The sequence below is a fragment of the Paenibacillus zanthoxyli JH29 genome, assembly GCF_000520715.1.
Lineage (GTDB): Bacteria > Bacillota > Bacilli > Paenibacillales > Paenibacillaceae > Paenibacillus_AQ > Paenibacillus_AQ zanthoxyli.
The window spans coordinates 1-45,575 of record NZ_ASSD01000662.1 but is presented as its reverse complement, the minus strand read 5'-3'; the positions used below and the strand labels follow the sequence as shown (position 1 = coordinate 45,575).

68 protein-coding genes are annotated in these 45,575 nt (G+C 48.8%); 3 read left to right on the top strand and 65 right to left on the bottom strand.

Features of this window, described 5'->3' with window-relative positions; translation table 11 throughout:
- Nucleotides 1-434: 434 nt before the first annotated feature.
- The 23 genes from L691_RS0125680 to L691_RS30215 all read right to left on the bottom strand — a co-directional run bounded on the left by L691_RS0125680 (nucleotide 435) and on the right by L691_RS30215 (nucleotide 11,992).
- Nucleotides 435-725: a hypothetical protein gene (locus L691_RS0125680; protein WP_025693071.1), complete on the bottom strand. Its 291-nt coding sequence runs from the start codon at nucleotides 723-725 to the stop codon at nucleotides 435-437.
- 83 nt (nucleotides 726-808) lie between these two features.
- Nucleotides 809-1,345: a hypothetical protein gene (locus L691_RS0125675; RefSeq protein ID WP_025693070.1), complete on the bottom strand. Its 537-nt coding sequence runs from the start codon at nucleotides 1,343-1,345 to the stop codon at nucleotides 809-811.
- A 244-nt stretch (nucleotides 1,346-1,589) separates the two neighbouring features.
- Nucleotides 1,590-1,859, bottom strand: coding sequence for a hypothetical protein (locus L691_RS0125670; RefSeq protein WP_025693069.1), 270 nt, complete (start codon nucleotides 1,857-1,859; stop codon nucleotides 1,590-1,592).
- Between the two features lie 113 nt (nucleotides 1,860-1,972).
- The gene (locus tag L691_RS0125665) at nucleotides 1,973-2,368 is read right to left on the bottom strand and encodes a hypothetical protein (RefSeq protein WP_025693068.1); all 396 of its coding nucleotides are present in this window, start codon (nucleotides 2,366-2,368) and stop codon (nucleotides 1,973-1,975) included.
- 439 nt (nucleotides 2,369-2,807) lie between these two features.
- A complete protein-coding gene (locus tag L691_RS0125660; RefSeq protein ID WP_025693067.1) occupies nucleotides 2,808-3,302 on the bottom strand; it encodes a hypothetical protein in 495 nt (164 codons plus the stop codon).
- 107 nt (nucleotides 3,303-3,409) lie between these two features.
- Nucleotides 3,410-3,598 carry a hypothetical protein gene (locus L691_RS0125655; RefSeq protein WP_156934348.1) on the bottom strand — a complete coding sequence of 63 codons (189 nt, stop codon included), beginning with the start codon at nucleotides 3,596-3,598 and terminating at the stop codon, nucleotides 3,410-3,412.
- Between the two features lie 4 nt (nucleotides 3,599-3,602).
- The gene (locus L691_RS0125650; RefSeq protein ID WP_025693065.1) at nucleotides 3,603-3,884 is read right to left on the bottom strand and encodes a DUF5052 family protein; all 282 of its coding nucleotides are present in this window, start codon (nucleotides 3,882-3,884) and stop codon (nucleotides 3,603-3,605) included.
- An 83-nt stretch (nucleotides 3,885-3,967) separates the two neighbouring features.
- Nucleotides 3,968-4,126: a hypothetical protein gene (locus L691_RS32325; RefSeq protein WP_156934347.1), complete on the bottom strand. Its 159-nt coding sequence runs from the start codon at nucleotides 4,124-4,126 to the stop codon at nucleotides 3,968-3,970.
- A 53-nt stretch (nucleotides 4,127-4,179) separates the two neighbouring features.
- A complete protein-coding gene (locus tag L691_RS0125640) occupies nucleotides 4,180-4,644 on the bottom strand; it encodes a hypothetical protein (protein ID WP_156934346.1) in 465 nt (154 codons plus the stop codon).
- Nucleotides 4,641-5,108 carry a hypothetical protein gene (locus L691_RS0125635; RefSeq protein WP_025693063.1) on the bottom strand — a complete coding sequence of 156 codons (468 nt, stop codon included), beginning with the start codon at nucleotides 5,106-5,108 and terminating at the stop codon, nucleotides 4,641-4,643. The genes L691_RS0125640 and L691_RS0125635 overlap by 4 nt, the downstream gene beginning before the upstream one ends.
- A 4-nt stretch (nucleotides 5,109-5,112) precedes the next feature.
- Nucleotides 5,113-5,484, bottom strand: coding sequence for a hypothetical protein (locus L691_RS0125630; RefSeq protein WP_025693062.1), 372 nt, complete (start codon nucleotides 5,482-5,484; stop codon nucleotides 5,113-5,115).
- On the bottom strand, nucleotides 5,438-6,718 hold the full coding sequence (locus L691_RS0125625; RefSeq protein WP_025693061.1) for a replicative DNA helicase: 1,281 nt from the start codon (nucleotides 6,716-6,718) through the stop codon (nucleotides 5,438-5,440). The genes L691_RS0125630 and L691_RS0125625 overlap by 47 nt, the downstream gene beginning before the upstream one ends.
- Nucleotides 6,681-7,673: a replication protein gene (locus tag L691_RS30905; RefSeq protein WP_198023117.1), complete on the bottom strand. Its 993-nt coding sequence runs from the start codon at nucleotides 7,671-7,673 to the stop codon at nucleotides 6,681-6,683. The genes L691_RS0125625 and L691_RS30905 overlap by 38 nt, the downstream gene beginning before the upstream one ends.
- 9 nt (nucleotides 7,674-7,682) lie before the next feature.
- Nucleotides 7,683-7,961, bottom strand: coding sequence for a hypothetical protein (locus tag L691_RS0125615; RefSeq protein WP_025693059.1), 279 nt, complete (start codon nucleotides 7,959-7,961; stop codon nucleotides 7,683-7,685).
- Nucleotides 7,958-8,326 (bottom strand): hypothetical protein, encoded by a 369-nt coding sequence (locus tag L691_RS0125610; protein WP_025693058.1) that lies wholly within the window; start codon nucleotides 8,324-8,326, stop codon nucleotides 7,958-7,960. Before L691_RS0125610 ends, L691_RS0125615 begins: the two co-directional genes overlap by 4 nt.
- The gene (locus L691_RS0125605; protein WP_025693057.1) at nucleotides 8,323-8,748 is read right to left on the bottom strand and encodes a hypothetical protein; all 426 of its coding nucleotides are present in this window, start codon (nucleotides 8,746-8,748) and stop codon (nucleotides 8,323-8,325) included. Before L691_RS0125605 ends, L691_RS0125610 begins: the two co-directional genes overlap by 4 nt.
- A 101-nt stretch (nucleotides 8,749-8,849) precedes the next feature.
- Nucleotides 8,850-9,107, bottom strand: coding sequence for a hypothetical protein (locus tag L691_RS0125600; protein ID WP_025693056.1), 258 nt, complete (start codon nucleotides 9,105-9,107; stop codon nucleotides 8,850-8,852).
- Entirely contained in the window at nucleotides 9,076-9,342 is a 267-nt protein-coding gene (locus L691_RS0125595; RefSeq protein ID WP_025693055.1) for a hypothetical protein, read from the bottom strand. The genes L691_RS0125600 and L691_RS0125595 overlap by 32 nt, the downstream gene beginning before the upstream one ends.
- Nucleotides 9,343-9,355: 13 nt before the next feature.
- Entirely contained in the window at nucleotides 9,356-9,985 is a 630-nt protein-coding gene (locus L691_RS0125590; RefSeq protein WP_025693054.1) for a hypothetical protein, read from the bottom strand.
- An 87-nt stretch (nucleotides 9,986-10,072) separates the two neighbouring features.
- The gene (locus tag L691_RS30900; RefSeq protein ID WP_051459463.1) at nucleotides 10,073-10,924 is read right to left on the bottom strand and encodes an ORF6N domain-containing protein; all 852 of its coding nucleotides are present in this window, start codon (nucleotides 10,922-10,924) and stop codon (nucleotides 10,073-10,075) included.
- A 48-nt stretch (nucleotides 10,925-10,972) separates the two neighbouring features.
- Entirely contained in the window at nucleotides 10,973-11,335 is a 363-nt protein-coding gene (locus L691_RS0125575) for a hypothetical protein (RefSeq protein ID WP_025693052.1), read from the bottom strand.
- A gap of 134 nt (nucleotides 11,336-11,469) precedes the next feature.
- Nucleotides 11,470-11,772 (bottom strand): DUF771 domain-containing protein, encoded by a 303-nt coding sequence (locus L691_RS0125570; protein WP_025693051.1) that lies wholly within the window; start codon nucleotides 11,770-11,772, stop codon nucleotides 11,470-11,472.
- Nucleotides 11,741-11,992 (bottom strand): helix-turn-helix domain-containing protein, encoded by a 252-nt coding sequence (locus tag L691_RS30215; protein ID WP_051459462.1) that lies wholly within the window; start codon nucleotides 11,990-11,992, stop codon nucleotides 11,741-11,743. Before L691_RS30215 ends, L691_RS0125570 begins: the two co-directional genes overlap by 32 nt.
- Nucleotides 11,993-12,186: 194 nt before the next feature.
- Between L691_RS30215 and L691_RS34450 the strand changes: the two genes are divergently transcribed.
- The 3 genes from L691_RS34450 to L691_RS0125550 all read left to right on the top strand — a co-directional run bounded on the left by L691_RS34450 (nucleotide 12,187) and on the right by L691_RS0125550 (nucleotide 14,764).
- Nucleotides 12,187-12,597: a helix-turn-helix domain-containing protein gene (locus tag L691_RS34450; protein WP_025693050.1), complete on the top strand. Its 411-nt coding sequence runs from the start codon at nucleotides 12,187-12,189 to the stop codon at nucleotides 12,595-12,597.
- A 76-nt stretch (nucleotides 12,598-12,673) separates the two neighbouring features.
- Nucleotides 12,674-13,555: an ImmA/IrrE family metallo-endopeptidase gene (locus L691_RS30895; RefSeq protein ID WP_025693049.1), complete on the top strand. Its 882-nt coding sequence runs from the start codon at nucleotides 12,674-12,676 to the stop codon at nucleotides 13,553-13,555.
- Between the two features lie 12 nt (nucleotides 13,556-13,567).
- The gene (locus L691_RS0125550) at nucleotides 13,568-14,764 is read left to right on the top strand and encodes a site-specific integrase (protein WP_025693048.1); all 1,197 of its coding nucleotides are present in this window, start codon (nucleotides 13,568-13,570) and stop codon (nucleotides 14,762-14,764) included.
- Nucleotides 14,765-14,861: 97 nt separating this feature from the next.
- On the opposite strand, the gene rpsI is transcribed toward L691_RS0125550, so the two are convergent.
- From rpsI to rpoB, 42 genes are all read right to left on the bottom strand, one after another.
- A complete protein-coding gene (gene rpsI / locus L691_RS0125545; RefSeq protein ID WP_025693047.1) occupies nucleotides 14,862-15,254 on the bottom strand; it encodes a 30S ribosomal protein S9 in 393 nt (130 codons plus the stop codon).
- A 20-nt stretch (nucleotides 15,255-15,274) separates the two neighbouring features.
- Entirely contained in the window at nucleotides 15,275-15,712 is a 438-nt protein-coding gene (gene rplM / locus L691_RS0125540; protein ID WP_025693046.1) for a 50S ribosomal protein L13, read from the bottom strand.
- Nucleotides 15,713-15,932: 220 nt separating this feature from the next.
- Nucleotides 15,933-16,709: a tRNA pseudouridine(38-40) synthase TruA gene (truA, locus tag L691_RS0125535; RefSeq protein ID WP_025693045.1), complete on the bottom strand. Its 777-nt coding sequence runs from the start codon at nucleotides 16,707-16,709 to the stop codon at nucleotides 15,933-15,935.
- A gap of 369 nt (nucleotides 16,710-17,078) precedes the next feature.
- Nucleotides 17,079-17,444: a 50S ribosomal protein L17 gene (rplQ, locus tag L691_RS0125530; RefSeq protein WP_025693044.1), complete on the bottom strand. Its 366-nt coding sequence runs from the start codon at nucleotides 17,442-17,444 to the stop codon at nucleotides 17,079-17,081.
- Nucleotides 17,445-17,477: 33 nt separating this feature from the next.
- Nucleotides 17,478-18,422, bottom strand: coding sequence for a DNA-directed RNA polymerase subunit alpha (locus L691_RS0125525; protein ID WP_025693043.1), 945 nt, complete (start codon nucleotides 18,420-18,422; stop codon nucleotides 17,478-17,480).
- 130 nt (nucleotides 18,423-18,552) lie between these two features.
- The gene (gene rpsK, locus L691_RS0125520; RefSeq protein WP_025693042.1) at nucleotides 18,553-18,948 is read right to left on the bottom strand and encodes a 30S ribosomal protein S11; all 396 of its coding nucleotides are present in this window, start codon (nucleotides 18,946-18,948) and stop codon (nucleotides 18,553-18,555) included.
- Nucleotides 18,949-18,967: 19 nt separating this feature from the next.
- Nucleotides 18,968-19,336 carry a 30S ribosomal protein S13 gene (rpsM, locus tag L691_RS0125515; protein WP_025693041.1) on the bottom strand — a complete coding sequence of 123 codons (369 nt, stop codon included), beginning with the start codon at nucleotides 19,334-19,336 and terminating at the stop codon, nucleotides 18,968-18,970.
- A gap of 20 nt (nucleotides 19,337-19,356) precedes the next feature.
- Nucleotides 19,357-19,470, bottom strand: a complete 114-nt coding sequence (rpmJ, locus tag L691_RS0125510; protein ID WP_003322638.1) for a 50S ribosomal protein L36 — start codon at nucleotides 19,468-19,470, stop codon at nucleotides 19,357-19,359.
- 117 nt (nucleotides 19,471-19,587) lie between these two features.
- Nucleotides 19,588-19,803 carry a translation initiation factor IF-1 gene (gene infA, locus L691_RS0125505; RefSeq protein WP_006212898.1) on the bottom strand — a complete coding sequence of 72 codons (216 nt, stop codon included), beginning with the start codon at nucleotides 19,801-19,803 and terminating at the stop codon, nucleotides 19,588-19,590.
- A gap of 2 nt (nucleotides 19,804-19,805) precedes the next feature.
- Nucleotides 19,806-20,114 (bottom strand): KOW domain-containing RNA-binding protein, encoded by a 309-nt coding sequence (locus L691_RS0125500; RefSeq protein WP_025693040.1) that lies wholly within the window; start codon nucleotides 20,112-20,114, stop codon nucleotides 19,806-19,808.
- A gap of 10 nt (nucleotides 20,115-20,124) precedes the next feature.
- The gene (gene map, locus L691_RS0125495; RefSeq protein WP_025693039.1) at nucleotides 20,125-20,877 is read right to left on the bottom strand and encodes a type I methionyl aminopeptidase; all 753 of its coding nucleotides are present in this window, start codon (nucleotides 20,875-20,877) and stop codon (nucleotides 20,125-20,127) included.
- Nucleotides 20,878-20,881: 4 nt separating this feature from the next.
- A complete protein-coding gene (locus L691_RS0125490) occupies nucleotides 20,882-21,526 on the bottom strand; it encodes an adenylate kinase (RefSeq protein WP_025693038.1) in 645 nt (214 codons plus the stop codon).
- A gap of 101 nt (nucleotides 21,527-21,627) precedes the next feature.
- The gene (gene secY, locus L691_RS0125485) at nucleotides 21,628-22,929 is read right to left on the bottom strand and encodes a preprotein translocase subunit SecY (RefSeq protein WP_025693037.1); all 1,302 of its coding nucleotides are present in this window, start codon (nucleotides 22,927-22,929) and stop codon (nucleotides 21,628-21,630) included.
- Complete coding sequence (gene rplO, locus L691_RS0125480; protein WP_025693036.1) at nucleotides 22,929-23,369, bottom strand: 50S ribosomal protein L15; 441 nt, start codon at nucleotides 23,367-23,369, stop codon at nucleotides 22,929-22,931. Before rplO ends, secY begins: the two co-directional genes overlap by 1 nt.
- Nucleotides 23,370-23,410: 41 nt before the next feature.
- Nucleotides 23,411-23,596: a 50S ribosomal protein L30 gene (gene rpmD / locus L691_RS0125475; protein ID WP_025693035.1), complete on the bottom strand. Its 186-nt coding sequence runs from the start codon at nucleotides 23,594-23,596 to the stop codon at nucleotides 23,411-23,413.
- 14 nt (nucleotides 23,597-23,610) lie between these two features.
- Nucleotides 23,611-24,108, bottom strand: a complete 498-nt coding sequence (gene rpsE / locus L691_RS0125470; RefSeq protein ID WP_025693034.1) for a 30S ribosomal protein S5 — start codon at nucleotides 24,106-24,108, stop codon at nucleotides 23,611-23,613.
- A 27-nt stretch (nucleotides 24,109-24,135) separates the two neighbouring features.
- Nucleotides 24,136-24,504 (bottom strand): 50S ribosomal protein L18, encoded by a 369-nt coding sequence (gene rplR, locus L691_RS0125465; protein WP_025693033.1) that lies wholly within the window; start codon nucleotides 24,502-24,504, stop codon nucleotides 24,136-24,138.
- 85 nt (nucleotides 24,505-24,589) lie between these two features.
- The gene (gene rplF / locus L691_RS0125460) at nucleotides 24,590-25,132 is read right to left on the bottom strand and encodes a 50S ribosomal protein L6 (protein WP_025336662.1); all 543 of its coding nucleotides are present in this window, start codon (nucleotides 25,130-25,132) and stop codon (nucleotides 24,590-24,592) included.
- A 31-nt stretch (nucleotides 25,133-25,163) separates the two neighbouring features.
- Entirely contained in the window at nucleotides 25,164-25,562 is a 399-nt protein-coding gene (gene rpsH, locus L691_RS0125455) for a 30S ribosomal protein S8 (RefSeq protein WP_025336663.1), read from the bottom strand.
- A 33-nt stretch (nucleotides 25,563-25,595) separates the two neighbouring features.
- Nucleotides 25,596-25,781: a type Z 30S ribosomal protein S14 gene (locus L691_RS31615; protein ID WP_010348808.1), complete on the bottom strand. Its 186-nt coding sequence runs from the start codon at nucleotides 25,779-25,781 to the stop codon at nucleotides 25,596-25,598.
- Between the two features lie 49 nt (nucleotides 25,782-25,830).
- Complete coding sequence (gene rplE / locus L691_RS0125450) at nucleotides 25,831-26,373, bottom strand: 50S ribosomal protein L5 (RefSeq protein ID WP_025693032.1); 543 nt, start codon at nucleotides 26,371-26,373, stop codon at nucleotides 25,831-25,833.
- Nucleotides 26,374-26,404: 31 nt separating this feature from the next.
- Entirely contained in the window at nucleotides 26,405-26,758 is a 354-nt protein-coding gene (gene rplX, locus L691_RS0125445; RefSeq protein WP_081754722.1) for a 50S ribosomal protein L24, read from the bottom strand.
- A gap of 117 nt (nucleotides 26,759-26,875) precedes the next feature.
- Nucleotides 26,876-27,244, bottom strand: coding sequence for a 50S ribosomal protein L14 (gene rplN / locus L691_RS0125440; RefSeq protein ID WP_019908234.1), 369 nt, complete (start codon nucleotides 27,242-27,244; stop codon nucleotides 26,876-26,878).
- Between the two features lie 39 nt (nucleotides 27,245-27,283).
- Nucleotides 27,284-27,550 (bottom strand): 30S ribosomal protein S17, encoded by a 267-nt coding sequence (gene rpsQ / locus L691_RS0125435; protein WP_025336666.1) that lies wholly within the window; start codon nucleotides 27,548-27,550, stop codon nucleotides 27,284-27,286.
- Between the two features lie 42 nt (nucleotides 27,551-27,592).
- Entirely contained in the window at nucleotides 27,593-27,790 is a 198-nt protein-coding gene (gene rpmC, locus L691_RS0125430) for a 50S ribosomal protein L29 (RefSeq protein WP_025693031.1), read from the bottom strand.
- Complete coding sequence (rplP, locus tag L691_RS0125425) at nucleotides 27,780-28,214, bottom strand: 50S ribosomal protein L16 (protein ID WP_025693030.1); 435 nt, start codon at nucleotides 28,212-28,214, stop codon at nucleotides 27,780-27,782. The genes rpmC and rplP overlap by 11 nt, the downstream gene beginning before the upstream one ends.
- A gap of 2 nt (nucleotides 28,215-28,216) precedes the next feature.
- Nucleotides 28,217-28,882 carry a 30S ribosomal protein S3 gene (gene rpsC, locus L691_RS0125420; RefSeq protein WP_025693029.1) on the bottom strand — a complete coding sequence of 222 codons (666 nt, stop codon included), beginning with the start codon at nucleotides 28,880-28,882 and terminating at the stop codon, nucleotides 28,217-28,219.
- Between the two features lie 13 nt (nucleotides 28,883-28,895).
- Nucleotides 28,896-29,228, bottom strand: coding sequence for a 50S ribosomal protein L22 (rplV, locus tag L691_RS0125415; protein WP_025693028.1), 333 nt, complete (start codon nucleotides 29,226-29,228; stop codon nucleotides 28,896-28,898).
- Nucleotides 29,229-29,262: 34 nt separating this feature from the next.
- Entirely contained in the window at nucleotides 29,263-29,541 is a 279-nt protein-coding gene (gene rpsS / locus L691_RS0125410; RefSeq protein ID WP_025336671.1) for a 30S ribosomal protein S19, read from the bottom strand.
- 75 nt (nucleotides 29,542-29,616) lie between these two features.
- A complete protein-coding gene (rplB, locus tag L691_RS0125405; protein ID WP_025693027.1) occupies nucleotides 29,617-30,447 on the bottom strand; it encodes a 50S ribosomal protein L2 in 831 nt (276 codons plus the stop codon).
- Nucleotides 30,448-30,475: 28 nt separating this feature from the next.
- Entirely contained in the window at nucleotides 30,476-30,769 is a 294-nt protein-coding gene (gene rplW, locus L691_RS0125400; protein ID WP_025336673.1) for a 50S ribosomal protein L23, read from the bottom strand.
- Entirely contained in the window at nucleotides 30,769-31,392 is a 624-nt protein-coding gene (gene rplD / locus L691_RS0125395; protein WP_025693026.1) for a 50S ribosomal protein L4, read from the bottom strand. The genes rplW and rplD overlap by 1 nt, the downstream gene beginning before the upstream one ends.
- A gap of 25 nt (nucleotides 31,393-31,417) precedes the next feature.
- Nucleotides 31,418-32,035 (bottom strand): 50S ribosomal protein L3, encoded by a 618-nt coding sequence (gene rplC, locus L691_RS0125390; protein ID WP_025693025.1) that lies wholly within the window; start codon nucleotides 32,033-32,035, stop codon nucleotides 31,418-31,420.
- 39 nt (nucleotides 32,036-32,074) lie between these two features.
- On the bottom strand, nucleotides 32,075-32,383 hold the full coding sequence (rpsJ, locus tag L691_RS0125385; RefSeq protein ID WP_006676490.1) for a 30S ribosomal protein S10: 309 nt from the start codon (nucleotides 32,381-32,383) through the stop codon (nucleotides 32,075-32,077).
- Nucleotides 32,384-32,609: 226 nt separating this feature from the next.
- Nucleotides 32,610-33,959: a globin-coupled sensor protein gene (locus L691_RS0125380; protein WP_025693024.1), complete on the bottom strand. Its 1,350-nt coding sequence runs from the start codon at nucleotides 33,957-33,959 to the stop codon at nucleotides 32,610-32,612.
- Nucleotides 33,960-34,237: 278 nt separating this feature from the next.
- Nucleotides 34,238-35,428 (bottom strand): elongation factor Tu, encoded by a 1,191-nt coding sequence (gene tuf / locus L691_RS0125375; RefSeq protein WP_025693023.1) that lies wholly within the window; start codon nucleotides 35,426-35,428, stop codon nucleotides 34,238-34,240.
- Between the two features lie 108 nt (nucleotides 35,429-35,536).
- Complete coding sequence (gene fusA, locus L691_RS0125370; protein WP_025693022.1) at nucleotides 35,537-37,615, bottom strand: elongation factor G; 2,079 nt, start codon at nucleotides 37,613-37,615, stop codon at nucleotides 35,537-35,539.
- Nucleotides 37,616-37,662: 47 nt separating this feature from the next.
- Nucleotides 37,663-38,133 (bottom strand): 30S ribosomal protein S7, encoded by a 471-nt coding sequence (gene rpsG, locus L691_RS0125365; RefSeq protein ID WP_025336679.1) that lies wholly within the window; start codon nucleotides 38,131-38,133, stop codon nucleotides 37,663-37,665.
- Nucleotides 38,134-38,176: 43 nt separating this feature from the next.
- Nucleotides 38,177-38,596, bottom strand: a complete 420-nt coding sequence (rpsL, locus tag L691_RS0125360) for a 30S ribosomal protein S12 (RefSeq protein WP_025693021.1) — start codon at nucleotides 38,594-38,596, stop codon at nucleotides 38,177-38,179.
- Between the two features lie 144 nt (nucleotides 38,597-38,740).
- Nucleotides 38,741-38,989: a ribosomal L7Ae/L30e/S12e/Gadd45 family protein gene (locus L691_RS0125355; protein ID WP_025693020.1), complete on the bottom strand. Its 249-nt coding sequence runs from the start codon at nucleotides 38,987-38,989 to the stop codon at nucleotides 38,741-38,743.
- Between the two features lie 171 nt (nucleotides 38,990-39,160).
- On the bottom strand, nucleotides 39,161-42,775 hold the full coding sequence (gene rpoC, locus L691_RS0125350; RefSeq protein ID WP_025693019.1) for a DNA-directed RNA polymerase subunit beta': 3,615 nt from the start codon (nucleotides 42,773-42,775) through the stop codon (nucleotides 39,161-39,163).
- A gap of 201 nt (nucleotides 42,776-42,976) precedes the next feature.
- The coding region (rpoB, locus tag L691_RS0125345) for a DNA-directed RNA polymerase subunit beta (RefSeq protein ID WP_025693018.1) at nucleotides 42,977-45,575 on the bottom strand (2,599 nt) is incomplete at its 5' end.

Below are 45,575 nucleotides of genomic sequence, written 5' to 3'. Positions count from 1 at the left end.
GTAGCAGCCTCTACCTTTCCTTCGGCCAAGCACATGACGCACAGCGGATTCGCTCGCAGGAAGTCTATTCGAGCCACGCGCCACTTGTGTCCATAGCCACGGCTTGCAGCTGTGCCTCTGCGCTGGTCCCGCTCCTTGCGGTGCTTATCGCAGTATCCTTTATCCGTAAGCTCACGGCATCCTGGTTGTCCACATGGGCGCTTAGGTTTACTAGGGCATCCTCTTCACCCTCTCAGATAGATTGCAAATATTAAGGCATACACCATATACCAAAGAGCTTCAGCATCTTTCTTCTTGCGCTGGCAGTGCGAGGCCATAAACATACAAATTACAATAAACGCTGACGTTAACAAGTTATCCCAGGCGATGGTTCTCACCCTTTCCCACAATATAAAAAGAGCCGCCGTAGCGACTCCTTCAAATAATGTTTGAAATTAGGACTTGCCTTCAACAAGTTCCTCTACATAATCAATTCCTTTTGCAGAAATGAATACTGCCAGAACTTCATTCATACCAGATCCCTGTCCAGTTGGGCTGATATCAATTAACCCTTTACCAGCGAGGTAGTGAAACGCTCTATGATGTTCGGAATCCGGATATAGCTCATGTTTAGTACCCACTAATGCCGAAGCATTTGGTTCTGGACCAAACCACTGAACGTATAACTTTGTAAGAATTTGTTCCCTAATTTTTTTTCGTTCACGAACTTTTTCTAAATCTATCATTTGTGTTATTCCTCCCTCAAACAATAAAATGGATATCCTGTAAAGTGTAACACTTTTATATACAAGATATCCATTTTATTAAGTTATTTACTTTCTGTTGGAGGTGACGCTATGATGATTTTACCTTCGTAATATTTTGCACCGCTGTATAGCGTACAGGCATTGCCACCGCCTATCCACGAAACATTCCCTGTTAGATGTAATCTATACTGACCTGCTTCAGTTGGATAAAAGGTGCTTTGATTCTCCTCAGTACTGCCTAATCCTCCTGGGTAATAAAATCCTGCGCCATCTACCGTTTTCCATGAGTCTAAAAAGTTTTTTCTGTACTGTAGATCCATTGTTAAACTAACAAGCGTAACCATCTTGCCAGGATAGTTAAAGCTCCAATTCCCTTCCAATCCGACACTACTAGTTCCGAACCATAAATTAAATGGGTCTGTTGCTTGCGGGGTGACTATGGATTCTGGGGTATTGGTCGTGGTATCAGTAGGCGTCGGTGCAATGTGTTCGTTAAAACTATTTACAGATTCAATTGGAGCTGCTTCGTCCGCAAAAGCCGAAATAGGAGCCACAAGAATAAACGCAAATAACATTAAAGTAATAATTTTTTTAAACAATTAAGTTTTCCTCCTAAATTGAAAAGTGTATGAACAGCGGCCGTTGCTCTCACAATGAATATTAGTAAATAATTTCCTGATAGTCTACCATATTAAGTAAAAATGGTTATATTGTAATATAATTAGGGAAAAAGTATAAAAACTCGATGATAATTCTTTTGTTTTGTCGAATTATTTGGAAACCCCTCTAAGAATAAAAAGAGCCGCTTTTCAGCGACCCTTTGTTAAGGAAACTTTTCCTTAGTTATTCTTTTATTCTCATTCCTGGTATTACATCACCCTTGTGCTTATGCTTATTCGCTGACCAGTATTCGTTAAAACCTTGCGCACCTTTTTCGGTATGGACATTCTTATACGTCTTACCTCCAACATGGAATATAGCGGCTGACTCTGGATCTCCCTCAACCTCACCTGTTATCATGTTGACTTCGCTGACACGCAACATTCTAAAATTTCCGTCGGCATCCTCTGCGGGAATGATGATTTTCTTTGGATCAGGCATTGCACGGGACATGTGACCCACTCCTTTGATGTGATAAGAGTATTTTCGACATCACGGGAGTATTCCCTGCTTGACGGCTGGTCATTGCAACTATCTCACTAGATTCATGAGGAATTTGCAACCGCCTATAGGGTTATTGAATCTTCGAAAGCTTCTTCCAAGTAGACGTCTAACTCTTTGTCACCGAAAGCGTCAAAAGTTACTTTGTCAAGATCACTGGTGATCCCCTTCTCAGTTGACCTGAGTTTATCAATTAATCGAACTCCAGAATCGGGATCAATCAGCTTAACCACAAACAAGTTTTCTGAATGGTCGCCTTCAAACACCAGTGTCAGTTCTCCGAATTTAATGGAGAGCTGATGGTTATCAATCAAAACTTCGTTGGAGACTTCCATTGCATCCCACAGTTGGGATCTCAAATTTTCAAGCGCATCTTCAATTTGATGCCTGAGGCTGTCATACCCAATTTCATCGTGATATTTCTTAGCGAAATAACCCACGAAATTTCCTCTAAAACTCATAGTATCCCTCCCCAATTCGTGACTCCTGCTTTATATTCGACGAACTGAAGGGATTCCCTTTCGTGTTTGCTTTCCGCATCCAAAATCCCAAACGCTTGGGAATTTAAAACGGTATGCCGCTCGTACAGCCAATGGGCCATAGTCGACATACCGTATGAAGATTGGCGGACTCACTCAGCGCAGAATTGCGCTCAGTTAAACCCATCGGGCGACCGCCATATATGTGAAGCGCTTAGGGGGGGGCTCGTCAGCTGCAGCAATCCGATTGCCGCCCTTCTGCCGGTAGTCTCCTGTTATGCGCCTGCCACCATCAATAGAGAAGGCTCGATAACGCTCCGTCCCTCTCGCTTCATTTCCACGCTCTCATAGTAACATGGGAAAGTGCTGATTTGGTGCTGAATTTGTGCTGAAAAAGTGCTAGAAAAGTGCTGACTTTGTGCTAAAACTTCCCGGCGTCCGAATCGAAAAAGCCGAGCAGCTTCAGGTTGTTGGCGATCGTCACGATTCCTGTATCCACCCAGCCGCGAATCGTGCTGCTCTTTTCGTCATAACCGAAGAACAAGCAGGTTGCTTTCAGTGAATGGCCTTCGAAGTATCTGAACCGGATCGCTTTCTTAATGTCGTCGCTGAGAATGAGGCTGTGCGCCCGTTTGAGCGCCGTTTCACGGAATCGGTACTGTTCATATACCCGGCGCTGCTTCTCGATCACGATGACGGCGTTGGCCGTCTTATCGGCATGAAGATCGTCCTGGTCGATCCGGCGGGCCACTTCTCCGTCAATGGCGACCTGCTGCATGTCTTTCGTGTGATTTTCATAATCATCCATCAGTAAACGCATGTTCTTATACTTCCCTAAGAGGAACTTGGTTCTTGCAATCTCCGTTTTGCTTGCCTCCGGGAACAATACGCCATCTTCCCACTCTGCCACTGCCATTCCCCTCATTCCCCTTTATATGGTAATATATTGAGAGGAATCGTATTTTGCTGAAGACCCCTGCGCCCGGCCAAGGATTGCAGGGGTTTCGTTGTGTTCAATTCACGCTATCGGTTGAGTTCTTCTTCCTCGTCTCTGAGGCGCTGGTATTCTTCCATAGTGATTGCTTCACGCTCATAGTATGGTGGAGAAACTCCGACAACGGAATCTGCGCTCATTTTGCTTTGGTGCGTGGCGATCACCCGGACGAATCCGGACACACCCCCTTTGTCCCATTCCAAAACGGCATATTCCATAGGATCATTCACCGCCCGTCTCTTCGATGACCACCGTTGCGTTGTAAATCAGGACCCGCTTACCGTCTACATCAAATTTGACCTTGTTTCCGTATTCGTTGACCTCTACGTCGAATTTCCCTTTGTACTTCTTGATGACGTTGCCATTGGCGTCATAGACCTCTGCGACCCTGCTCAGCCCATTTACGCTTGATCCGAAATCCTTCACTGTTCTGTCCCAGCTTTCACAGCCTCCCAAGACCAGCGTAAGCATAATGGCCGCCGCAGCCGTAATCAGCTTTTTCATACTCTTCATCCTCTCCGTAATAATTTCAGGAATAATTTAAGTCCAAAATGACAAGGTTCCAGTTACTGGATTCACTAGGCAATTCAGTCGCCTTGATCGCCTTCAGCTGGAGATTCCAGCCCTAAGGCAGAGTGCAGTTCCTTAATCTTTTTGTCCCGCTCCTCCAGCTCTTCCATAATAAACATGGGGCATGGCAAGTGATTATCCATAAGTGTTTTCTTGATTTCATTCAGTGTCTTCATGGGTATACCTCCTCGGAATAATTATTGGAATAATTTCTGTTGGTTTTGCTGTATCACATCAGATTGCAACGTACCCGTCGCCGGCGGATGTTGATCGCCCCGGCAACCTTTGACACCGTCTCCCGCTCCCGATGTTCGAATCTTTCCCCTAGATCCTTCCGAACCCGGACGGTGTAGAAGCGCTGGGACTGTTCTTTCTGAATTGATTTAATATCGCCGAGCACCTTACTCAATTCTCCGACCATTCCCTTTTGCCGTTTGAGGAAATTGATAAGCGGCTCAAGTTGCTCGATCTCATCTTTGGCTTTCCGGCGTTGCCAACGGCTTTCACTAAGTTGTTCGTCAAGCCCTATCCGCAACGGGTGATTACGAGGTAACAGCTCCAGCGCATGATTCAGGTCATTCGTCTCATCGTGAAAATACTGCTCATCGGCCACGCCTTTCTCGTAGGCAGCTCGAGCTCCTTTAATCGTATCGAGAAAGTGCCGGACCAATTCTTCTGCGGTTATTCCCATCATACCCGCCCTTCTTCCGCCGCTGCCGGATCTTGCAGATAAGCCATTCCCCAGCGCTGGATTCGGCGGGAATCATGATACTCTATGACACCTCCGCAAATCGCCTGCGGATCGGAGAAGGGAACAAGCTCCTGAATTAATTTAAGCTTAAGCTGCAATTCCGCCCCGTTAAAATCGACCCGGTCAATCTCGGCCAGTTCGTATATCGCCTTGCACAATTCGTACACCGCCCATTTGTCGTGCGGCTTGATCCGGACCAGCCTCCGACGCTCCGCGATTTCATTCAGGGCGCGGTTTCTCTGGATGGCTGCCCACCGAACAGTTGGCTTAGCTTTCAGATCCCGCGCCCAGGCATCCGCGTCTTTTATGATATCGCCTATTTTACGAAGGCCCCCTTCTCGAACAGGTGCCGTGTTTACCGGTTCGAGAAGCCGCTTTTGACTATGGGGATGAAATAAGTTCAACATAGGTTCAACCTCCTCGTTTATAGCTTTCTTGCAATCGTCTAACCAAATCGTCATAAAGCCGCATGTATTCGGGATACTTTGGATCGTCCTTATTTGTCGAATCTAGCAACTCAGCGCCTCTAAAAATCCGCTGCTGAAGTCTCTCCTGATGATAGGCGGCCAGTTCTTTGAAAATCAGGTAAAAGTGGTCCAGGATGCCTTCTTTCGTCTCCTCCGAACAATCCTCTGTCATGAATCGCTGGTACGTGACCTCGTCCATTTCTTTGCTGTCAAAGGCAGCCTGCACCTGCCGGATTAAGATTTCCTGATACTGCGCAACGAGTCGTCCCTTATCTTCGGAACTCCAACTCTGTGATTCGCTGCGTTTGTCGGTCATACATCAGCTCCACCTTTCCCCGGCTACCATTCCGCTGCTTCGTGAAATTGACTTCCAGAATGCCTTTGCTGGATGAAGTCGGTTCGTAGTAATCGTCCCGGTACAGCAAGCCGATGACATCGGCAGAAGTTTCAATGCCGGTGCTCCCGGCCAGATCAGCATTCCCGGGACGCTTGTCCTTCCGATCCTCAACACCGCGAACGACCTGGGAAAGTCCCATCACATGACAGTCCATTTCCTGCGCCCCGGCCCGCAGTTTCCGGCAGACCCTAGCAAGGGCGCTGCCGCCGTTATCGTTCGACTCTCCTTGCTCCCGAACGTCCTGGAGATAATCCACCACTACGAAATCAAGGCCCTGTGTTCGCTTTAGCCGCCGCATTTCGTCCACGATGTAGTCAGCTGACACGGCCCGGGTATCGTCGATGTACAGGGAAGTCAGCCGTTTCTTTTCGCGAACCATGTGCTCGGTATAAAAATGCTTCGGCAACTGTCCGGTCCGGAATTGTTCAAAATCGACCTGAAGAATGTTCGCCATCATGCGGTTGAAAAGCTGCCTCTTCGACATTTCCAAGCTGAACATCGCACACTTATGCCCTTTGGCGTTCAGCCTCATCAGCATTTCAAGCACAAAGGCTGTCTTGCCCATGCTTGTCCGCGCTCCGATCACCGAGAAATCTTGCCGATGCCAGCCTGTCGTCATCTTGTCGATGGAGTACATGCCGCTCAGAAGCCCAAATGCCTTTTTCGGGTCCTCCACAATTTCGAGGATGTAATCCACCCAGCCGTCAACATCCTGATCCGGCGTGCTCCCGTCCTTACTCTCGCTGGTGAAAAGAGAGAGTGACCGCTGCTGGAGAACACGAAGGACGTCATCCGGGTTGTTCTCGTCATTGACCTTGCCGAGCGTTTCAAGAGACAGGGATTTCAACTCTTCAGCCAGGACGTCTTTTTTAAGCTGCTGAATCAGGGAAGGCAATCGACTTTCGCTGATGAAAGTTCCGCGCAGGTCATGCAGCAGTTTTATGCGATCTACGGGGATGCGAGAAGCGATCCCCCGGAAGCTCAGTTCTTCAGCGGCGTCCGTTTCCTGGATGATCCGGTAAAGCCAATCCAGTTCCTTGAAATGCTCCGGCGTCAGCCCCTGTTTATACCCCAGGTAAAGGGATGGGTCTTTCAAGAGTGCCCCCAGCACTTCTTCATGTGGTTCCGCTGCTCTGACCGTAAAGTCTGTCATAGAATTCTTGATCCTCCTTGGTTACTTTGATTTTCTCAAGAGGCGGTGCTTTGCTCTGACCTGCAGTCTGATCAACCAAGCCATCACCTTCGGCGAAATCGTCCCACCCCTGTTGATTAACGAACGTGGCTCCGTCTTTAAAATACCTGTTGACTCGCTTGCAGTAAGATATATAATTCCGTGTTCCTGTCATGACCTTCTCAAAATCTAAATCAGGTGCAAGTTTGATGAATTTCTCCTGCGCCTTTTTCTTGCCAACCTTCTTCGGATACAAATTCCAAAATTCATCGAATTGAGCTATATATATATCTTTACTGTCTTTAAAAGATGTATTTAGAGCGGCTGTATCCCGCGCCCCGCTTGGGTTTGACGACTCTCCGTCTTCCCTTTTCGGGAAGTTTTCTTCAATATTTCTTCCCTTTTCGGGAAGTTCGGCAGAAAATTCATCTTCCCGTTTTGGGAAGTTATCACCCGACGGAAAGTTCCCCTTTTGGGAAGTTTTTTTGCGACTAAAAGTTACCGTTTTGGGAAGTTTTCCTTTCTTCAATCGAAGCCTTGGGGCCGGTTTTGGTTCATCTACCGATTTGCACTTTTTCGACACTTCGATGTTCAAATGAATCAATTCCTTGAATCGTTCATCGTCCCAGCCCTTCACCGGAGATATCTGCCAAAACTCAAAATCTTCGTTAAAACGATACTCGTTCCCATTTCGGAAAATCACCTTGCAGGCGGCCAGGTGTTTCAACTCATCGCCCGCCTTGTTCTCCCCTACACCGCAGAGGGCAAAGTCCTTCTGTCTCGGTACAACAGCAACAGTCTGATTACAGCCGTATGAGAGTCGCCAGAGGAACATGAGAACGTCCTTCTGACGCTTTGTGAAATCCCGGCGAATGACCTCGTCCCATATCTGATTTGCAATTCCTACATAGCCGCGTTTTCTGCGAGAGTCGGTCACCCGCCTCACCTACTCTTTCTGTCTGTTTACTCCCAAATCTCCGAACGCCGCACGCAAAAACGATTCAATTTCATACCCCTCCGAGATACGCCAGACGATCTGTTCAAGCAGCTCCAGCATGGCATCATATCCGATCTGAGCATCCACCGCAGACAGTTCTTTCATGAACGATGGGACGGGCTGATAATAGAATCCACTCCAGTCATAATTAAGGTGATGGTACCGGCCATCGAAATCGGCATTTGGAAGCATGGGAGGGCGTACGTATTCATGCGTCGTCTGGCTCATACACACCCCTCCCTGTCCCAGTTTTCAAAGACGTTCAGCGCCGAATCAACATGCCACTCCGCATATGAGCCGCTAGAGCATTGGGCGGACACGTACAGACCGTTCCGGTCTTTCCCAGTAATCACGTTGAGAGAATGACCCGGAAGCTTGTACATGGCTACTATGACAACTTTGAGAATGGAAAGTAAAAAGTGTCGCTGAAGATCAATGTTTCCACTGGATTGCTCAAGTCTTTCTTCCAAGCTTTGCAGCACGCAATTAATGCCATTTTCAGCCACGAAGCTTTGAAGCTGCTCACACGCTTCATCTGCCAATTCCAAGGTTTTTTGCCGATCCAGGTCGTTCGGGAAAACAATTATTGTCATCCCCGCACCTCCCGGTTCCAGCAACGCAATTCATTTCGTATCGGGTCTTTATGCCATTCCGCATATCCGCCCGAACCTGTGAGTACCTGGGCATAGATTATTGGCTCAAAGGGGGGCGAAATTTCACCCTCCCCATCATCCAAATTCGTCCATACGTCAAGCGTCTCACCGTAGCGCACATACTCTTCCCATACAATGGACTGAGCCATAGGCAGCAGAGCCCGCCAGCAGCTCATCTGATCCTCTGACGGTCGCTTCTCCAGTTCCTGAGCCCAAAAGGCTAGAATGGCACTTACGCCCCGATTACGGATAATATGCCTGGCATTGACACGTACCCGCTCGGCATAAGAAGCCGGTTTCCGGGCAGACTGAAGATTATAATTTTTACCGGCCATACGAGCCGAAGATAATACGATTGACATAATTTACACACTCCCATGAATGGGCAGCCTCTTGACGCAAAACATCGAATGACGATATAATGGCGCCAAGAGTTACCCACATGTTTGAATTTATGATCGTCTTAACCGCGCCCCGCCAAGGATGTGTTAAGGCGATTTTGCTTTTTATTGTCCTGTTCCTGCTTGAATTGCCGGATCAAGTAATCCTCATGTTCGACAACCTTCTCCAGAATAGCCATTGCTTTCTCTGCTGTATCGTATGCGGTGACAAGTTCGTCATTCTTTACGCAAGCGATCAGATCTACCAGGTCATTCTTGAGATCGGTGAAAATCGAGAAGTCGTTCCAGTTAGTCGGCGATATTTTCTTCCCCTCCTTCATCAATCTTCTTGAAGATCGCATGCATAACGGTCTGTTCCTCTTCGCCAATCTCGGCAATGATATCCAAAAGGTCAGACATCAGCTTGTCCGGTGTATAGATATCCGGTTCTTCCTGTAAGGCAAACGTGGATTCGAGCAGCTTTTTCTTGATAAAGGTCAAGAAAACCAAGCGGCGAGTTTCCGGGTAAAGCTTGTGTTCCTGATCGGCGGGAGCTGCTGGTGCGGGGTTATTCATGGGCTTCATCCTCCTAAACCAGTCTTTGCATAATGTCCATGATCGTGGAATCATCCTTCACGTAGCGGGCATATGTGCGCTCAATCCACTTGATGCCTTCATCCTTCGTCATCCGGCGTACTTCCTGCTTGATGGCTGCCGCCGTTTTCCCGTATCGCTGACCCGCCAAGATTTTGTAATATTCCCCCATGAATTGGATCGCTTTTGGATTACGCTCGTCCACCATTTCGATATAGGTCCATTTCAGAAGGCCGCGAGCGTTGATCAATGCGCCTTCTTCCTCGTTCCTAATCAAATAATCAACTTCGCGTTCAAGAAGAGGCTTGCTGAGATTTTCTTTTTTCAAACGCCGCATTCGAACGTCCGGCGCATTCATTTGAGCCTCGTAAGATACCAAGCGAACGTCTTTTTCAAAATTCACGTCATAACCATGCTCAATCATCTTGTCCAGGATCGTTTTTACACCGAGTGCAGCAAGTGAAATATCAGCAGCTTCAGGGTAAACGTGATACATTCCGCCAGAATAAACGACGACAGCATAAGGAGACCGGGGGTCCTCTTCATGAATAGGGAAGCCGAATATCGTCCCCCCTGCACGTTCCCGCAGATCAGCGGCTTTCTGTTGAATCAGCTTATTTTCCATGTGTACGTTCCTTTCTCCGAATGTTTTTAATAATGACGGCATGCTGCGCCGGATGGTTGAACCACAGGCGGGCAAGGTGTTCAAGGGTCATAAGCGCCGTTCTCCTTTCACCTTTGCCAGCAGCCCGACTAGTATCGCGTTGAACTTGTCCAGCACGCCCATACGGACCATGACGTCGATACCTGATCTTTTCTGCTTGAGTGTCGATTCAGCATAATGCTTGCCTGTTCTGGAGAAATAATCTTCGTCCAGTTTCTCACGCTCGATCTTCACTCGTCTTGGGACGTCTACACCGTGCTGATCCAGAAGAATGTCGTAAATGGTCCTGTAAACCTCGTCATGCCCCAATCTCGTCCACCGTGCATATTCGTTAATAAGGTCTTTTACCTTCTCCTGATCCGGAACGGCCGTCAGGTTGTCCGTCAGCGTGTCGAGACCATCGCGGAGGGTGGACACTTCCTTCTTCAGAGCGTTTTGCTCCAGCTCCGTTTTAATCAATAACTGGAGAATGGGGCTCAGTTCGTCCATGACCGGAACTGAATCTCTCGCTCTAAAGTATCCATCAAGGATTTCGTCGTACTTATTCCAAGATAGGTCGTCGTCGAAAATTTTAATCAGTTTGGCATAGCCGCGCTCTGATAGAAGGAATAAATTTAGCGCAGCATTCAGAGCGTTTTGAGAAATTATCCCGCTATCCACCAGAAGGATAGCGAATTCAGCATACTGAGGAAGTTTCAAATCTATGAGGTCAACGGCTTCTCCGAATCTCTTACGATTTGCATTTATCAATTCGTTTACCTTGTAGTGCTGCCTGCCGTGAATTTCCGCGATGCTTTTAGCAAGCATTGACTTCTTACCCGGGCCAAAACCGCCGACGATATTTGGAATTTCAATTCCTGAAAGAACCTTCATTCCGTTGATTGCTGGTTTATCACTCATTACATTTCTCCTTTCGTATGGCGCTTACTGCACCTTTCGCTCTAGCTATCAGGACATCCCTCCCTTTAGTTGCAACTCCCGGATAAAATCCGAATACCGATTGTAATCCCGCTGCCGCAGCAAGCTAAGGTAAGTCAGAGCGTTCTTGACGACAATCCACCAGTTAAGCGCATGTCTGCTGTAAAATGAATCCGAATCCATTAGAAGTGCATCCTGCATCAATTCATCAGAATTCTTTCTTTCGACGTCGGCGAGAAATCCAAACCAGTTGGATAGATGCTTTTTCCTCAATTCATCCGGGTTAACATGTATTGCCAACCATTCAACGCCGCCGATGCCTAGCTTCAGCTTGCCTTCGATGATTGCCCATTCCATAGTGTGAGCTGCGGTTCTATCTAAGCTTTCGAGCATCCTTGTTTTCTCCTTTCTCTAAAATCAAGCCTACGCACATGTGAATAGATTGTGTATAAGCTATGCTCATGGGAATATTTTGAAACCATCTGAAATCGAATGCGTATGAGCTTATCAATGAGTGGCGATAACGATTAACGAGGTCGGTTCAGATCGTGGAAATGCTCGTCCAGGAAACGCTGCATTTCCAACCCCCGAAACATCCAGCGTCCACCATCACAATTATTAGTGATGACCTTCATTTCTTGCTTGAAAGCGGGATTTAGCAGGATGTTCTCCAAAAGCCAATCCCGCTTGCGGCAGGGTTCAAGCTCCAGCCGTTTCATGTCCCACCAAATCCCAGGACCGCGATCTTTCATAAGTCGTTGCATTTCTGCTTTAGCCAGCTGGCGAACATAATCCGGGTCAATAACGACTTGGATGATTGGAGAATCCACTCTGGGCACCTTCCTTCTCAATGTCCGTGGAAAATAGGTACTCGATTTCGCAGTCAGGGAAAAATTCATTTTTTATCTTCTGGACTTCATCGTAGTAAAACCTGTATTTCCCGTGTATTTTGTCGCTGACAGTCGCTCTTCTCATTTTCAAGCCTCTTGAAATATCTGAAATTGTCACCCCCCTCTTTTCCATTTCTGAACGAAGATTGGTGTAAGGCATTTAGTAGCCCCCTCTCTTGAACGTAATTTCGTTCATCCTGATTCGAACTATAAACGATATTTAGTTCATGGTCAAGAGTTTAAATCGAAATTTGAACCATATTTCGTTCATTTTGTATTTACAATCCTAAAGAGATACTGTAATATGTACCTATATACGAAATAGCGTACAAAATAAACGGAGGTTTAAATACTGTGGAGAGAGCCAAAATCTTAGCTCGGTTGATTGAGGAGAAAGGATATAGCAGACGAGCTTTTGCCGAACATATTGGCCTTCCACCGACGACCCTTCAATCAATGCTTAATCGTGGAGTCGGTGGCGCAGCAATTGATAATGTATTAAAGGTCACAAAAGGGCTTGGGATCACAATTGACGAACTTGAAAAGATGGTGGAAAACGAAGCGAGAGGCGGAAATGACAATCCTGAAGAGACAAAACTAAGTCCCGCAGAATTGGCCGAGTTTGAAGCTTTCATCAATAATCCGGAACACGGTGTATTTTTTAAAGACTACTTGGAGGCGCCAGAAGAGCGCAAGCGAGATCTTCAAAAGGTCTGGGAAATCATCAAACGTGCAGCTGAATCCGATCAAACTGAAGAAAAATAATTTCTGTAGCATCAGCTATCAGGCTGATTCTGCATACCTATACATACGAACAAATATTCGCATTCGGGAGGTAGCTATGTTTAAACATTACAAAAAGACCCACTTGGAGGATTTTGTGGAGCAGTTATACATACAACATGACATCTTGACTCCAGAAGACATTACGGTCCCGACTATTAGTAAAGGCTTAACTATCAAAATCGAATACGCGAGAATCACGAGCATGTCGCATCGTCTGAGATCAGGTAAACACGTAATCATTCTGGACGAGAGAGGGACGCCCCAAAAGCAACGCGGAGACTTCCTTCATGAGTTGGGGCATTTGTTACGGCATGAAGGCAATCAATTATTGCTGCCAAAGCCGTTTGTTCAATACCAAGAAGAAGACGCAGAACAATTCATCCTTTATGCCCTACTCCCTTTCTTTATGATTGAGTGCCTGGAACTCTCTCCGGACCGCAAACAGGCTGTGCAGCAACTTGCTGAGACGTTTACGGTCGGGACAGAGCTTGCCAGTAAGCGGTATAACCAGATAATGAGACGTGAGTATGAAGGCGCTATGACAACTGAGGCGGCTGCAGCGAAACTTGGAAAGGAGGTGAATTGTCGTGTGGCCGACAAAACGCAAATCATGGCCTTTTACGATCCATCTGGAACGTATGACGGACCATCACAACTAATTATAATTCTCGACGAATGGACGCTCATTAACTGCCGCGAAATTGAATTACCGATCGGCGAACGGTTTCAAGAAATCGGCGAAGAAGAGTTACGAAATTATTTCGGCACTCCCGTTTCTATCGGCGATGTTATTTGCTTTGACGGCAAGGTGACTCTGATGGTCTACGAACTGGTACGCAGGTATGGATTATCGCGAAATACTTTTATCATCCACATGCGTGATGTGGATATGTTGATTGCCCGAGATCAGGCAATAATTCGAAAACTGGATTGGTAAGGAGGATTTATAGTGGCAAGTTTTCAAAAATACAATACAAAGGATGGCCCGCGCTGGTTGTACAAGTATTACGGGACAATCAATCCGGAAACGGGGAAGCGGAAGCAGTCAACCAAGCGAGGGTTCAATACGAAGAAAGAAGCGCAACTCGACGCAGCTCAGACAGAAAAAGAAATTGCTGACGGTACTTTTCTCGTACAAGACAAGAATATGACGTTTGAGCAAGTATACGAACAATGGTATGCCACAAATTCGCCGAGCTTCAAGCCGAGCACAAGAAAAGCGGTACGGTGCAAGTTCAAGGGTCAACTTCTGCCGCACTTCGGAAAACTAAAGATGGTGGACATCACTAAAAGCTATTGCCAAGAAGTTGTTAATAAGATGGCTAAAAAAATAAAATCGGTTCACGATATGAAAATGTATGCAAATCAGATATTTGAGTACGCAATCGAACAAGATATCATTAAGACCAACCCGATGAAAAAAGCTAAGATCCCAAAGAGGGAAGAAGAACATTTTGCTTCTGAAGGATCTGACCGAAATTATTGGGAAAAGCACGAATTGAAAAAGTTTTTAGCAATTGCCAAAGCCGAATGTGATTTCAGGGATTATGCCATGTTCCACACATTGATCTATACAGGAGCGCGGAAAGGCGAAGTCCATGCAATCGGAGAACTTGATATTAATTTCCGAGACAAAACTATAGCACTAAACAAGACGCTCTTCTTTGAGGATAACGTATTTCATGCCTTAACCTCCAAAACAGCTGCTTCAAGGCGTGTCCTCAAGGCGGATAATACTACTCTGAGGATTTTGCGAAAACTCCTTACAGCGAAAAAGGAGCGGCAATTAGCCGAAGCCCAAAACGAACCGATTAAATTCCTATTCACCCGGGAAGATGGAGTCACTCCGATCAGGCTGGCTTACTTGAATGATCTGCTGAAAGCTTTGATAGAGAAGCATAAACTGCACCCCATAACTGTACACGGATTGCGGCACACTCACGCTTCTATGCAGTTTGAAGCAGGGGCAACAATCAAAGAAGTTCAAGAACAATTGGGCCACTCAGACATAAAGATGACAATGGATATTTATACTCATGTCACCTCTACGGTCAAAGAAAAGAAGGCGAACCGGTTTGAAAAATTCATGGAGTCTGATGCTCCGATTACCGGATCCAATGTGGTCACGCTTGATCGAAGTAAATAAAATATGGTCAAAATATGGTCACGGCTAAATTACAGACAAAATTAAAGCCCCTGACCATGAAGGCCAAGGGCTGAAATTTGTTGATGTGAAGCGGTTTTTAACGTTTCGAGAACTGAGGCGCACGACGTGCAGCCTTGAGGCCGTATTTTTTACGTTCCTTCATACGTGGGTCACGAGTCAGGAATCCGGCTTTCTTCAAGGAAGAACGGTATTCCGGATCTGCTTTCAGCAGAGCGCGGGAAATGCCGTGACGGATTGCGCCAGCTTGGCCGGAAATTCCGCCGCCATGAGCGATAACCAGAACATCGTAGCTGCCCAGCGTTTCAGTCAGAGTCAAAGGTTGTTTTACAATCAGTTTGAGTGTTTCCAAACCAAAATATTCGTTAATGTCGCGTTTGTTAATGACAATGCGTCCTTCACCCGGTACGAGGCGAACACGTGCTACCGAATGTTTACGACGACCTGTCCCATAGTATTGTACTTGTGCCATGAAACTGTCCTCCCTTATTCTTATCCGCGAAGTTCGTAAACTTCAGGTTTTTGTGCTGCGTGTGGATGCTCTGCGCCGGCATAAACTTTCAATCTCAGCTTCATCGCGTTGCCTTGACGGGTCTTTGGAATCATACCGTGAACGGCGGATTCAATTACACGCTCAGGTTTGCTGTTCAGCAAAGTTTCAGCTGTGGTTACTTTCAGACCACCCGGATGCAGCGAGTGACGGTAGTATTTCTTATTTTGCAGTTTCTTGCCAGTCAGATGAATCTTCTCTGCGTTGATAACAATGACGAAATCGCCAGTATCTACGTGAGGGGTAAATTGCGGTTTGTGTTTGCCGCGGATCAAAGCGGCGGCTTCACTTGCCAGACGGCCGAGTGTTTTGCCTTCGGCATCAATGATATGCCAGTTGCGTTCTACTTCGTTCGGCTTCGCCATGTAGGTGGTACGCATGAATAGTTCCTCCTTGTTCTCGTACGAAAATCTCGTATATCTGATTTCTCATCGAAATTACATTTTTGGTTGTTAGGTAAAGCGTTTTTAGGGCTTTCTTGATCGGGGCTGTGGGATAGCCATCAAGAAAACACAACTTTTATTTTACAGGATAAACATACCGAGTGCAAGAGTTTTCCGATCATTAAATTGTCTTTTTTCAGCAAAATAACAGTGAATCTCATTCTGCATCCCGGTAGCTTACATTCCAAAGCGCTAATCCCTTGGCCACTGCGGTCGGGCCGGCGGCAGCCCGGTCGCATGCCGCCAGAATGTCCGCTATGGTCTCCGGCCGGCGTTTGCCCTCTCCCACTTGAATCAGCGTACCCATGATGATCCGTACCATATGCTGCAAAAACCCGCTGCCGGTAATATAAGTGTGAATGACTCCCTGATCGGACGATCCTGGTCTGCACATGCTTCGGTCAATCTCCATATACGCCTCGTAAATTGTACGGACATGTGAGGTCTTCGTCGATTTCCGCGATGCGAAAGAAGTGTAGTCGTAGGTGCCGATTAGAGGTTGCAGCCCCTGCTCCATTGCCTTCACATTAAGCGCTACGGGATGATGAAACTGAAATCGCCGCTGAAAAGGATCCGGAAACCGGTTGCCATTGATCGTGTATCGATAGGTCTTCCGCTTGGCAGCCCGGCGGGAATGGAAAGAGAGCGGCACTTCGTGCGCTTCCGTAACCACGATATCTTCCGGCAGACGCGCGTTCAGCGCCAAACACCAGCGCTCAAGCGGAATGCGCGAGGCTGTCTCAAAATTAAAAGGCTGTCCATATGCGTGAACGCCGGCATCCGTACGTCCAGAAGCGGTAATCTTCAACACTTCACCTGTCAGATGGGCAATAGCCTGTTCCAGCTTATCCTGAACTGTATTGCCTTCGGGCTGAGTCTGAAAGCCGTCATAGTTCGTACCGTCATAGGTGACTTTCATGAATAGATTACGCATTTCGGCTCTCCTCCCAAGAAGAAACGGCGGCGCCGTCCTCACAGGAGGGGGGCACCCGTTTCTCGCAGAAATATAAGGCCAGAGATAAGCTCAGAGCTTATGAACTCTTATATTTCAAAAAAAAGAAGCCCCTTCGGGAGCTCCTTCCATTGAACAAGCGGATTTCCGCGGTTTACTGCACGACTGGCGGACACCTATGCAGATATCCGGTAGATCACGCCGTCGGTAGGAGCCGGGACATGACGCCGCCTCTCCGAAAGAAGAGCCGGGCCATATTCCACTGATACAATAACGCGGATCATTCCCCTACCCTTCTCCAAAAGAGATGGATAACAGGGGCAATCGGGAAATCAAGCTTGCTGCCATTAACTAGGCACGATCTACCAGTTCAAGGTAAACCATAGGTGCCGAGTCGCCGCGACGAGGTCCGAGCTTCAGGATACGAGTGTATCCGCCTGGACGTTCCGTATAGCGCGGTGCGATTTCAGCGAACAGTTTTTGAATTGCATCCTGCTCTCCGTCGGCAGTTTCGCGGCGTACGAATGCAGCTACTTGACGACGGGCATGCAGATCGCCCTTCTTCGCTTTCGTGATCAGTTTTTCGGCGATGGTACGAACTTCTTTCGCTTTCGCTTCCGTGGTTTGGATGCGCTCGTACAAGAACAGGTCCGTTACCAAGTCGCGGAACAATGCTTTACGCGCACTGGAATCACGGCCCAACTTTTGGTATGCCATGTTTTTCCCTCCTCTACTTCGTCAATCTTACGCTTATTCTTCGGTACGAAGACCCAAACCGAGCTCTTCGAGCTTTTCCTGAACTTCTTCCAAAGATTTGCGGCCCAGGTTGCGGACCTTCATCATATCTTCTTCCGTTTTCGTGGTAAGCTCCTGCACCGTATTGATGCCGGCGCGTTTGAGACAGTTGTAGGAACGGACCGAAAGATCCAGCTCTTCGATTGTCATCTCAAGCACTTTTTCTTTTTTGTCTTCTTCTTTTTCAACCATAATTTCGGCATCCTTCGCTTCATCCGTAAGGCCTACGAACAAAACAAGATGCTCATTCAAAATTTTGGCTCCAAGGCTGACGGCTTCCTCCGGTCTGATGCTGCCATCTGTCCAAATTTCCATCGTCAACTTGTCGTAGTTGGTCACTTGACCGACACGGGTGTTGTCGATTGTGTAGTTCACACGGGAAATCGGAGTGTAGATGGAATCTACCGGAATGACACCGATCGGCTGGTCTTCGCGCTTGTTACGGTCCGCTTGGACATAGCCGCGACCCCGGCCTGCAAAAATACGCATGTGAAGTCTCGCGCCAGGTCCCAGCGTTGCAATATGAAGGTCCGGGTTAAGGATCTCAACATCGCTGTCCGCACGGATGTCACCTGCGGTTACGACGCCTTCCCCTTCAGCATCAATCTCGAACACTTTCTCTTCATCTGAATGAATCTTCAGGGAAAGAGCTTTGAGGTTCAAAATGATTTCGGTCACGTCTTCCATTACGCCGGGAACGGTGGAGAACTCATGCAGAACGCCGTCAATTTGGACCGAGGTCACTGCGGCTCCCGGAAGGGAGGACAGCAGGATCCGGCGAAGCGAGTTCCCCAGAGTCGTGCCATATCCACGTTCCAGCGGTTCTACTACGAATTTCCCATAGGTTCCTTCATCATTAGCTTCTACGGTCTCAATCTTCGGCTTTTCGATTTCTATCACGAGTGTAACCCTCCTTCAACGTCGCTCCTATATGAAACTGTCACCCCATCAGGTGTATCATGTAGTATGCCTAAACAACCATTATTAGCAAATGTTGCCGGATTTATACCACATTTACATCGCTGATTCACTATACGCGGCGACGTTTCGGCGGACGGCATCCATTATGCGGAACCGGAGTGACGTCTTTAATGAGGTTAACTTCAAGGCCAGCGGCTTGAAGGGAACGGATGGCTGCCTCACGGCCCGCGCCCGGTCCTTTAACCATAACTTCAACATTCTTCATGCCGTGCTCCATAGCTGCCTTAGCTGCAACTTCTGCCGCCATTTGGGCAGCGAACGGAGTCGACTTACGGGAACCTTTAAATCCTTGGCCGCCGGAGCTTGCCCAGGAAATAGCGTTGCCGTGAGGATCCGTGATGGTAACGATGGTATTGTTGAACGTGGAACGGATATGTGCCACGCCGGATTCGATATTTTTACGATCGCGACGTTTCGTACGTACGACTTTTTTCGGTTTAGCCATTGTCTCTTATCCCCCCTTATTATTTCTTCTTGTTTGCTACCGTACGACGCGGGCCTTTCCGGGTACGGGCATTTGTCTTGGTACGTTGACCGCGAACCGGCAAGCCGCGACGGTGACGAACACCGCGGTAGCAGCCAATCTCGGTAAGACGTTTAATATTCAAGGAAATTTCACGACGCAGGTCGCCTTCCACTTTGACCGATTTGTCGATCGTTTCACGTAGTTTGCTGACTTCATCTTCCGTCAAATCACGGACACGTGTATTAACATCGATCCCTGTTTCTTTAAGAATTTTCTGGGAAGTCGTTCTACCGATTCCGAAAATATAAGTCAAGGCGATCTCAACGCGTTTGTCACGTGGCAAATCCACTCCAGCTATACGAGCCATTTTACGCTACACCCCCTTCTTTAACCTTGTTTTTGTTTGTGCTTCGGATTTTCACAAATTACCATTACAGTCCCTTTGCGGCGGATGACTTTGCATTTTTCGCAAATGGGCTTTACAGAAGGTCTTACCTTCATGCTTATTACCTCCTCAAAGTTTTACGCAGTAAAACTAGGTTCGAAAACGCCCGCTCAGTTTTACAGGTAGTAAAACTGGCTTCAAAAGCATACGTGCATGTTCTGCATAAAGCAGATCTATTTACGGTAAGTTATACGACCTTTAGTTAAATCATAAGGCGATAACTGTACGACCACTTTGTCACCGGTCAAAATACGGATAAAGTGCATCCGCAGCTTACCGGATACGTGGGCAAGAATCTGATGACCGTTCTCCAGCTCAACCTTAAACGTTGCATTCGGCAACGGTTCAATGACAGTGCCTTCCACCTCAATGACATCTTCTTTGGCCACAGCTATTCTCCTTTCTTCATAGCGCTTATTCCGGCGGAACGCACATAATTCATCACTGCATAACGCAGCTTTCCATTCGTTACCCGGCCGGTTTCATTCAGACTGTTCACAACCTCGCTGCTGACGATCGGAGTGAACTCCAGATGAAGAATGTTCTTCTTCTTCGGTCCGTCAAACTTGCGTTTGTCTCCGTCCGCAATATACACAAACCTGCTGTCCACAACAGCGATGACCACGGCAATCTCTCCAGCTTCCTTGCCTTTGAGTATTTTCACCAATTGACCGACCTGCGGGCTGCTCTCGGCATTCAACAAAGATCACCTACGCATTCAGTTTCGTGAAAATTTCCATGCCCTCCGGCGTAACCGCCACTGTATGCTCAAAGTGAGCGCACAGCGAACCGTCCACCGTTACGACCGTCCAGTTATCTTCCAGCGTTCGGACATAACGTTTGCCCGCATTGACCATCGGCTCGATGGCAAGCACCATGCCTGCCTTAAGCCGCGGACCGCGGTCTGCAATGCCGTAGTTCGGAATTTGCGGTTCTTCATGCAGTTCTGCCCCAACACCATGCCCAACATACTCGCGGACCACCGAGAATCCGGCATCTTCGATATATTTTTGAATAGCGTGGGAGATTGTAAACAGGCGCACATCCGGCTTAATCAGCTCAAGGCCTGCGTACAGGGAGCCTTTGGTCACATCCAAGAGCCGCTGGGCTTCTTCGGATATGCTGCCTACCCCATAGGTCCAGGCGGAATCGCCGTGATATCCCTTGTACTGCGCTCCAATGTCCAGCGATACGATATCGCCTTCCACCAGTTTGCGTTTGCCGGGAAATCCATGCACCAACTGATCGTTGACTGAAGCGCAAATGCTGGCAGGAAAACCATTGTAGCCTTTGAATGACGGCACAGCACCTTGACTGCGAATGTATTGATCGGCGATTCTATCGAGTTCTCCGGTCGTAATCCCAGGCTCAATGGCCTGCGCCATGAGACGATGAGTCTCGGCAACAATTCGTCCCGCTTCTCTCATAAAGGCAAGTTCCTGTTCGGACTTACATATGATCATTACACTAACCTCGCAGTAAAGATACAATTTCGGCAGAAACGACGTCGATTTCGTTTTCCCCGTTTACCTGACGCAAAAGACCTTTATTCTCGTAAAAGTGAAGCAGCGGTGCCGTCTTGTTGTCGTACTCATCCAATCGCTTGCCAACACTTTCTTCATTGTCATCCGGACGCTGATACAACTCGCCGCCATCGATGTCGCAGATGCCTTCCTGTTTCGGCGGGTTGAAAATCAAGTGATACGATGCACCGCATACCTTACAAATCCGTCGTCCGGTCAGACGGGCCAGAAGCAATCCGCGATCCACGTTCAGATTAATAACATGATCCAGTGAAGTATTCATGCGGGCAAGAAGCTCATCCAGCGCTTCCGCTTGCGAAAGAGTTCTTGGAAAGCCGTCCAATAAAAAACCTTTTTCGCAATCGGACTGCTCCAGCCGCTCTTCCACAATTCCAATCGTTACATCATCGGGTACAAGCAAGCCTTGGTCGATAAAGGATTTGGCTTTCAGACCGACTGGAGTTCCCTGCTTAATCGCGAGACGAAAAGCATCGCCCGTCGAGATATGAGGGATATCCAGTTCCTTTACGATAGCCGCAGCTTGAGTTCCCTTGCCTGCTCCAGGCGGGCCCATGAAAAGGATGTTCACCTTACGTCTCTCCCCTTTAGCACTCGATCGCCACCAGGCAAGAAACAGCACAATAGGCGCCGGGAAGTCTGTAAATGAGCCGCTTCACCGGAACCTATCGCCTATTTGTTAATGAAGCCTTTGTAATGGCGTTTAATCAATTGGCTCTCGATCTGCTTCATCGTATCCAGTGCGACGCCGATAACGATAAGCAGCGCGGTGCCGCCGATCTGCACCGACCGCGGCAAACCGGACAAAGAACCGAAGAATACCGGAAGCACAGAGATGATGGCCAGGAACAATGCGCCCGACATCGTCAGACGGGACATTACCCGGGTCAAATATTTCTCCGTAGCTTTGCCTGGACGAATACCTGGAATGTATCCGCCATTCTTCTTCATATTGTCAGCCATCTGCTGCGGATTCATCTGAACAAACGTATAGAAGAACGTAAATCCGATGATCATGATCACGTAGAGGACCATGCCGAGCGGCTTGTCATGAGAAAGATTGTTGGAGATCCACTTCGCCCAATCATGGGTCGACCAAAAGTTGGCGATGACAATCGGGAATTGAAGCAGCGATACGGCAAAGATAACGGGGATTACGCCCGCCGCATTGATTTTAAGCGGAATGTGCGTATTTTGTCCACCATACATTTTGTTTCCGACTACGCGTTTGGCATATTGTACGGGAATCTTCCGAACTCCTTGCTGTACGAAGATAACACCCGTAATAATCGCCACAACCACGATTGCAACGACCACGACTTTAAGAATATTCAGGAAAGTCTGCCCCGGCTGGATAAAGCTCGATTGCGCCGTTGCCGTAAAATATCCTGGAAAGCCTGCGACGATTCCCGCAAAAATCAGGATCGAGATCCCGTTTCCGATACCCCGCTCAGTGATTTGTTCACCAAGCCACATCAGAAATGAAGTACCTGCCGTCAAAATAATGGCCACGAGCAGATAGTCGGCGATCGTTGCATCCGGCATCATTTTCGTACCATACATTCGGTTGAAACCGATAGAGGTTGCAAAACCCTGAATCAAAGCCAACACTACCGTACCGTAACGGGTAATTTGCGCCAGCTGCTTCTTACCGTGTTCGCCTTGCTTTGCCCATTCGGCAAATTTCGGCACTACATCCATCGACAAAAGCTGCACAATGATGGATGCGGTAATGTAAGGGTAAATACTGATCGCAAAGATGGAGAAGTTTTTAAGCGCTCCGCCCGAAAACGTGTTGAACAAGTTCATCAAGGCGTTTCCAGCCTCGTTGCCTGTCGATAGAAACACCGATTTGTCCACACCGGGAACCGGTACGAACGAACCGATGCGGTAGATGATAAATACAAACAGGGTGAACAGGATTTTTTTGCGCAAATCTTCAACATGCCATATATTCTTAAGCGTCTTGAACATTAGATCACCTCGGTTTTACCGCCGGCAGCCTCGATTTTCTCTACCGCAGATTGAGAGAACTTGTTTGCTTGAACTGTAAGTTTTACAGTGATTTCTCCATTGCCGAGAATTTTGATGCCGCTCTTCGCGTTCTTTACAACGCCTGTTTCGAGCAGCAATTGAGGCGTAACTTCCGTTCCTTCTGCAAAGCTGTTCAGTTCCTCCAGATTCACAATCGCATACTCTTTACGAGTAGGATTGACGAATCCACGCTTAGGCAGACGACGATAGAGTGGGTTTTGGCCGCCCTCGAAGCCCGGACGAACACCACCGCCGGAACGAGAGTTTTGACCTTTATGACCACGGCCGGATGTTTTACCGTTACCACTGGAAGTACCGCGACCTACACGGTTGCGTTCTTTACGGGATCCTGGAGCCGGAGCGAGTTCATGTAACTTCATCGTTTGCACCTCCTTATGTCTATTAATAGGTAAAAGGCGACTTAGCCTTCAATTTCAGTTACGGATACGAGATGGCTCACTTGTTTGATCATACCGCGAATCGCAGGATTATCGTTGTGAACCACGGACGAGTTGATTTTACGCAGGCCTAGCGTCTTAACGGTCACACGTTGTGTTTCCGGACGTCCGATCAAGCTGCGAACGAGGGTAATTTGCAATTTAGCCATTGACGTTCCCCTCCTTAACCGCGAAGCTCTTCGATAGATTTGCCGCGAAGCTTCGCGACCTCTTCAATGCGCTTCAGACGGGACAATCCCTCCAAAGTTGCATTGACCATATTCATGGAGTTCGAAGAACCTAAAGATTTTGTCAGAATATCGCCTACGCCAGCCAGTTCCAATACCGCACGAACAGGTCCGCCAGCGATAACGCCAGTACCTTGCGATGCTGGTTTCAGCAGTACACGTCCAGCGCCAAAATGTCCGTTAACCAAGTGAGGAATCGTCGTTCCGACGAGTGGAACGTGGATCAGGTTTTTCTTGGCGTCTTCGATGCCTTTACGGATCGCATCCGGAACTTCGCCGGCTTTACCGATACCCGCACCGACCCAGCCTTTGCCGTCGCCGACAACAACCAGTGCGCTGAAGCTGAAACGGCGTCCGCCTTTTACAACTTTAGCAACACGGTTAATGTGAACAACTCTTTCTGTCAGCTCTAAAGTGTTTGGATCTACACGCAAGTCGTTAACCTCCTTTTAAGAATGTTTCTAGAATTCAAGACCAGCTTCACGGGCTGCATCAGCAAGCGCTTGAATCCGTCCATGATACAGGTAGCCTCCGCGGTCGAATACCACAGCGGTATGTCCTTTTGCTTTGGCGCGCTCGGCAACCAGTTGGCCGACTTTGCTTGCAGCCTCTACGCTGCCGCCATTGCCTACAGAATCTTTCAATTCTTTATCGAGCGTCGATGCGGATGCGATCGTTACACCCTTAACATCATCGATCAGTTGAGCATAAATGTGTTTGGAAGAACGGAACACATTCAGGCGAGGGCGTTCAGTAGTACCTTCGATTTTCTTACGTACACGCAGGTGTCTTTTGACACGAGCTTTATTTTTGTCCTCTTTTGTAATCATGACTTCCTTTTCACTCCCTTCAGTTTGCCTTAAGGCAGCTTCACGTTAAGACGCCATAGGCATCTTAAGAACAAGGTCAGCCGGCTTATTTCTTCTTACCGGCTTTACCTTCTTTACGGATAATGCGCTCGCCCTCATATTTAATCCCTTTGCCCTTGTATGGCTCAGGTTCGCGTACGGAACGAATCTTCGCGGCATAGGCGCCTACGCGTTCTTTGTCGATGCCTTTAACGATGATTTTCGTGTTGGCAGGAACTTCGAACTCGATGCCCGGTTCCGGAGTAATCTCAACCGGATGGGAGTAGCCGACGTTCAGAACGATTTTATCTCCAGATTTGTTTGCACGATATCCGACCCCAACCAGTTCCAGAGATTTGGAGAATCCTTCGGTCACGCCGCTTACCATGTTGTTGACAACGGAGCGGGTCGTGCCGTGAAGAGAGCGATGCAGTTTGTTGTCCGAAGGACGAACAACAAGAATTTCGTTATTTTCAACCGTAACCTTCATATCTTTATGAAGTTCACGAGTCAAAGTACCTTTAGGACCTTTAACGGTGATGACAGTGTTGTTAACCGTCACGTCTACACCGCTAGGCACTGTGATTGGTTTGCGACCAATACGAGACATGTGTGTTGCACCTCCTTATCTTGTGACGTGATTACCAAACGTAGGCGAGAACTTCGCCGCCGGATTTTGCTTGACGAGCTTCCTTATCGGTCATAACTCCCTTGGATGTGGAGATAATCGCGATGCCCAGTCCGCCGAGTACGCGAGGAACTTCGTTGCTCTTCGTGTATACGCGCAGGCCTGGCTTACTGATTCTTTTCAGACCGGAAATAACACGTTCTTGGTTCGGGCCGTATTTCAGGAAAATACGGATAAGCCCTTGTTTGTTATCTTCAACAAATTCCGCATCACGGATGAAGCCTTCGCGCTTCAGGATATCGGCGATTTGTTTTTTCAATGTCGAAGCAGGCAGCTCTACCGTTTCGTGACGCACGATGTTGGCGTTACGAATACGAGTAAGCATATCTGCGATAGGATCAGACATAGTCATTTGGTGTAAACCTCCTTCCCGTATATAAACTTCTTACCAGCTTGCTTTTTTTACGCCAGGAATCTGGCCTTTATAAGCTAATTCACGGAAACAAATTCTGCAAATTTTGAACTTTTGCAGTACCGAATGTGGACGACCGCAACGCTCGCAGCGTGTGTATGCACGCACTTTGAATTTCGGCGCACGTTGTTGTTTAACTTTCATCGAAGTTTTTGCCACTTTAGCCTGACACCTCCTAAACAGTTTCGGAGAATTGAACGACCGAACCTTACTTCGCGAAAGGCATTCCCAGCTGAGTCAGCAGCTCGCGGGATTCCTCATCCGTCTTTGCCGTCGTTACGATTACGATATCCATACCGCGGACTTTGTCCACCTTGTCATATTCGATCTCAGGGAAAATCAATTGGTCTTTCAGACCCAGTGTGTAGTTGCCGCGGCCGTCGAAAGCTTTGGTCGATACACCGCGGAAGTCACGAACGCGCGGAAGCGTTACGTTGAACAATTTGTCCAGGAAGTAGTACATACGTTCACCGCGAAGGGTTACCTTAACGCCGATCGGCATGTTCTCACGCAGTTTGAAGCCGGCGATAGACTTCTTGGCTTTGGTGATAACCGGTTTTTGACCGGCGATCAGTTGCATATCGTTCACAGCGGAATCAAGCACCTTCGAGTTTTGCACGGCGTCGCCTACGCCCATGTTGATAACAACCTTCTCAATTTTCGGCACTTGCATAACCGTTTTATAATTAAACTTCTGAATCAGAGCCGGCGTAATCTCGTTCAGAAAACGTTCTTTCATTCTTGCTGCCATGAAGAATTAACCTCCTTTCTTAAGCGCTATATTAGTCGATGATCTCTCCGGATCTTTTCGCTACGCGAACCTTCTTGCCGTTGTCCAGCACTTTATAACCGATACGGGTTACTTTGCCGCTCTTCGGATCGATGTGCATAACGTTGGATACGTGGATCGCAGCTTCCTGCTCGATGATGCCGCCTTGCGGATTTAACTGGTTAGGCTTCTGGTGCTTCTTCACCATGTTCACGCCTTCTACCAGTACGCGGTTTTTGCGCGGATACGCAGCGATGACGCGGCCCTTCTTGCCTTTATCTTTTCCGCTGATCACCATAACCACATCGTCTTTTTTCACGTGCAGTTTGTTGTTATGGGATTCCAGAACTTTTTTCACTCTAGGCATTTGTTACACCTCCTATGACTAGCCTTTGTAAGCATGATTATAAACGATCTCTATCGGGACCCCCGAAAAGTACCCGGTATCAGCTTCGGAGCTTCTCGTCACTTTTTGGGGAGTTTATTAGATAACTTCCGGTGCCAAGGAAACGATCTTCATGTAATCCTTGTCGCGAAGTTCGCGGGCAACTGGTCCGAAAATACGTGTTCCACGCGGGCTTCTGTCGTCTTTTACAACAACTGCTGCGTTTTCGTCAAATGCGATGTAAGATCCGTCCTTACGGCGTACAGAGCGCTTCGTGCGTACAACCACCGCTTTTACTACATCACCTTTTTTGACAACGCCGCCTGGTGTTGCTTGTTTTACCGAGCAAACGATCAGATCGCCGATAGCTGCCGTCCGACGTCCAGTACCGCCCAATACGCGGATACACATCAGTTCCTTCGCACCGGAGTTGTCAGCTACATGCAAGCGTGTAAATGGTTGAATCATTAATATTTCCTCCTTTCGGAAAAACTGTCATGTAACGCATTAGATGATAACCGCTTTTTCCACAACTTCAACCAGTCTCCAGCGTTTGTCCTTGGAGAGCGGACGAGTTTCCATGATTTTTACAGTATCGCCGATTTGGGCGGTATTGTTCTCATCATGCGCTTTGAATTTCTTGGTGTATTTAATGCGTTTGTGGTACAGATCATGCTTTTTGTAAGTTTCAACGGCAACCACGATCGTTTTGTCCATTTTGTCGCTGACAACTTTACCGATTTGCACTTTGCGCGCGTTGCGTTCTTCGCTCATAATTAGCCTCCTTCCTGATACGGATCATTCCATCCGTTTCACTTAGCTGATCCCAAGTACTCTCTCATGGATAACGGTTTTAGCACGAGCTATTTCTCTACGCACATCACGAATCCGAGTCGGGTTGTCCAGTTGGCCTGTTGCCAGTTGAAAACGCAGATTAAAGAGCTCTTCTTTGAAGCCAGCAATCTTTTGTTCAATCTCGGCAGTGGTCAAGTTGCGAAGTTCATTAGCTTTCATTTGCTTCACCACCCAATTCTTCACGTTTCACAAACTTAGTCTTAACTGGCAGCTTGTGAGAGGCAAGACGCATCGCTTCACGAGCGATTTCTTCAGACACGCCTCCGAGTTCGAACATAATCTTGCCCGGTTTAACTACGGCTACCCATTTCTCAACGTTACCTTTACCGCTACCCATCCGAACCTCGAGAGGCTTTTGAGTAATCGGCTTGTCAGGGAAAATCTTGATCCAAACTTTACCGCCCCGTTTGATGTAACGGGTCATCGCGATACGAGCCGCTTCGATTTGACGGTTAGTGATCCAAGATGGCTCCAGAGCTTGCAGTCCGAATTCGCCGAAGTTCAGCTCGGTGCCGCCTTTTGCCAGACCTTTCATGTGACCGCGTTGTTGTTTGCGGTGCTTAACACGTTTTGGTACCAACATGATTAGTTGCCTCCTTCCTTAGCAGCTTGTTTCTTAGCCGTAGGAAGTACCTCTCCACGATAGATCCATACTTTTACGCCGATCCGGCCGTAAGTTGTATGAGCTTCAGCCGTTCCGTAGTCGATATCGGCACGAAGCGTATGAAGTGGAACTGTTCCTTCGCTATAGCCTTCCGTACGAGCGATTTCGGCGCCGCCAAGACGTCCGCTGACAGAAGTTTTAATCCCTTTTGCACCGGAACGCATTGTTCTTTGGATAGCCTGCTTAAGCGCACGGCGGAACGATACGCGACGCTCCAGCTGTTGTGCGATGCTCTCGGCAACGAGAATAGCGTCCAGCTCAGGGTGTTTGATTTCATTGATATTAATGTGTACTTTCTTGCCGCCGGCGATTTGTGTAACCGCGTTGCGAAGCACTTCGACTTCAGCACCGCCCTTCCCAATAACCATACCTGGTTTAGCAGTATGAATTGTAACGTTCACACGGCTAGCCGCTCTTTCAATTTCAATACGGGAAACAGCGGAATCTTTCAGCTTGCCTTTGAGGTATTCCCGAATTTTGACGTCTTCCAGAAGAAGTGTTCCGAAATCTTTGCCTGCATACCATTTGGATTCCCAGTCACGAATAATCCCGATCCGAAGTCCGACTGGATTTACCTTTTGACCCACACGTTATCCCTCCTTATTTCTCAGATACCACCAAAGTAATGTGGCTGGTGCGTTTGTTGATCCGGCTGGCGCGACCCATCGCGCGCGGACGGAACCGTTTCATCGTTGGACCTTGGTTAACGAAAACCTCGCTGATAAACAAGTTGTTTACGTCCATCGAATAGTTGTGCTCGGCATTGGCGATCGCCGAGTTCAGCAGCTTTTCAACTACCGGGGAAGCGGATTTCGGAGTGTGGCGAAGGATAGCAATTGCCTCTCCCACCTGCTTGCCGCGAATCAAGTCAACAACCAGTTTCGCTTTACGAGCGGAAATCCGCACCGATCTTGCATGCGCTTTTGCTTGCATTGTTTTCCCTCCTCTCTAAGCAGAGAATCTGTTATTATCTTCTCGTCTTCTTATCGTCACCCGCGTGGCCTTTGTAAGTACGCGTCGGCGCGAACTCGCCCAACTTGTGACCTACCATATCTTCCGTTACGTATACAGGCACGTGTTTACGGCCGTCATACACGCCAAACGTATGTCCGATAAATTGAGGGAAAATGGTTGAGCGGCGGGACCAAGTCTTGATGACAACTTTTTTGCCCGAAACGTTCAAGTCTTCAACTTTTTTCAGCAGGTAGCCGTCGATAAAAGGCCCCTTCTTCAAACTGCGACTCATGTATGAATCCTCCCTTCATCAAATGTTCAAGCCGCGATTCGACGCTTCGCGGGTTCAAGCTCACCTAGAAGCGTCTTATTTCGTGCGGCGACGAATGATATATTTATCAGAAGCTTTGTTTTTCTTACGCGTTTTGTATCCGAGAGTCGGTTTGCCCCAAGGAGACAACGGCGATTTACGTCCGATCGGAGCGCGTCCTTCACCACCACCGTGAGGGTGATCATTCGGGTTCATAACAACACCGCGAACTTCAGGACGTTGACCCAGCCACCGGCTGCGGCCGGCTTTACCGATCTTGATCAGTTCGTGGTCTTCGTTGCCAACGGAACCGATTGTAGCACGGCATACGCTCAGAATTCTGCGAACTTCACCGGAAGAGAGACGCACGGAAACGTACTTGTCTTCTTTACCGAGCAACTGCGCTTCCGTACCGGCTGCGCGAACCAATTGGCCGCCCTTGCCAGGCTTCAGCTCAATGTTGTGGATAACTGTACCTACCGGAATGTTGGACAGCGGAAGCGTGTTACCGATTTTGATGTCCGCTGCAGGACCGGATTCGATCTTATCCCCAACTTTCAGACCTTTAGGAGCGATGATGTAACGTTTCTCTCCGTCAGCGTAGTGAATCAGGGCAATATTGGATGTGCGGTTCGGATCATACTCAATCGTAGCAACGCTGCCTGGTATGCCGTCTTTCGTCCGCTTGAAATCAATGATACGGTATTTACGCTTATGTCCACCGCCGTGGTGACGAACCGTAATTTTACCTTGGTTGTTGCGGCCCGCTTTTTTGCTCAGCGGCGCCAGCAGCGATTTCTCAGGCTGGTTTGTTGTGATTTCTTCAAACGTAGACACGGACATTCCGCGTCTTGCCGGAGAAGTCGGTTTGTACTTTTTGATTGGCACTTTGTTTCCCTCCTTGCTTTACAGGATATTATTCTACCGCTTCAAAGAACTCGAGCGGCTTGCTGTCTGGGCTGAGCTTCACGATGGCTTTCTTCCATTCCGGAGTGTAGCCGGAGTAGCGTCCATAACGTTTCAGCTTTCCAGGCACGCGCAAAGTGTTCACAGCAACGACTTTCACTTTAAAGATGGCCTCAACAGCCTGTTTGATTTCGGTCTTGTTGGCACGAATGTCCACTTCAAAAGCATATTTCAAATCGCTCATGTAGTCGGATGTGCGTTCCGTAATCACCGGACGTTTGATGATATCGCGAGGATCTTTCATTACGCGAACACCTCCTCTACCTTAGAAACTGCATCTTTGGTGATGATCAGTTTGTCGTGCGTCAGCACGTCAAGAACGTTAATGCCATCTGCAGCCAAGAACTTCACCCCAGGGATGTTGCGGGCGGATAGAGCTACATTATCGTCATAGCTAGGAGCTACGATCAGAGCTTTTTGAGCTACCTTCAGGTTGTTCAGAATGGCTACGAATTCTTTCGTCTTCGGAGCATTCAGAGTCAGGCTATCCAGCACGATGATGTTGCTCTCGATAACCTTCGAGGACAACGCGGATTTGATCGCCAGACGACGAACCTTTCTAGGCAATTTCCAGGAATAGCTACGAGGAGTCGGTCCGAAGACAACGCCGCCGCCTTTCCATTGAGGAGAACGAATCGAACCTTGGCGAGCACGGCCTGTACCTTTTTGTTTCCAAGGCTTGCGTCCGCCGCCACGAACTTCGGAACGTCCTTTAACTTTGTGTGTACCACGACGCAGGGAAGCTCTTTGCAGAAGAACCGCTTCATTCAGCACGTGAGTGTTCGGCTCGATACCGAAAATCGCGTCGCTCAGTTCAACTTCACCAACCTCGTTACCACTGATATTGAAAAGTGTTACTTTTGGCATTTCATGTTCCTCCTTTCTTCAGAAGTTATTTCTTAACGGTTTCTTTAACCTTCACGAAGCTGTTCTTAGGTCCAGGAATGGAGCCTTTCACCAGCAAAACATTACGTTCTACGTCCACTTTGACGACTTCAAGCTTTTGAATCGTCACCGTTTCATGACCCATATGTCCTGGCAGACGTTTGCCTTTAGGAACACGGTTGGCTTGGATGGAACCCATCGAACCCGGTCTTCTATGGTAACGGGAACCGTGAGCCATTGGTCCGCGGCTTTGTCCCCAGCGTTTGATAACGCCTTGGAAGCCTTTGCCTTTGGAAATTCCGGTTACGTCAACAAATTCGCCTTCTGCGAAGACGTCAGCCTTCAGCTCTTGTCCAACCTCGAGTGCCCCGAGGTCAACACCGCGAATTTCGCGAACGTAGCGCTTAGGTGTTGCATTTGCCTTCTGGGCGTGACCCTGTTCAGGCTTGTTGGTGTTTTTCTTATCGGAAAAGCCCAACTGCACTGCTTCATACCCGTCGGTATTGAGGTCTTTCTTTTGCAGTACCACACAAGGACCCGCTTCGATAACCGTAACCGCGATTACGTTACCTTCAGGAGTAAACACTTGAGTCATACCGAGTTTTTTTCCTAAGATACCTTTCATGTTGACACCTCTTTTCTTTTCCTGTTTCTAATAGAAGAATTACAATTTAATTTCGATATCTACACCGGACGGCAGGTCCAAGCGCATCAAGGCATCCACAGTTTGTGGCGTTGGATTCACAATGTCGATCAGACGCTTGTGAGTACGCATCTCGAACTGTTCACGGGAATCCTTGTACTTGTGCACCGCACGGAGAATAGTAATAACTTGTTTCTCAGTTGGCAGCGGAATCGGCCCGGATACACCTGCACCGGAACGTTTTGCCGTTTCAACGATCTTCTCAGCGGATTGATCAAGAATTCTGTGGTCGTATGCTTTCAAGCGGATACGAATTTTTTGCTTTGCCATTTTAGTCCCTCCTTCTATCGCCCAATTTATTATCGGACATACTCCGTGAAAATTTTCTGACCACTGGCTTCATGGCAAAGGAGCCGGGTGTGTCAGTAACCTCTCACATCATCGCAACGTCGCAGAACAACATTTATTATTATATAGAATCTTTTCGCCTATTGCAAGCAAAAAAATAAAACAACGCATGATTTTTTCATGCGCCGTTATGTGCAGCTTTTTTACATTATAGATTGGCTGTTGCCGACTGGAAATACTCCGCCGATGCGGCTGTCTGTGCAGTTGTCACCCCTATTCCTTCTATAGTATGGATCAGTGTCCGGATCTCTTCTTCTACCGTTACGATCTCCCGGGTGCTGCTCTGCATCGTATCCAAAATGTCGGAGAACAATTGGCTCGTCTCATCCGATTGCTGCTTGCCGCTTTCCGTCAGTTCCTGCACTTTTCGGATTTCTTCTACCACCTGTGTGGTCAGAATACCGGATTTGGCCGTCAATTCTCCGATGTGTACAACCGTGCTTTTTGTATCTTCTGCCAACCGATTGACCTCTTGGGCAACGACACTGAAGCCTCTTCCGTGCTCGCCCGCTCTTGCCGCTTCTATTGTTGCGTTAAGCGATAGTATTTTGGTCTGATCCGCAATTTCTTGGACCGCGCCGACGATCGTCTGAATTTGCTTTGAAAATTGGCTAAGCTCTTTTACCGATTGTTCCATTTCATTCGTTCTTTCAAAAATATGTCCAATCTGTCCGTTCAACCTGCTCAGCAGCTCACGTCCGTCTTTTGCCTTTTCTTGAGATTCAAGGGCTGAAAAAGCGGTACGTTGGAATGAATTATTAACTTCATTACTGCTTGTAACCAATTGCTCGATCGCTGCATTTGTATCAATACTGAGATCGACCAATTCGCCGCTGAATTCGGCAATTTTCTGTTTCAACTCATTTTTTACAATTTCATATTGCTCTTCTTTTTCTCTGATATTCTCTTTTTCGTAGGCTTCCAGAACGAGCTGCTGTTCCAGATTCAAAAGTTTGGTCAGAGTTTGTACCATTTTAAGCCGTTCCGCATCATTAAATGCTTCTTTATAGATAACACCGATAAATACATTTTGCAGATTTTGAAAAGCGGACAAGTACCACTTCGGCTCCAAACCGACCTTCTTATGAATATTTGCGATAACCAGCCGTTTCATTATGTAACGATTGTCCACACTGCCGTCAAAAATTTCGACGATATGTTCTCGCAGAGTTTGCTTCAGCCTGTCGATACTGCTGTGCTTGACAATGATCTGTTCCAGCTTACCCACATCAACCACTGAGCTATAAAAATGGTCGGTAATCTCGTTAATATTCCGTACTATCGCAGGCTTCATTCTGCGCAGCAGCTCCAGGTCATCATCAGTCAAGACTATCATTCTCATCTGTTCATTCAATTCTTCCTGACCTTGTATCGAATGATGAGATTCTGAACCCGGGGCTCGTTCGCTGGCAAGCAGGAAGGAATAAGGTTCATAGGGCTCCACTCTCTTCTTTTGAAAAGATAAACCATGTAAAAAAGCAAACGGACATTTCCCCATACAGATCCCCCCATATAATCTATATTTCTTGATACATATTTCTATTACGGCCTAGTATTTCTGGCTTTATGTCGTTTTGAGTCGAAATGGGTTGAAATATGGTTGTATTTATATCTTCGGCATTTTATGTAATTTGTTGAATACACGAGTTAAATTATTTTTAAATTTTTATTATTAATAGTATTTAGAAAATATAAATAAAAAAACAGGAACCCTTCATTATGAAGAGTCCCTGCTTGTAAGTCCTTATCTTCCTCTTAAAGAGTAAGAGTCCGAACTTATTTTTGGATTGTAGCTACAGTACCGGCTCCAACTGTACGGCCGCCTTCACGAATGGAGAACTTCGTTCCTTCTTCGATAGCGATCGGGGAAATCAGTTGAACAGTTACTGTGATGTTGTCGCCAGGCATTACCATTTCAGTACCTTCTGGCAGGTTGATGATACCTGTTACGTCAGTTGTACGGAAGTAGAACTGAGGACGGTATCCAGTGAAGAAAGGCTTATGACGGCCACCTTCTTCTTTGGTCAGGACGTAGATTTGAGCAGTGAACTCAGTGTGTGGCTTAACGGAAGCCGGTTTAGCCAATACTTGTCCACGTTCGATTTGGTTACGGTCAACACCACGAAGCAGAGCGCCGATGTTGTCGCCAGCTTGAGCGGAGTCAAGCAGTTTACGGAACATTTCAACGCCGGTAACGACGGATTTCTTCGTTTCTTCTTGGATACCAACGATTTCAACTTCGTCGCCCACTTTAACCGTTCCGCGTTCTACGCGGCCAGTTGCCACGGTACCGCGGCCAGTGATGGAGAATACGTCCTCGACAGGCATAAGGAAAGGCTTGTCAGTGTCGCGTTCTGGCAGCGGAATGTAAGTGTCGATCGTTTCGAACATTTCAACGATCTTGGCAGCCCATTCGCCGTCAGGGTTTTGCAGAGCTTCACGAGCGGAACCGCGAGTGATTGGAGTGTCATCGCCCGGGAATTCATATTCGTTCAGCAGGTCGCGAACTTCCATTTCAACCAGTTCCAGAAGCTCTTCGTCTTCAACCATGTCGCATTTGTTCAGGAATACGACGATGTAAGGAACGCCTACTTGGCGGGACAGCAGGATGTGCTCGCGAGTTTGCGGCATTGGGCCGTCAGCTGCGGATACAACCAGGATAGCGCCGTCCATTTGCGCTGCGCCGGTGATCATGTTTTTAACATAGTCGGCGTGTCCAGGGCAGTCTACGTGTGCGTAGTGACGGTTAGGAGTTTCATATTCAACGTGAGCTGTGGAGATGGTGATACCACGTTCGCGCTCTTCCGGAGCTTTGTCGATTTGGTCGAATGCTACAGCGGCACCGCCGTATTTTTTGGACAATACAGTTGTGATTGCAGCAGTCAGAGTCGTTTTACCATGGTCGACGTGACCGATAGTACCGATGTTAACGTGCGGTTTAGTACGTTCAAACTTAGCCTTTGCCATTTGAACAGTTCCTCCTTAATATGGGTTCTTAATTATTGGAGCCGTCCGATCTTTAGCTGACTCTATGATGACTGAAAGGAACCAATCGGACGGCAAGTAAAACATGGATTACTCTGCGCCTTTGTTCTTAGCCACGATCTCGTCCGCAATGGATTTAGGAACTTCTTCGTAATGAGAGAGTTCCATCGAGAATACGCCGCGGCCTTGTGTACCGGAACGCAGGGTAGTGGAATAACCGAACATTTCAGAAAGAGGCACTTTCGCACGGATAATTTGGGCTCCGGCGCGGGAATCCATACCTTCGATCCGTCCGCGGCGGGAGTTCAGCATACCCATAACATCGCCCATGTATTCCTCAGGCACTGTTACTTCCACTTTCATGATTGGCTCAAGCAGGACAGGCTTACACTTGTCTTTGGCTGCTTTAAGCGCCATCGAGCCGGCGATTTTGAACGCCATTTCGTTGGAGTCGACATCATGGTATGAACCGTCAACGATGGTTGCTTTGACATCAACGAGCGGGAAGCCGGCGATAACGCCGTTCTTCATTTGCTCTTCAATACCTGCAAGCGCAGGGGCAATGTATTCTCTCGGTACGGAACCGCCGACAACCTTACTTTCGAACTGGCTACCGGTACCTGCCTCGAGAGGCTCGAATTCAACCCATACGTGACCGTACTGACCACGACCGCCGGACTGACGAACGAACTTGCCTTCGACGCGGGCCGGAGCTCTGAATGTCTCACGGTAAGCAACCTGGGGTTTACCAACGTTGGTCTCCACTTTGAATTCACGACGCATACGGTCGATGATGATATCCAAGTGAAGCTCGCCCATACCGGCAAGAATCGTTTGTCCCGTTTCTTCATCGGTGTGCGCGCGCAGCGTCGGGTCTTCCTCAGTAAGTTTGCCGAGAGCAACGCCCATTTTGTCTTGGTCGGCCTTCGTCTTAGGTTCAACTGCGATCTCGATAACCGGATCCGGGAAGTTCATCGATTCGAGAATAACCGGATTCTTCTCATCACACAGTGTATCACCTGTTCCGGTGTCTTTCAAACCTACGGCTGCAGCGATGTCGCCGGAATATACAATAGAGATTTCCTGGCGGCTGTTCGCGTGCATTTGCAGGATACGTCCGATACGCTCACGTTTACCTTTTGTGGCATTCAGAACGTAAGATCCGGACTCCAGAATACCAGAATATACGCGGAAGAACGTCAGCTTACCAACATAAGGGTCAGTCATGATTTTAAATGCCAGCGCGGAGAACGGCTCTTCGTCCGAAGAGTGACGCTCGGCTTCCGTACCATCTTCAAGATGACCTTTGATCGATGGAACATCGATCGGAGCCGGCAGGAAGTCGATAACAGCGTCCAGCATCAGCTGAACCCCTTTGTTACGGTAAGAAGAACCGCAGATTACCGGAAAAATCTTAACTTCCACTACGCCTTTGCGCAGTGCAGCCTTGATTTCGTCAATGGTAATCTCTTCGCCTTCCAGGTACTTCATGGTCAGATCTTCGTCGAGTTCCGCAACTTTCTCAATGAGCTCGTTGCGCAGCTCTTCGACTTGATCCAGGAATTCGGACGGGATATCCGTCACTTCAATATCACGGCCAAGATCGTCTTTGTACATATGGGCTTTTTGCTCGATCAGGTCGATGATACCGATAAAGTCGTTCTCGGCACCGATCGGCAGTTGAATGGCAACCGCATTTGCTTGCAGACGCTCGCGCATATCCTTAACTACGTTAAGGTAATCCGCTCCGATGATATCCATTTTGTTAACATAGGCGATCCGGGGAACGCCATAACGGTCAGCCTGTCTCCAAACAGTTTCAGACTGAGGCTCAACGCCCTCTTTTGCACTGAAAACGCCTACTGCCCCGTCCAATACACGAAGGGAACGTTCAACTTCAACGGTGAAGTCAACGTGTCCCGGGGTGTCGATGATGTTGACGCGGTGACCTTTCCACGCAGCAGTGGTAGCGGCGGAAGTAATCGTAATTCCGCGCTCCTGCTCTTGCTCCATCCAGTCCATCGTTGCCGCACCTTCGTGAACTTCACCGATTTTGTGCGTACGGCCTGTATAGAAAAGAATCCGTTCTGTGGTGGTTGTCTTACCGGCGTCAATATGCGCCATGATCCCGATATTACGTGTATTTTTCAAGGAGAACTCTCTTGCCATGAATGGGATCTCCCTTCAAAATTGAAGTTATTTGATTGACCTTGATCCTACCAGCGGTAGTGAGCGAATGCTTTATTCGCTTCGGCCATTTTGTGCGTGTCTTCGCGTTTCTTAACGGAAGCGCCTGTGTTATTGGAAGCATCGATAATCTCAGCCGCCAAACGCTCTTCCATCGTCTTCTCACCGCGGTTGCGGGAGTAGTTCACGAGCCAACGTAATCCCAGGGAAGTACGTCTCTCCGGTTTAACTTCGATCGGCACTTGGTAGTTCGCGCCGCCGACACGGCGGGCTTTAACTTCGAGAACCGGCATGATGTTCTTGATGGCTGCTTCAAATACTTCCATTGGGTCTTTCCCCGTACGTTCTTCGATCAACTTGAACGCGTTGTACAGAATGCTTTGAGCGACACCTCTTTTACCATCCAGCATTACACGGTTAATCAAACGAGTAACCAGTTTGCTGTTATACACCGGATCCGGCAGTACGTCTCTTTTGGAAACTGGACCTTTGCGTGGCATGGATATCCCCCTTTCGTTAGATTGTTCTTATTCGTTCATTTAATTATTTCTTAGCTTTCGGACGTTTCGCGCCGTATTTGGAGCGGGATTGCATCCGGTTGTTCACGCCTGCTGTATCCAGCGCGCCGCGAACGATGTGGTAACGAACACCCGGAAGGTCTTTAACCCGGCCTCCGCGAATCAGCACCACGCTGTGCTCTTGCAGGTTATGTCCGATACCCGGAATATAAGCTGTCACCTCTACGCGGTTCGTCAAGCGAACACGGGCATATTTACGAAGTGCAGAGTTCGGTTTCTTCGGAGTCATAGTACCTACGCGAGTGCACACACCGCGTTTTTGCGGAGCACTCAAATCCGTAGCCTCACGCTTCAGGGCGTTGAATCCTTTTTGCAGTGCAGGCGATTTCGATTTTTCGATCTTGGCTTGACGGCCTTTACGAACCAATTGATTGATAGTTGGCATTGTTGTGCCACCCCCTTCCTCTAATAATGATCTCTTATAAACCTTCTCGCTAAGCCCACAGACCCAGGCGGTTCATAAAAGAACAAATGAAAAGTCTTTGCCACCGGAGTTACTCTCACGACACAAAAACAGTTCTTCACGCTATTATTTTAAGACGGCTGCCATTGCAGCGCCCACTTCGATTCCGCAGGCCTTGCCCAACTGCTGCATCGTATCGACATAAGTCAACTTGACGCCATGCTTATCGCAAAGACTAACGATTCTTGAAGTAAGCCTGGGATCTCCGTCTTCCGCCACATAGACTTCTGCGGCCTGGCCCATCTCCACCGCTTTGACGGTTTGCTTGGTGCCGATCTTGATCTGAGCGTCCCGTAGTCCTCTATCATCAGTCATTACAAAACCCTCCAATGAACAAAGATAACAAGGATACTCACGCACCTATAACATATTATCACTGCCGCCAAACGGTGTCAAGAAAATCTCAAAAATATTTCACTGCAGACTTCTGCGCCGGGCTTAAAAAAGATAGCACCGGCGCAGATAGTCCAACAGAGAATTTTTGCTTTATTCAGCCGGAACAGTTTCCAAAGCTTCCTCTTCGCTTTGCTCTTCTTCCGGATTGACCAATTTGACATTACGGTAGCGGTTCATGCCCGTTCCGGCAGGAATCAGCTTACCGATAATAACATTCTCCTTGAGGCCGAGCAACTGGTCGACTTTGCCTTTGATGGCCGCATCGGTCAGCACGCGCGTGGTCTCCTGGAACGATGCTGCGGAAAGGAAGGAGTCTGTTTCCAGCGACGCTTTCGTAATACCGAGCAGCACAGGCTTCGCAACCGCCGGCTCTTTGCCGGACAGGATGACTTCCTTATTCGCCGCTTCGTATTCATGGATATCCGCAAAGGAGCCAGGCAGCAGGTTAGTGTCACCGGCATCAATGATGCGGATTTTGCGCAGCATTTGTCTAATCATGACCTCAACGTGCTTGTCGTTGATTTCTACGCCCTGGTTCCGGTATACGCGCTGAACTTCCTGGAGGATATAGTTCTGCACGCCGCGGATCCCCTTGATGCGCAGCATTTCTTTCGGATCGATGGAACCGTCGGTCAGTTCGTCACCAGCCTCGACCTCATCTCCTTCGCTTACGCGGAGACGTGATCCGTAGGTAATCGAGTAGACTTTCGATTCCGCTTCACCCTGAACCTCGATTTCGCGGCGGTCCTTCGCTTCGCGAATTTCCTTCACGACGCCGTCGATTTCACTGATGGTCGCTTGCCCTTTCGGGTTACGCGCCTCAAACAGCTCCTGGATACGCGGAAGACCTTGCGTGATATCATCGCCCGCAACGCCCCCGGTATGGAACGTACGCATAGTAAGCTGTGTTCCCGGTTCACCGATGGACTGTGCGGCGATAATGCCGACGGCTTCGCCGATCTCAACGTGCTTACCGGTCGCCAGGTTGCGTCCGTAGCACTTCTTGCAGACACCGTGACGGGCACGGCAGCTCAGTACGGAGCGGATTTGCAGCTTACCTACGCCGGCTTTGACGATCTCTTCCGCTTTATCGGAATCAATCAGATCATTGCGATGCACAATGATTGCGCCTGTTTCAGGATGGCGGACGGTCTCGAAGCAGTAGCGGCCTTCAATACGGTCATACAGATCCTCGATAACCTCTTTGCCGTCTTGGATACGGCTAACGGTAAATCCTTTGTCGGTGCCGCAATCATCCTCACGGACGATTACGTCCTGGGCCACGTCTACGAGACGGCGTGTCAGGTAACCGGAGTCAGCGGTACGAAGCGCCGTATCCGCCAGACCTTTCCGCGCTCCGTGAGTAGAGATAAAGTACTCGAGGACGGTCAGACCTTCGCGGAAGTTCGCCTTGATCGGCAGTTCGAAAATCCGGCCCGATGGCGTCGCCATCAGTCCGCGCATGCCGCCAAGCTGGGTGATCTGCGATTTGTTACCCCGAGCTTTGGAGTCAACCATGAGCATGATGGAATTGAAACGGTCCATCGATTTCATAAGCACGTTCGTCAGATCGTCTTTCGTCTTGGACCAGATCTCAATGACGCGGTCATACCGCTCTTCATTAGTAATGAGACCGCGGCGGTATTGCTTGGCAACAACGTCGACCTTCTCCTCGGATTCCTTCAGAATGGCTTTCTTCTCTTCAGGAACGATTACGTCCGATACAGCGATCGTTACACCCGCACGGGTAGAGTAGGTAAAGCCAAGCTGCTTGATTTTATCCAGAATGACCGATGTTTTGGTCGTATGGTAAATTTCGAAACAGCGGGCGATAATCGAGCCGAGATATTCTTTGCCGACAGCGCCAGCGATCGGAACCGCATCGATCAGTTCATGGATATTGGCGCCTTTTTCGTAAATGAAATATTTCTCGGGCGTGCCTTGCAGCAGATTGTCGCGTGTCGCTTCGTTGATGTAAGGGAAGCTTGCCGGGAAAATTTCGTTGAAAATAATTTTGCCGACGGTTGTGATCAGCATAGCGGTCTGCTGCTTCTCGGTGAAGCTGGTCTTATTAAGCGCCTTGACCGGAATGGCTACGCGCGCATGAAGACCGGCAGTGCCGCGCTGATAAGCGGAAACCGCTTCGTTCACGGTACGGAGAATCATGCCGCTGCCCTTTTCTTCCTTGTTGTCCATGGTCAGATAGAAGGAACCAAGAACCATATCCTGGGAAGGGGTAACGACTGGCTTGCCGTCCTTCGGGTTCAAAATGTTGCCGGACGCCAGCATCAGGATGCGTGCTTCCGCCTGCGCTTCCGCAGAGAGCGGAACGTGCACGGCCATTTGGTCACCGTCAAAGTCAGCGTTGTACGCCGTACATACGAGCGGATGAAGACGAATGGCATGGCCTTCTACCAGAATCGGTTCAAACGCTTGAATACCGAGACGGTGAAGCGTGGGGGCACGGTTCAGCAGAACCGGATGCTCCTTGATGACTTCTTCAAGCACATCCCAAACTTCCGGGCTTACGCGCTCGACTTTGCGTTTCGCGCTCTTAATGTTGTGGGCAAGTCCTTTGTTAACCAGTTCCTTCATGACGAACGGCTTAAACAGTTCCAGCGCCATTTTCTTAGGAAGGCCGCATTGGTACATTTTCAAGTAAGGACCTACGACGATAACGGAACGGCCGGAGTAGTCGACCCGTTTACCGAGCAGGTTCTGACGGAAACGGCCCTGCTTACCTTTCAGCATATGGCTGAGCGATTTCAGCGGACGGTTGCCTGGGCCCGTTACCGGGCGGCCGCGGCGGCCGTTGTCGATCAGAGCATCGACGGCTTCCTGAAGCATCCGTTTCTCGTTCTGCACGATGATATCCGGAGCGCCAAGGTCAAGCAGTCTTTTCAGACGGTTATTGCGGTTGATTACGCGGCGGTACAAGTCGTTCAGGTCAGACGTAGCGAAACGTCCGCCGTCTAGCTGTACCATAGGACGCAGTTCCGGCGGAATAACCGGGAGAACGTCCATGATCATCCAGTCGGGCTTGTTGCCGGAGTTGCGGAAAGCTTCGATCACTTCAAGGCGCTTGATCGCACGGTTCCGGCGTTGGCCTTGAGCGGTGCGCAGCTCTTCCTTAAGGAATTCCAGCTCTTTTTCGATATCAAGATCCTGAAGCAGCTTCTTGACCGCTTCCGCGCCCATGCTCGCTTGGAAGCCGTAGCCGTACTTCTCGCGGTAGCTGCGGTATTCCTTCTCGGACAGCAGCTGTTTCTTCTCCAGAGGCGTATCGCCGGGATCGGTTACGACATAAGATGCGAAGTAAATAATCTCTTCCAGCGATCTCGGAGACATATCAAGCGCGAGACCCATGCGGCTCGGAATGCCTTTAAAATACCAGATATGCGAAACCGGAGCAGCCAGCTCAATATGGCCCATACGCTCACGGCGCACTTTGGCGCGTGTGACTTCGACGCCGCAGCGGTCGCAGACTACGCCTTTATAACGGACGCGTTTGTATTTGCCGCAATGACACTCCCAGTCTTTTTGCGGTCCGAAGATCCGTTCGCAGAAAAGACCCTCTTTTTCCGGCTTGAGTGTGCGATAGTTGATGGTTTCCGGTTTCTTAACCTCTCCGCGGGACCAAGAACGAATCTTCTCCGGGGAAGCCAGCCCGATTTTCATGAATTCAAAATTGTTTACGTCCAACAAGGAGCAACCCTCCTTAACCTGATCCTGATTTGGTGCCGCCGTTCCTCTCCCTACTCCTTGCAGCGGGAGAAGCTGCGGTCATATACAACGGAAGGCCACCCCGCGAAAGGATGGCGCTGCCGCTTTATTCTTATCCTCAGCAGTTCAGCGTCGCCGCAGAGCACTTAATCTCTAAGAGCCGCTTCACTGTATGGGGAAAATTTATTCCACTCCGACTTCCGCACCTTCCAGATTGAGGCTCAGCTTGTCGCTTGAAGTCTCATCCTCGTCGTCCAGTTCTTTCATTTCGATCTCCTGCTCGTCACCGCTCAGGATTTTGACGTCCATACCGAGAGACTGAAGCTCTTTGATCAATACTTTGAAGGACTCAGGAACGCCCGGCTCCGGCACATTCTCGCCTTTGACAATGGATTCATATGTCTTCACCCGTCCGACAACGTCATCGGATTTAACAGTCAGAATCTCTTGCAGCGTATAGGCGGCGCCGTATGCTTCAAGCGCCCATACTTCCATCTCGCCGAAGCGCTGTCCGCCGAATTGGGCTTTACCGCCGAGCGGCTGCTGCGTAACGAGCGAGTATGGTCCTGTGGAACGGGCATGGATTTTATCGTCTACCATGTGCGCCAGCTTGATCATGTGCATGACGCCGACCGTAACTTCACGCTCAAAACGTTCGCCTGTCCGTCCGTCATACAGGATGGTCTTACCATTACGCTGCATGCCGGCTTCTTCCATCGTGTCGAACACGTCATACTCACGCGCTCCATCGAATACCGGGGTTGCGACGTGGATGCCCAGACGCATGGCGGCGAACCCGAGATGGACCTCAAGCACCTGCCCGATGTTCATCCGCGAAGGAACGCCCAGCGGGTTGAGCACAACCTGTACCGGTGTTCCATCCGGCAGGAATGGCATGTCTTCTTCAGGCAGAATACGGGCTACGACACCCTTGTTGCCGTGACGTCCGGCCATTTTATCGCCCTCGGAGATTTTACGCTTCTGAGCGATATAGACACGAACCAACTGGTTGACGCCAGGAGGCAGCTCGTCGCCGTTCTCGCGAGTAAACACTTTGACGTCGACGATGATACCGTCACTACCGTGAGGAACACGGAGGGAGGTATCCCGCACTTCGCGGGCTTTCTCACCGAAGATCGCGTGCAGCAGGCGTTCTTCCGCCGTCAGTTCCGTCACGCCTTTTGGCGTAACCTTGCCGACGAGAATATCGCCAGCGCTGATTTCCGCACCGATCCGGATAATGCCGCGCTCATCCAAATTACGAAGGGCTTCTTCGCCTACGTTTGGAATGTCACGCGTAATCTCTTCCGGTCCGAGCTTCGTATCCCGCGCTTCGGATTCGTACTCCTCAATATGGATCGAAGTATATACGTCCTCTTTCACCAGCTTCTCGCTCAGCAGGATAGCATCCTCGTAGTTGTAGCCTTCCCAAGTCATAAACGCAACGACTACGTTACGGCCAAGAGCCAATTCGCCCATCTCCGTGGAAGGACCGTCCGCCAGAATGTCACCTTTCTTGACGATATCGCCTCTCTTAGCGAGAGGACGCTGGTTAATGCAAGTTCCTTGGTTCGAACGCATAAATTTGTGTAATTTATATTTAACGATGTCGCCTTTAACTTCTTTGCCTTCTACAGTCTCAACACGCCGCAGCCAGATTTCGTTGGCAGAAGAGCGCTCGATGATACCGTCATATTTGGAGACGATACATACGCCCGAATCTTTTGCCGATTTATGCTCCATTCCCGTACCGACAAGCGGCGCTTTCGGAATGAGCAGCGGAACGGCCTGACGCTGCATGTTGGAACCCATCAGCGCGCGGTTGGAGTCATCGTTCTCAAGGAACGGAATGAGCGCCGTCGCGACGGATACAACCTGTTTAGGCGAAACGTCCATGTAATCCACTCGGTTGCTCGGCATTGTCGTGATGTTGTCGGACAGCTTGTTGTAACGAACGATAACCATCTCATCCGCAAACGCGCCTTCCTCCGTCAACTCGGCATTCGCCTGAGCGACTACGTAATTATCTTCTTCGTCTGCCGTGAGGTAATCGATTTGTTCCGTGACCTGACCCGTCTTCGGATCGACCCAACGGTACGGCGCTTCAATAAAGCCGTATTCGTTAATGCGGGCGAAAGTGGACAAGGAGTTGATCAGACCGATGTTTGGACCTTCCGGGGTCTCGATCGGACACATCCGGCCGTAGTGACTGTGATGGACGTCGCGCACCTCAAAGCCCGCGCGTTCACGTGTCAGACCGCCCGGACCGAGCGCAGACAGACGGCGTTTATGCGTCAGCTCCGCAAGCGGGTTCGTCTGGTCCATAAACTGCGACAGCTGGGAGCTTCCGAAGAACTCCTTGATCGACGCGATAACCGGACGGATATTAATCAACGCCTGCGGCGTGATCGCATTCGCGTCCTGAATCGACATTCTCTCCCGCACCACGCGTTCCATCCGGGAAAGACCGATACGGAACTGGTTCTGCAGAAGCTCGCCCACGGAACGCAGGCGGCGGTTGCCCAAGTGGTCGATATCATCGGTGTTGCCGATACCGTGCAGAAGATTAATAAAGTAGCTGATCGAGGAAATAATATCAGCCTGAGTGATATGCTTGACCGATTTGTCGATATTGCCGTTGGCGATCAGCTTAATCACTCGTCCTTCTTCAATCGGGGAGAACACCTCCACCGTTTGGAGAGGAATGTCTTCACTATCCAGAACGCCGCCGCTTACGCGGTAGGTCTTGGCAGCCATATTTTTCTCGAAATACGGCAGGCGG

What these genes read in the sequence shown, in the direction of transcription:
- L691_RS0125575 (WP_025693052.1), bottom strand. Translation starts at nt 11,335, where the DNA reads ATGCTCGAAAGCTTAGATAGAACCGCAGCTCACACTATGGAATGGGCA.
- L691_RS0125380 (WP_025693024.1), bottom strand. Translation starts at nt 33,959, where the DNA reads ATGGGGAAATGTCCGTTTGCTTTTTTACATGGTTTATCTTTTCAAAAG.
- secY (WP_025693037.1), bottom strand. Translation starts at nt 22,929, where the DNA reads ATGTTCAAGACGCTTAAGAATATATGGCATGTTGAAGATTTGCGCAAA.
- L691_RS0125665 (WP_025693068.1), bottom strand. Translation starts at nt 2,368, where the DNA reads ATGAGTTTTAGAGGAAATTTCGTGGGTTATTTCGCTAAGAAATATCAC.
- L691_RS0125590 (WP_025693054.1), bottom strand. Translation starts at nt 9,985, where the DNA reads ATGGAAAATAAGCTGATTCAACAGAAAGCCGCTGATCTGCGGGAACGT.
- rplE (WP_025693032.1), bottom strand. Translation starts at nt 26,373, where the DNA reads ATGGCAGCAAGAATGAAAGAACGTTTTCTGAACGAGATTACGCCGGCT.
- L691_RS32325 (WP_156934347.1), bottom strand. Translation starts at nt 4,126, where the DNA reads ATGAAGACACTGAATGAAATCAAGAAAACACTTATGGATAATCACTTG.
- rplX (WP_081754722.1), bottom strand. Translation starts at nt 26,758, where the DNA reads ATGCCTAGAGTGAAAAAAGTTCTGGAATCCCATAACAACAAACTGCAC.
- rpsH (WP_025336663.1), bottom strand. Translation starts at nt 25,562, where the DNA reads ATGACTATGTCTGATCCTATCGCAGATATGCTTACTCGTATTCGTAAC.
- L691_RS0125595 (WP_025693055.1), bottom strand. Translation starts at nt 9,342, where the DNA reads ATGAATAACCCCGCACCAGCAGCTCCCGCCGATCAGGAACACAAGCTT.
- rpsG (WP_025336679.1), bottom strand. Translation starts at nt 38,133, where the DNA reads ATGCCACGCAAAGGTCCAGTTTCCAAAAGAGACGTACTGCCGGATCCG.
- rplP (WP_025693030.1), bottom strand. Translation starts at nt 28,214, where the DNA reads ATGTTGGTACCAAAACGTGTTAAGCACCGCAAACAACAACGCGGTCAC.
- rplC (WP_025693025.1), bottom strand. Translation starts at nt 32,035, where the DNA reads ATGAAAGGTATCTTAGGAAAAAAACTCGGTATGACTCAAGTGTTTACT.
- L691_RS0125630 (WP_025693062.1), bottom strand. Translation starts at nt 5,484, where the DNA reads ATGACCGACAAACGCAGCGAATCACAGAGTTGGAGTTCCGAAGATAAG.
- L691_RS0125605 (WP_025693057.1), bottom strand. Translation starts at nt 8,748, where the DNA reads ATGTCAATCGTATTATCTTCGGCTCGTATGGCCGGTAAAAATTATAAT.
- L691_RS30895 (WP_025693049.1), top strand. Translation starts at nt 12,674, where the DNA reads ATGTTTAAACATTACAAAAAGACCCACTTGGAGGATTTTGTGGAGCAG.
- rplV (WP_025693028.1), bottom strand. Translation starts at nt 29,228, where the DNA reads ATGCAAGCAAAAGCGCATGCAAGATCGGTGCGGATTTCCGCTCGTAAA.
- rpsM (WP_025693041.1), bottom strand. Translation starts at nt 19,336, where the DNA reads ATGGCTCGTATAGCTGGAGTGGATTTGCCACGTGACAAACGCGTTGAG.
- L691_RS0125610 (WP_025693058.1), bottom strand. Translation starts at nt 8,326, where the DNA reads ATGACAATAATTGTTTTCCCGAACGACCTGGATCGGCAAAAAACCTTG.
- rpsQ (WP_025336666.1), bottom strand. Translation starts at nt 27,550, where the DNA reads ATGAGCGAAGAACGCAACGCGCGCAAAGTGCAAATCGGTAAAGTTGTC.
- rpmC (WP_025693031.1), bottom strand. Translation starts at nt 27,790, where the DNA reads ATGAAAGCTAATGAACTTCGCAACTTGACCACTGCCGAGATTGAACAA.
- rplF (WP_025336662.1), bottom strand. Translation starts at nt 25,132, where the DNA reads ATGTCTCGTATTGGTCGCAAACCAATCACAGTGCCTAGCGGTGTAGAC.
- L691_RS0125660 (WP_025693067.1), bottom strand. Translation starts at nt 3,302, where the DNA reads ATGGCAGTGGCAGAGTGGGAAGATGGCGTATTGTTCCCGGAGGCAAGC.
- L691_RS0125655 (WP_156934348.1), bottom strand. Translation starts at nt 3,598, where the DNA reads ATGGAATATGCCGTTTTGGAATGGGACAAAGGGGGTGTGTCCGGATTC.
- L691_RS0125680 (WP_025693071.1), bottom strand. Translation starts at nt 725, where the DNA reads ATGATAGATTTAGAAAAAGTTCGTGAACGAAAAAAAATTAGGGAACAA.
- rplN (WP_019908234.1), bottom strand. Translation starts at nt 27,244, where the DNA reads ATGATTCAACCATTTACACGCTTGCATGTAGCTGACAACTCCGGTGCG.
- rplW (WP_025336673.1), bottom strand. Translation starts at nt 30,769, where the DNA reads ATGAAAGATCCTCGCGATATCATCAAACGTCCGGTGATTACGGAACGC.
- tuf (WP_025693023.1), bottom strand. Translation starts at nt 35,428, where the DNA reads ATGGCAAAGGCTAAGTTTGAACGTACTAAACCGCACGTTAACATCGGT.
- L691_RS0125600 (WP_025693056.1), bottom strand. Translation starts at nt 9,107, where the DNA reads ATGAAGGAGGGGAAGAAAATATCGCCGACTAACTGGAACGACTTCTCG.
- L691_RS0125355 (WP_025693020.1), bottom strand. Translation starts at nt 38,989, where the DNA reads ATGACTGATGATAGAGGACTACGGGACGCTCAGATCAAGATCGGCACC.
- L691_RS0125670 (WP_025693069.1), bottom strand. Translation starts at nt 1,859, where the DNA reads ATGTCCCGTGCAATGCCTGATCCAAAGAAAATCATCATTCCCGCAGAG.
- rpmJ (WP_003322638.1), bottom strand. Translation starts at nt 19,470, where the DNA reads ATGAAGGTAAGACCTTCTGTAAAGCCCATTTGCGAAAAATGCAAAGTC.
- L691_RS0125615 (WP_025693059.1), bottom strand. Translation starts at nt 7,961, where the DNA reads ATGAGCCAGACGACGCATGAATACGTACGCCCTCCCATGCTTCCAAAT.
- rplO (WP_025693036.1), bottom strand. Translation starts at nt 23,369, where the DNA reads ATGAAGTTACATGAACTCGCTCCGGCTCCAGGATCCCGTAAAGAACGC.
- map (WP_025693039.1), bottom strand. Translation starts at nt 20,877, where the DNA reads ATGATCATATGTAAGTCCGAACAGGAACTTGCCTTTATGAGAGAAGCG.
- L691_RS0125650 (WP_025693065.1), bottom strand. Translation starts at nt 3,884, where the DNA reads ATGAAAAAGCTGATTACGGCTGCGGCGGCCATTATGCTTACGCTGGTC.
- rpsL (WP_025693021.1), bottom strand. Translation starts at nt 38,596, where the DNA reads ATGCCAACTATCAATCAATTGGTTCGTAAAGGCCGTCAAGCCAAGATC.
- rpsI (WP_025693047.1), bottom strand. Translation starts at nt 15,254, where the DNA reads ATGGCACAAGTACAATACTATGGGACAGGTCGTCGTAAACATTCGGTA.
- L691_RS0125625 (WP_025693061.1), bottom strand. Translation starts at nt 6,718, where the DNA reads ATGACAGACTTTACGGTCAGAGCAGCGGAACCACATGAAGAAGTGCTG.
- rpmD (WP_025693035.1), bottom strand. Translation starts at nt 23,596, where the DNA reads ATGGCTAAATTGCAAATTACCCTCGTTCGCAGCTTGATCGGACGTCCG.
- L691_RS30900 (WP_051459463.1), bottom strand. Translation starts at nt 10,924, where the DNA reads ATGAGTGATAAACCAGCAATCAACGGAATGAAGGTTCTTTCAGGAATT.
- rpsS (WP_025336671.1), bottom strand. Translation starts at nt 29,541, where the DNA reads ATGAGTCGCAGTTTGAAGAAGGGGCCTTTTATCGACGGCTACCTGCTG.
- fusA (WP_025693022.1), bottom strand. Translation starts at nt 37,615, where the DNA reads ATGGCAAGAGAGTTCTCCTTGAAAAATACACGTAATATCGGGATCATG.
- rplD (WP_025693026.1), bottom strand. Translation starts at nt 31,392, where the DNA reads ATGCCAAAAGTAACACTTTTCAATATCAGTGGTAACGAGGTTGGTGAA.
- rplR (WP_025693033.1), bottom strand. Translation starts at nt 24,504, where the DNA reads ATGATTACAAAAGAGGACAAAAATAAAGCTCGTGTCAAAAGACACCTG.
- L691_RS30215 (WP_051459462.1), bottom strand. Translation starts at nt 11,992, where the DNA reads ATGCCTTACACCAATCTTCGTTCAGAAATGGAAAAGAGGGGGGTGACA.
- truA (WP_025693045.1), bottom strand. Translation starts at nt 16,709, where the DNA reads ATGCGTAATCTATTCATGAAAGTCACCTATGACGGTACGAACTATGAC.
- rplQ (WP_025693044.1), bottom strand. Translation starts at nt 17,444, where the DNA reads ATGGCATACCAAAAGTTGGGCCGTGATTCCAGTGCGCGTAAAGCATTG.
- L691_RS0125635 (WP_025693063.1), bottom strand. Translation starts at nt 5,108, where the DNA reads ATGTTGAACTTATTTCATCCCCATAGTCAAAAGCGGCTTCTCGAACCG.
- rplM (WP_025693046.1), bottom strand. Translation starts at nt 15,712, where the DNA reads ATGCGTACCACCTACATGGCGAAGCCGAACGAAGTAGAACGCAACTGG.
- rpsJ (WP_006676490.1), bottom strand. Translation starts at nt 32,383, where the DNA reads ATGGCAAAGCAAAAAATTCGTATCCGCTTGAAAGCATACGACCACAGA.
- L691_RS0125640 (WP_156934346.1), bottom strand. Translation starts at nt 4,644, where the DNA reads ATGATGGGAATAACCGCAGAAGAATTGGTCCGGCACTTTCTCGATACG.
- rpsK (WP_025693042.1), bottom strand. Translation starts at nt 18,948, where the DNA reads ATGGCTAAACCGAAAAAAGTCGTACGTACGAAACGTCGCGATCGTAAA.